The organism is Colwellia marinimaniae, from assembly GCF_002207865.1.
GTDB classification, from domain to species: Bacteria; Pseudomonadota; Gammaproteobacteria; order Enterobacterales; family Alteromonadaceae; genus Colwellia; species Colwellia marinimaniae.
The window spans coordinates 57,672-115,342 of the sequence record NZ_BDQM01000013.1 but is presented as its reverse complement, the minus strand read 5'-3'; the positions used below and the strand labels follow the sequence as shown (position 1 = coordinate 115,342).

Below are 57,671 nucleotides of genomic sequence, written 5' to 3'. Positions count from 1 at the left end.
TAGCCGCTAATGCCGATCAAAAGTCTACCGATGCTGGTGTGAGATACGCCATGCAAGCCGCTACTTTTGATCAAGTAGACGTTAATGCTGTACAACGCCGTCAACTAAACTTTTTAAAACAACGCTTAGTTATGCCTGCACCACAAGACCCGAGTAAATCAGCTGAGCTTGCCACCATAGGCGCTAAGCTTGGCAGCATTTATAGTAAAGGTAGCTATACCACTAAAGCGGGTGAAAAGCTTAGCTTAGGGGATATGACCGCTATAATGGCCAATTCTCGCGATTACGATGAACTACTTGAAATGTGGTCAGGCTGGCGTGAAATTAGCCCAGAAATGAAACCCCTTTATATCCGCCAAGCAGAGCTTGCTAATGAAGGTGCTAAAGGCCTGGGTTACCCAGATTTAGGTGCTATGTGGCGTTCAAATTATGATATGCCTGCCGATGATTTTGCAAAAGAATTAGACCGACTTTGGGGTCAAGTTAAACCTCTATATGATGACTTACATTGTTATGTGAGAACTGAGTTAGGTGAAACTTACGGTACCGATAAAGTCCCGCAAGACCAACCTATTCCGGCTCATTTATTAGGTAATATGTGGGCGCAATCTTGGGGGAATATTTACGACCTAGTCGCTCCTGAAGATGCCGATCCTGGTTATGATGTTACTAAACAATTAGCTATTCATAATTATGATGAAATAGACATGGTTCGTGGTGCAGAAAAGTTCTTTACTTCCCTTGGTTTTGACGCCTTACCAGAAACTTTTTATAGCCGTTCATTATTTACTAAACCTGCCGACAGGGATGTAACTTGTCATGCCAGTGCCTGGGATCTAGATGCTAAAGATGATATTCGCATCAAGATGTGTATCCAAAAAACCGGTGAAGAATTTAACGTTATCCATCATGAGTTAGGTCATAACTACTACCAACGTGCTTATAAAGACCAACCAGTATTCTTCCAAAACAGTGCCAATGACGGTTTCCATGAAGCTATCGGCGATACCATTGCCTTATCAGTTACCCCTAAATACTTAAAGGAAATCGGCTTAATTGATACCATTCCTGATGAATCAAAAGACATTGGTTTATTAATGAAGCAAGCCCTTGATAAAATTGCATTTATTCCCTTTGGTTTAATGGTTGATCAATGGCGTTGGAAAGTTTACTCCGGTGAAATCACCCCGGAAAACTACAACAGCTCATGGTGGGAATTACGTGAGAAGTACCAAGGTGTAGCCGCCCCTATCGATCGCGATGTCAATGCATTCGACCCAGGTGCTAAATACCACGTACCAGGTGGTGTGCCTTATAGCCGATATTTCTTAGCACACATTCAACAATTTGAATTCCATCGTGCGTTATGTGAAATTTCAGGTAATACTGACCCGATTCACCGCTGTTCAATTTACAACTCTAAAGAAGCCGGCGCAGCACTTAATACCATGTTAGAAATGGGTTCAAGCCAACCGTGGCAACAAGCTTACAAAGTTATTACCGGCAGTGAGCAAATGGATGCTAGTGCGATTTTAGATTACTTCGCACCATTACATATTTGGTTGAAAAACAAAAACCAAGGTAAACAGTGTGGTTTTTAAGACTTAGCACTCACTAAACTGGTTAGTCTTAGCCTGAGCCATTAAAAAAGCCCCGTTATCTTCAGGTATTAACCAATGATAATGGGGCTTTTTATATATTAGCTTATTATAGCTTTTATAGAGTAACTACCGCTTTAGCAGTTAACTCATATGTACTAACATATGACTCGGTTTCTCTAGGAATGACTTCCATAAGTTACAAAAACGAGCAATAGTACCGCCATCAATAACTCTATGGTCGCCAGACCAACTCACTTGCATAATACTGCGAGCTACTACTTCACCTTGGTCATTAAAGCGCGGTAATTTTTGTAATTTCCCCAAGGCAACTATAGCCACTTCCGGCTTATTAATAATAGGAGTCGCTACTGTGCCACCTATTGCACCAATGTTAGAAATGGTAATAGTGCCACCTTTCAAATCTTCACTCGCGACACGACCACTACGAGCATCATTTGTTAAGCGCATAATATCGTTCGCTAACTCTAATATTGACTTAGTTTGCACCTGCTTAATATTAGGAACAAGTAGGCCGACTTTTGAATCAACCGCCATACCAATATTGTGATCATCAAAGTAAGTAAGCTCGGTACAGTCTTCATTCACTTTTGAGTTAACCAAAGGGTATTCTTTAATCGCTAATGACATTGCCTTCATAAAGAAAGGCATCATGGTTAATTTAATATCTTGCTTAGCGTAAATTTCTTTTAACTCGCCACGTAAAGCGATGAGCTCAGTTAAGTCAATCTCTTCACAATAGGTAAAGTGTGGAATAGTACTGACACTATTTTGCATCGCGGTTGCCATCACTTTTTTAATACCACGAATTGGCTCTACTCTAGTACCACCGACAACAATCGCTGGTGTAATACCTTGACCATTTTGACTATATGCCACTACGTCATCTTTATAAACTCGACCTTTTTTGCCACTGCCGGTAACTTGGTGGATGTTAATATCAAGCTCACGAGCAACACGTCTAACGGCGGGACTTGCTAGGGCTTTAGCATTGGCGGGTTGATTGCTGTTATTAACACTAGCCTGGCAAGTCGCTGATGTCGCTGGGCTTAGTGTTTCTGCTAAAGCAGGTGACTTGGCCTCAGAAACTTTGATTTCTGGCTCAGCGGTAACTGCCTTTGCCTCATTACTGCTACTTTCACCTTCAACAATCATAGAAAAAAGTGGCGAATGCACTTTAGCAATCTCACCTTGTTTATAATACAGTTTTTCCACAACACCTGAATACATGGCAGGAATCTGGACTAAGGCTTTATCCGTCATTACATCAGCGATAGGCTGATCTTCAACAATTGTTTCACCTTCTTTTACTAACCACTCGACAAGTTCACACTCAACGATACCTTCGCCAATATCAGGTAATATAAAATCAATACTCATGTGCTGTTTCCTGTTAATAGGGAATTATCGTTAAAAATTAACGGTTTTTTTGATAGCTTCATATACTTTTAAGTGATCGCTTACATACTCTTTTTCTAACGCTAATGGGTATGGCGTATCTAGACCACAAACACGAGCAATAGGCGACTCTAGGTGTAAGAAACACTCATTTTGAATGGTAGCAGCAATTTCACTGGCAAAGCCTGCGGTTAAAGGTGCTTCTTGACTGATAAGTAAACGACCGGTTTTCATAACAGAGCGGCTGATGGTTTCAATATCCCAAGGCAAGATAGTACGTAAATCGATCACTTCACAAGAAATACCATCGTTACTGGCCATTTGTGCGGCTTTTTCAATGATTTCCATTTGTGCGCCCCAAGCGAGTAAAGTGATATCCGTACCCGTTTGTACCACTTCAGCTTTACCTAATGGCAACTGATAATCTTCTTCTGGTACTTCACCAACCGACGCTCGATATAAACGTTTCGGCTCAAAAAATATCACGGGGTTATCATCACGAATCGAAGCAAGTAATAAACCTTTCGCTTGATACGGGTTACGCGGGATAACCACTTTTAAGCCTGGTGTATGAGCAAAATAAGCTTCTGGCGATTGACTATGATATAAACCACCGGCAATACCACCACCGTATGGAGTACGAATAGTGAGTTTACCAACATTAAATTCATTACCGGTACGGTAGCGGAATTTAGCCGCTTCATTAACAATTTGATCAAAAGCAGGGAAAATGTAATCGGCAAATTGAATTTCAGCAATGGCAACGCTGCCTTGGGCAGCTAAGCCGTTAGCAAAACCAATAATGCCCTGCTCTACTAGCGGTGTATTGAAACAACGTGCTTTGCCGTATTTTTCTTGTAAGCCACTGGTGGCACGAAATACGCCACCAAAATGCCCAACATCTTCACCAAAACAAACCGTGCGCTCATTTTCGGCCATGGCAATATCTAGCGCGCTATTAATGGCATGTAATAAATTAAGTTGTGCCATGATTAAAAGTTCCCTGCGGCTGTAGTTGGGTAAGCTTCATGAAAGTCAGTGCTGCTGTAGTTGGGTAAGCTTCATGGAAGTCAGTGCTGATACCACACACTTGGTCAATATAGATTTTCGCCATGATTAGAATTTCCCCGCAGTAAATGGATAAGCTTCTGGATACTTATTAATGTGAGCTTTCACCTCATCTAATTGAGCTTGCAGCTGTGCCGATGGCACATCATAAACATCCGTTATCATGGTATCTATGTGCGGTTTATCAATGACCTCAGCCACTTTTACCGCGGCTAATATTTCTTCTCTGAGTTTTTCAAATAAAGCGGTTTCTTGCGCTTCATCCCACCAATTTTGTTTAACTAACCAGTTTTTCATCCGTAAAATAGGATCATTCGCTTGCCACTTAGCTTCTTCTTCTTTGGTACGGTAACCTGATGGATCGTCCGAAGTGGAGTGAGCGCCAAGACGATAAGACATCGCTTCAATTAATACCGGCTTATGCTCTTTTACCGCATAAGCACGGGCAATTTGTGTGGCTTTTAGCACAGCAAGAATATCATTGCCATCAATACGAATGGTTTTAATGCCATAACCAACTCCACGAGAGGCTATACCGTTACCTCTAAACTGCTCATCAGCAGGCGTCGAGATTGCATAACCATTGTTTCGACAGAAAAAGATAACCGGCACCTCTTGTACTGCCGCCATATTTAAGCCCGCATGAAAATCGCCTTCTGAAGCCGCGCCTTCACCAAAGTAACAAATGGTTACTGCATCAAGACCTTGTAACTTTTGTCCATAAGCATAACCCGTTGCTTGTGGGATTTGCGTAGCAAGCGTAGAAGATACCGTCATACAGTTCAGTTCTTTTGAGCCGTAATGAATAGGCATTTGACGACCTTTACCTAAATCGTCGGCATTACTGAAAAGTTGATTCATGAAGTTTTTAAGGCTAAAACCGCGAAACATTAATGCACCTTGTTCGCGATATTGCATCATGATCATATCTTGTGGTTGTAATCCCGCAGCACCACCAACACTTGCAGCCTCTTCACCCAATGCGGTCATGTAAAAGCTTAAACGACCTTGGCGCTGTGATGCCACCATGCGTTCATCGAATACCCGATGAAAGGCAAAGGTATGATAAATTTTTATTGCTAACGTTTGGTCAATGTCTGGTAAATCAGCATTGGGGTAGGTTGTACCGTCTTGTTGTAAAATTCTCAATTCAGGAATTTCAACACTGTGTCCGTCGATAAAAGTAGGCTGATGCACTACGGGTCCATCATTATAAAGTTCTGTGCTCATAATGTTCTCTTCTTGTTCCCCTAACGCGCAAGCTATTGCGGTTAAAGTCTGCGAAAGTTGATACCAAATTGATTTACTCACCCTTAGTGGTCAGTAAATTAAAGAAAATGGCTATTAACTATTAATTATTTTTTGTTAGTATAGCTAATTTATACCTAGGTATAGTATGAAGTAATAACCTCATTTAACTTTACCTTTACGTCAACTGACATTCAATAAACGGCGGCAATGAGTTGCCATGCGAGTCAAGAAAAGTGAGCAATATTCTTTACACTGGTGTTAAGGAATAGCAATAGGAAGGTATTAAGATAAAGGTGAGTTATCACTTAGCCTTGGCAATAGCCTAGTGATAACTCTTTGATAGTTGTTACTTAACCTGAACTCTGGATAAGCAGCACTTGCTCAATATTCCCCTTTATCCGATTCTCAGCGTTAACACGTCGATAAATAACCCGTTATTCATAAACGTGTTGCCTTGATAATCGAATAAATTGAAACATTGATAGTGTATATTGCTACTTAATCTTGTATATTTTGTTCTTAACAACCGTAAGTCGTTGTTTTTACTTAACCATCAAGCACTCATTATCCGGAGTTCAGGTTACTTACAAACCAGCAGCTTTGAATGAAGCACTGACCATAGCTTGCGCTTCGCTAATAATGACTTGCAAGTGCTTATCATCAATAAAGCTTTCGGCATAGATTTTATAAATATCTTCGGTACCTGAAGGACGGGCAGCAAACCAACCATTGTCGGTAACCACTTTTATGCCACCTATGGCCGCATTATTACCTGGTGCATGGGAAAGCACCTGGATAATTTTATCACCGGCAAGGGTTTTGGCTTTAACATCATCACTTGATAGCGCGGTTAATACCCGTTTTTGCTCCAGCGAGGCAACAGCTTCAACGCGACCATAACAGGGTTTACCTAAAGTTTTAGCAAGTTCAAGATAATATTGGTAAGGATCTTTTCCGGTAACGGCGAGTATTTCTGCCGCTAATAAAGCCAAGATAAAGCCATCTTTATCTGTGGTCCAAGTACTACCATCACGTGCTAAGAAAGAAGCGCCGGCGCTTTCTTCCCCGCCAAAGGCATAGCTGGCATCGGCTAAACCCTCGACAAACCACTTAAAGCCAACGGGGACTTCTGCTAAAGGTAGTTCAAGTTGCTTGGCAACGCGATCAATGAGTGAGCTAGACACTAAGGTCTTGCCTATTTTACAGCTTTTCGGCCAATTTCTATGGGTCATTAAGTAATGAATAGCGACAGCGAGGTAATGATTAGGGTTCATTAATCCGCCACTAGGGGTGACGATACCATGGCGATCAAAGTCTGGATCATTACCAACACTGATATCAAAATCATCTTTCATGGCAATTAAGCCAGCCATGGCATATTTTGATGAGCAATCCATACGAATTTTACCGTCTTTATCAAGAGGCATAAAAGCAAAACTAGCGTCAACCACTTCATTGACAACCTTAATATTCAACTGATAGCGCTTAGCAATAACAGGCCAATAATCAATGCCAGAGCCGCCAAGAGGGTCCGCACCAATACGAATGCCAGCTTTGGCAATAGCTTCCATATCAATAACTTGTTCAAGCTGATTAACATAATGATTAATAAAATCTTCTTTAACAAGTAAAGGTGATGTTAACGCTTTTGGATAAGCAAGGCGTTTAACATCAACTAAGTCTGCGGCAATTAATTCATTGGCACGTTGCTCAATTTGTTTAGTGATGTCGCCTTCCGCTGGGCCGCCATGAGGAGGATTATATTTAATACCACCATCGCTAGGTGGATTATGTGAAGGCGTTATAATAATACCGTCAGCAAGCTGTTCCGCCTGTGTTTTATTATGACTAATGATTAAACGAGAGATCACCGGGGTTGGTGTAAAGCCCCTTCCTGATAAAGAATCGCTTTGAACAACAACATTAACGCCATTAGCGATAAGTACGGTAATGGCACTAGCAAAAGCTGGCTCAGATAACGCATGAGTATCTTTCCCTAAAAATAACGGACCATGGATAGCATGTTGTTGGCGATACTCAGCTATAGCTTGGCAAATAGCCATAATATGTTGTTCATTGAAACTACGTTTGCTGGCACTGCCACGATGACCTGAGGTACCAAAACTCACTTGCTCTGCTGCTAAGCTAACATCTGGAGTTTGTAAAAAGTAGTCACTCACTAATTGACCAAGATTAATTCTATCTTGAGGACGAACAGGTTTACCCGCAAAAGGATGGACACTCATATATTCTTCTTAATGATTAATGGCTATTAGTTAGAGTCTATTCAACAATTTAGTTAAAGTAACTCACGAATTTTCTCAACATCAAGGTCACTATAACCTAGTGAAATTGAGGCTTTGGTTAACATCATTTTTTTACGTGTGGTGTTAGAGTTTGTGATAACCCAAAAAGGACTTTCGGGTATTTGGCGAGGTTTAGTGCTACTACCACTTTCTGCTAATTTATTTTCACTGTTAGCAAAATACAAGCGATCACGACCACTGATCTCGGTTACTACCCCAAACTGTTGTGGATGAGCACGGTATAACGCAGCGAGGATTAATAAAAAACGGCCAACAGCGCCCCGTTGCATGGCCAGCTCTTCTTTATTAATAAAATTAAACACTGTTTCATGACTATCAGGCAGCACTTTCACCCGCTTAATTGCCTCAGGCTCTTTGACTACGGCAGTGTTAACATGCACTACTGGTTTTTCAGAGTCAATGGCAACTTTCACTTCAATTTCAGCTGAAATTTCATTAACGGTAACGGCGGCAACGTCATTTGCTAAATCCAACTTTAGTAAACGACGTAAAATGGCAGAAGCACTTTCACCAATATATTGTGTATTCGTGGCAATGTATTGATAAAGCTCTTCATCTATTTCGATGTTTTTCATTGTTACCCTTAACTTAAATAATTCGCGGAATATTATATAGTGAAATGAGAGTCTGTTGAACTCATTTATTTGCAAATATAAGTTAAAAATATGACACTATTGTCAATAATGGACAAAAACAACCTAAGTAGAGTATGACAAAACAACCCGAAATACTGAATTATAAGCAAACCGGCACGGGTGAACACCTTGTGCTTATACACGGTTTATTTGGTAGCTTAGAAAACCTCAACATGGTGGCAAAACCTTTAAGTAAGACTTATTGTGTCACCAGTGTTGACGTAAGAAACCATGGTGATTCGTTCCATGCTAGCAGCATGAAATACTCTGAGTTAGCACAAGATATTATCAATTTATTAGACCATTTAAACATTGAGACTTGTCTATTGCTTGGCCACTCTATGGGTGGAAAAATAGCCATGCAAGTTGCTTTAGCGCAACCGGAACGGATCAGAAAATTACTGATAGCCGATATTGCCCCGGTGAGTTACCCGCCTCACCATTTAAAGATCATAACGGGCCTACAAGCTATCGATTTATCGCAAGTGTTTAAGCGAAAAGATGCTGATGAGCAACTTGCGCCTTTTGTCGATAACCTAGGCATTCGACAGTTTTTATTACGTAATTTAGCGCTTAATTCACATGGTGAATTCGCTTTCAAATGCAGCCTCAGCAACATTAGTTTGTGCTACCCGCAAATAATGCAAGCTAATGAATTAACAGCTAATCAAGTACCCTATAATGGGGAAACCTTGTTTATCAAGGGTGGAATTTCTGATTATATTTTGCCTGGACACAGAGAGGCTATTCTGGCCTTATTTCCCAACAGTAAAGCAAAAATAATTCAAGGCGCAGGACATTGGCTACATGCAGAAAAAACCCTAGCCTTTAACAAAATCGTGATTGATTTTATTAAGAGTTAACGACTGATAAATCGATATAAAATGATATTTAGTAGTTTACCTTACTAGCGTTAATGAAGTGAAAATACTGAGTGCCAACAAACACTATTGTTATTATTTAACCGTTAGTTAGAAATGCTAATGGCTTGGGGTAAATGATATGCTATAATCCCGCCAATTTTTTGGCCTTAATGTTTTTGGCCTTAGTGTATAAGAAACAATCAATCGCTATGCTAGTAGAACATTTTGAGCTTATTGAGGCTATTGGCCTGAATTTATTTTTCCTTTTTATCTTTGGTTTTATTGGCTTATCCATGCATGATTTGATGAATAAAAACGATGTGCCAAAAATGGGTAAAGTGGTCGTATACTTTGTTTTATTTTTTGGCTGTTTCGGTTTTGTGGTTAAGGGTATTATCCAGTTTGTCTGGGAAAATCAGGGTATGGGTTAACTCATGGCAAAAGAAATAACCGATTTAACCACTATTGATTTATTCAATAATGAAAAACGCCCTGGCCGCCCGAAAACGAACCCTCATTCTCGCAGCGTACAAATAAAGATTAATAAACGAAATCAAGTTAAACGTGATAAAAACAATGGCTTAAAGCGGGTAGAGTTTAAAGTTCATCACAGTTTATTCGAACAATTAGAGCAATTAGCTAACACTCAACAAGTGAGTCGAAGTGAATTAATAGAGGCGCTGCTGATAGAGTCATTAGCCGCACACGTTAAGTAATTTTTTAAGAAAGCATCATAAGGTAAAAATTCATGGCAATCGTAGGCTTATTCTTCGGCAGTGATACCGGTAATACTGAAGCAATTGGAAAAATGATCCAGAAAAAACTTGGCAAGAACCTGGTTGAAGTTAAAGACATCGCCAAAAGTACTAAAGAGGAAATCGCTGAGTTTGATTTACTAATTTTAGGCATTCCTACCTGGTATTACGGCGAAAACCAATGTGATTGGGATGACTTTTTACCTGATTTAGAAGAAATTGATTTCACCGACAAATTAGTTGCTATCTATGGCCTAGGCGACCAAGAAGATTACGCCGAATACTTCTGTGATGCAATGGAGCCATTACGCGATATCGTTGAGAGTAAAGGTGCCATCGTTGTTGGCAACTGGCCAACCGAAAGCTATGAGTTTGAAGCATCAAAAGCCCTTGTTGATGAAAATACTTTTATCGGCTTATGTATTGATGAAGATAGACAGAGTGAATTGACTGAAGAACGTGTTGATAAATGGCTCGTGCAATTGAATGATGAAATGTGTTTGGCTGAATTTTCCGCATAACCTTACATTACCCATGGATATAATAGAAATACAGCCCATTAAATGGGCTTTTTTTTTAGCTTTTTAAACAATACTAATAATTTCACCAAAGAATAAAACTAAAGCTTTTCTCTTTCTCTATAACCCCCTATAATTTTGATATTACATTACTTAATCACCTTAGAGACTTAATATGGCTGAACAAAACGAAGAACTGAAAAGAGCTGGATTAAAAATCACCCTACCTAGAATAAAGATCCTTAGTATTCTTCAACAGCCAAATAATCAACACATCAGTGCTGAAGATGTTTATAAAATATTACTAGTGCAAAATGAAGAAATTGGCTTAGCTACGGTATACCGAGTATTAAACCAATTTGATGATGCTGGTATCGTTACCCGCCACCATTTTGAAGGTGGCAAGTCAGTATTTGAATTAGCCCATAAAGCGCACCATGACCATTTGGTCTGTTTAAAGTGTGGTAAAGTAATCGAGTTTGAAGATGACGTGATTGAACAAAGACAAAGAGATATTGCCGTTGCTAACAAGGTAAAACTAACCAATCATAGCTTATACCTTTATGGTGAATGTGAAGATCAAGAGGCTTGTGAGTCTTTCAGAAAGAATCACCAATAAATAGTTTTCTCGTTTGAGTAAGTGAGCTAATGATTCTCTTAGCTAACAACTTACCCCTTATCTACATAAAAACGCTGTGATATCACTATCACAGCGTTTTTTATTGTCTGAGCCTAGGCTAATTAAAGCATACCTTGACGTCACTTGTTCGCAGAGCAACCGCGAACATTGAGTCGATTTGAATCGTTAGCTGATATCAGGCTTTTTTCAAGAAAGCTGATACTAGGACAATACGAGTACCATTCACCTTACCTTCAATATGTTCAGGGTTCTCCGTGAGTGTTATACCACGTACCATGGTACCTTGCTTGGCGGTAAAGTTTGCCCCTTTGACTTTTAAATCTTTAATCAAGGTAACATTATCACCATCTTGTAATTCTGTACCATTACTATCTCGGGTAGGTCCATTACTACGCTCTGCGGCAATGCCCTGTTCAGCCCACTTTTTCACCTCATCTTCCATGTAAATCATCTCTAAGGCATCTTGTGCCCAACTTTCCGCAGAGAGTTTGTGCAATATTCGATAAGACATAACTTGCACTGCAGGCTCTTGATTCCACATACTGTCATTTAAACAGCGCCAGTGGTTAAGGTCTAACTCACTTTGTCCTTCAATCTGTGATAAGCAATTTTGACAGATATAAATAGACTGCTGAGCACTTAAATCACTTGTTGGTGGTACCGGATAAACGACTAAGGCATCGTTACTAGTACATAGTTCACAGTTATTATTACTACGGTTCTTTAATGCTTGTTCTACAGGCATAGTGTTTCCAAAGGTGATCATTATATTAATGGCGCAATTATACCCGCATGGTCTTTTATTTCTATGACTAAAGTCATTTTAGCGCTTAATTCTCCTCGTTGGTCGAATAGAACTAGACAATGACTATTCTTCAATGATAAAACCTCCCTCATAAATAATAATCACCGAGTAACAGGCTAAACAATGACCCGCGCAACAACACCTAATGCATCATTTTTTCAAAAATTAAAATCGACCAGTTTGGTAAGCCAAATAATTATCGCAATTATTTTAGCTAGTATATTTGCCACCATATCACCAGAGTCAGCCAAGGAATTTGGCATGCTCGGCAGTTTATTTGTTAGCGCATTAAAAGCGGTTGCTCCAATTCTAGTGCTGGTATTGGTTACCTCAGCTATTGCTAATCAAAAACTCGATAGTAGTGCCGAATTAAAACCTATCGTTAGCTTATATTTAATAGGTACCCTAAGTGCGGCCTTTATAGCGGTCTTATTAAGTTTTGCCTTCCCCACTGTGCTGACCTTAGATTTAGCCGGAGCTAGCGCTAATCCGCCGCAAAAATTAACCGAAGTGCTGGCTACGCTGGCTTTTAAAGTGGTTGAGAATCCAATAACGGCTATTGCTAATGGTAATTTCATCGCTGTACTTGCTTGGGGCTTGGGTTTAGGTTTTTCATTAAAACATGCTAGTGAGTCAAGTAAAGCCATGGTGCATGACTTAAGCGAAGCTATTTCTAGTATTGTACGCCTGGTCATACGCTTTGCGCCACTGGGCATCTTTGGTTTAGTGGCCGATACCATTGCGACTACGGGTTTTAGTACTCTAGGCGAATATACGCACTTGGTTGCCGTGTTACTCAGCGCTATGTTAATTATTGCTTTATTAGTAAACCCTCTTATTGTCTTTATCATCACCAAGAAAAACCCTTATCCTTTAGTCTTTACTTGCCTTAGAGAGTCAGGTATTACCGCATTTTTCACCCGTAGTTCAGCCGCAAATATTCCGGTGAACATGGCATTATGTAAAAAGTTAGATTTACATGAAGATACCTACTCGGTGTCGATTCCATTAGGCGCAACTATTAACATGGCAGGCGCTGCTATTACCATTACCGTATTAACATTGGCGGCAGCAAATAGTTTAAATATTGAAGTAAGTTTTGGCACCGCGATATTACTCTCCGTGGTCGCCTCTATTTCAGCTTGTGGCGCTTCGGGTGTGGCTGGTGGCTCTTTATTACTTATTCCTTTAGCCTGTAGCTTATTTGGCATAAATAATGACATTGCTATGCAGGTTGTTGCTATTGGCTTTATTATTGGTGTTATTCAAGACTCAGCCGAAACAGCATTGAATAGCTCGACGGATGTAGTATTTTCAGCGGCAGCATCACACTATATAACTAAGAGCTAATACCATTTTCATTAAGTTTGTGATCTTGTTGTGCTCAGGAAAAACATTTCAGGACAAGGCGTTCGATTGAGCAATAGCTGGCTATTGGGATTGAGAGCAACGTAGTCTTGGGGTGTTTTAACCAGCACAAGTGGGCAATAACTTACTGAAATTGGTATAAGAGTCGTATTAAACATTGCCCCTTTAGCTAAACTTTAAACAAGCCATAAAATAAAAGGCGGCCAGTACAATGTTGTACTGGCCGCCTTTTATTTTTTAATATTAAGCTGGTAGGGAGGTTATGCTCATTACTTATATCAGTACCACTATGAACCTTTATTATACCATTTTGATTAAATTTGTGATCTAATTGGTTTTATTTTTTATACATCAACATCAGCAGTTATGACCACACTTGAATCCATTGATTTTAAATCCCTTATCGCTAAAGAAACCAATGGACGAATGCGAGTTCGTTTAATGGCTCTTTCTCATATTAAAGATGGCGCTAATAATACCCAAGCCGCAAGAAATTTACATATCAGTAGACGTATTGTTAATGATTGGGTTAAAAAGTTTTATGCTCAAGGTCTTGATGGTTTAAAAGAAAAACCTCGCTCTGGCCGACCCTGTGGCTTAGACCAGCAACAACTCACTCAATTAAGTGAGTATATTCGCAAAAACAGCATTAAAGAAAGTGGAGGCAGGCTAAAGGCACAAACGCTTGTCACCTATATTGCTCAAGAATTTACTATCGAGTACACGATTTTTAATGTGTATCGATTGCTCCATCAGTTAGGCTTTTCTTGGATTACTAGTCGCTCTAGACACCCCAAACAGTCGATAAAAATCCAAGAGGATTTTAAAAAAATTCGAAATGGAAATGATCCTGACGATCCCGTGGAATGTAAGGCTTAAAAATGTTGACGTATGGTTCCAAGATGAAGCGCGTTTTGGACAGAAAAACACGACTACACGGCTCTGGGCGATAAAAGGAACAAGGCCAAGAGCGGTAAAGCAACAGCAGTTCGAATATGCCTACTTGTTCGGTGCAGTATGCCCAGCAACGGGTGATACTGAGGCATTAATTGCACCATGCATGAACATGGATGTGATGGAAAAACACTTAGCATTAATATCCAAGAGAATTCCTGAGGGACGTCATGGCGTTATTGTCGTTGATGGTGCGGCTTGGCATCAAGCGTATTTAGCCGATAAGTTCGATAATTTATCCATCATAAAATTACCCCCCTATTCACCAGAGCTAAATCCTATAGAGCAAGTTTGGCAATGGCTCCGACAAAATGAACTTGCCAATAGATGTTTCAATGGCTATGACGATATTGTTGATGAATGTAGCCGAGCCTGGAATAGCTTTATATCTGACGCTTCCAGAGTGATGAAATTATGTGATCGAGACTGGATAAAGGTGGGAACTTAATTAATGCAATTGGTATTAGTTTAATTATTATCAGAAACTGATGATGATATAAGCATGCCTGCTTCGCTGTCATTGGCAATAAATGGCTGACAAATAAAATGGCCTATCGCTGCGACCAACTCACTATCATAATATAAGAAAGCAATGCGTTTACGCTGCCATGGGGCAATATTTAACTCTTGTAGTACCTTCTTGAGCTTACGAGAATGCTGTCTAAAATCAGGCAAGCACTTAGGATTTTGATGACTAAAACGAACACTGACTTGCTGCCCTTGCTTAGGTAAGCAAATTCGGAGCATTGCCCTATCTTGATTGTTATTTTTTTTGCTATTAATATTAAAAACCAACTCACCCAAGTTATCCGGTAAAGTCAATAAGGGTTTGCTCTGCTGGCCATTACCTTGAGGTCGGTTACCTTGCAAGCAGACGCCTTCACATAGGTCGACTTGCTCTTGCCAGTCACTAATATCGTTATAATCTGGGGTTAAAAATAATTGTCCTTTAAAGCGGCGAAATACCTGTAGTCCAACTTTAATTTGTGGATTTTTATCATCGCCGGCCGCTAACTGCAGTCTTACTTGCTTAACTTGCTCAGTCGTTGGCATCAAGCAAGCATGTTGTGCCATAAAAAAGCGAATGAGGTTATTAAAGCGTGCTATTGATAACAACGTTAACTGCTCAATATGCAAACTTTCCTCACTGGCTCTGCATAGGCTCAAGTCTTGCTCAGCCAGTTCATCTAATAACTCTTGTCCCGCTAAACAATGGCTAGCACTGCGATTAATAGTGTTACTAATACTGGGCCAGCGTTGACGCAAAAGGGGCATAAGCTGTTGCCTGATAAAGTTACGATCAAAACAAGTATCAAGGTTTGACTCATCTTCGACCCAACTAAGCTGATGAGCTTTAGCATAAGCTTCTATTTCTTGACGAGAAATAGCCAGTAAAGGACGAAGCAATAAATGCTGACCAAGTTGAGAGACTACTGCCATGGCCGCTAAACCTTTCAAACCAGCACCACGTTTAAGTGCTAATAAAAAAGTCTCACTTTGATCATCACTATGATGGCCAGTTAAAATTAATGACTTTTTGTGTCTCACTGATCTTAACGCTTGATATCTTGCCTCTCGAGCCAAGGCTTCAAGCGAGTGCTGTGCTTGCACCTGCACCTGCACCTTTTTAACAATAAGGTTAAATGACAGTTTAAGGCATTCTTGTTGAGCAAATTCTTGCCAGCTAAAAGCATTATCACTGAGTCCATGATTAACATGACAAACCGTAATCGCATTAGTAATAACTTTGTTTTGTTTTAAATGCGCTATGGCATGTAAGAGGACTTGTGAGTCGACCCCACCACTGTAGGCAATAATAAGCTCAATATCTCCGTAAGGTTGGAGGTATTGTTTAATGGTAGCGTGAATGACTGAGGATATTTTTTGCATAGAAAAAGCCAACAGCAAGTTGCCGTTGGCAGTATTAATTAACAGTAACCAAATGACATTAATCTGTCATAACGTTGCTCAATAAGCTCTTCTTTACTTAAGCCTGCTAACTCGGCTAGATCTTTCTTAAGCGCTTGTTTTAAATGAGCCGCCATCAAATCTACATCACGATGTGCTCCACCTAATGGCTCTTCAACAATACTATTGATCAGATCTAATTCTTTGATACGTGTTGCGGTTATGCCCATTGCAGCAGCCGCAGTAGGGGCTTTGTCGGCTGTTTTCCATAAAATAGAGGCACAACCTTCTGGAGAAATTACTGAATATGTAGCATATTGCAACATGTTAACTCTGTCACCAACACCAATGGCCAGTGCACCACCCGAGCCTCCTTCACCAATAACGGTACAAACAATAGGTACCGTTAGACGCGCCATTACTTTTAAGTTGCGGGCAATAGCTTCACTTTGGCCTCGCTCTTCCGCACCAACGCCTGGATAAGCACCCGGTGTATCAATAAAGGTGATGATCGGCATATTAAAGCGTTCGGCCATTTCCATTAAACGTAAAGCTTTTCGATAGCCTTCTGGACGTGGCATACCAAAATTACGTTTGATTTTTTCAGAGGTTACTCGGCCCTTTTGATGACCAATAATCATCACTGGTTGACCATCTAAGCGCGCAGTACCGCCAACAATAGCTCTATCATTAGCATAAGCGCGATCTCCGGCTAACTCATCAAATTCGGTAAAAATACGAGGAATATAATCCAGTGTGTAAGGACGTTGGGGATGACGTGCCACACGCGCGGTTTGCCATGGGTCAAGGTTGGCAAATATTTTTTTAGTTTGTTCTTTATTTTTTTCGCGCAGTTGCTTGATTTGCTCGTCTAAATCAAGATCAAGCTCTTGGCCGTTATTGACTAACTCTAGCTCTTCTATTTTTGCATCAAGCTCAGCAATAGGCAGCTCGAAATCTAAAAAGTTTAATGACATGTTTATTTTTACCTAATAAATCTAGTTAATTTTTAAAATCGTTTTAAGCTATTAAAATTTATAATATTTCAATAGCGAGTTATTTAAATTCCATGGTGACATTATCTTCACCAAGCAATGTTTTTAATTCATATAACAACATATCGGTCGGCGTTACTCGCCATTGTACGCCGAGCTCAAGTATAGCTTGAGCTTCTTCGCGCTGATAAAAAACTCTTACCAGACAGGTACCTTCTTTAAAAGGCGTTAATACCTGGGCAAACTTTTCAATAAAGTTATCAGCTATCAAGCTGTTATCGACTTTAATATCAATAGAGCTAAGATAATTTTCGCGCGCGTCAGTGACTGTCATTATATCCCGAGCGGTCATTATATTACCACCTGAATAATCATCAAAGCTGACCAGTCCACTACAAACCAAAATAGCATCATTTACCAGCAACTCAGCAAAGCGATCATAGTCATCGGGAAAGAGGCGAATATCCATACGGGCACTTTTATCATCTAAGGTAACTAATGCCCAGCGCCGCCCGCGCTTATTGACTAACACCCGTACGCCAATGACTAATCCAACGGCGACCGCTTGATTATCACGACCGGTTGGCTGCATGCCAACGAGTCGACTAGTCGAATATTTTTTTATTTCACTTAAATAACGATTGATCGGGTGCCCAGTTAAATAAAGCCCCAAGGTTTCTTTTTCACCATTAAGCCAAACTTCTTCAGACCAGGCTTTAACGTCTTTAAACGCTTGTCTTGAGTCAGTTTGCTCATCATTAATTAAGCCAAATAAATCATTTTGGCCTAATGACTCAGCTTTGGCATGTTGCTCTGCCGCTTTAATCGCTTCGGGCAAGTTTTCAAATAGTGCCGCTCGGTTAGTACCTTGCTCCTTGGTTGAGCCCTTTTGATACTTGGGACCTAAGGCGTCCATGGCACCTGATTTTATTAATTTTTGTAAAACACGTTTATTGGTCTTTTTTAAGTCCAAGCGTGCACATAAATCAAATAAGTCAGTAAAGGGTCCACCGGCTTGACGTGCGGCAATAATAGCTTCAATTGGGCCTTCACCGACCCCCTTAATAGCGCCAATACCATAGACAATTTGATCGTCATCATTGACGGTAAACTTGTATTGTCCGGCATTAACGTCTGGGGGCAATAAATCGATGCCCATATTGCTACATTCATCAACCAAGATAACAATTTTCTCGGTATTATCCATGTCTGCCGACATTACCGCCGCCAGAAAAGGTCCAGGAAAATGGGTTTTCATCCATAATGTTTGGTAAGAAACTAAGGCATAAGCGGCAGAGTGAGATTTATTAAAACCATAACCAGCAAATTTCTCCACTAAATCGAAGATTTTCATCGCCAATTCGCCATCAACGCCACGATCCCTGGCACCTTGTTCAAAACCGGCGCGCTGCTTAGCCATTTCTTCAGGTTTTTTCTTACCCATAGCACGGCGTAGCATGTCGGCACCGCCCAGCGAATAACCCGCTAGAACTTGCGCAATTTGCATCACTTGTTCTTGATACAAGATGATGCCATAGGTAGGTTCGAGCACAGGTTTTAAGTCAATATGCTGCCACTTTTCATCGGGATAACTGACTTCTTCACGGCCATGTTTACGTTCGATAAAGTTATCAACCATGCCAGATTGCAAAGGTCCTGGGCGAAATAAAGCCACCAGTGCGATGATATCTTCAAAACAATCCGGTTTTAGCTTCTCAATTAACGACTTCATGCCGCTAGATTCAAGCTGGAATACTGCCGTCGTTTTCGAGGCAAGTAACAGCTTATAACAGGCTCTATCTTCAAGATCTATTTTGGTGATATCAATAGGCTCTTTGCCGACTTTAAGTAATTTTGCATCAGCCATTTCAATGGCCCATTGCAAAATGGTCAGTGTTCTTAAACCTAAGAAATCAAATTTAACTAAACCTGCATCTTCAACATCGTTTTTATCAAACTGGGTAACTGGGTTTTTACCTTCGGCATCACAATAAAGTGGCGCAAAATCTGTGATAGTGGTCGGAGAAATAACCACACCACCCGCATGTTTACCCGCATTACGTGTCGTGCCTTCAAGTATACGGCACATATCAATAAGGTCTTTGACTTCAGTATCTTGAGCGTAGAGCTCGGGTAACTTAGGTTCTTCTTCAAAGGCTTTAGCTAAGGTCATGCCTGGGGTCATTGGAATAAGCTTTGAAAGTCTATCAACAAAACCGTAGGGATGACCCAATACACGGCCAACATCACGGATAACGGCCTTCGCCGCCATAGTACCGAAGGTAATAATTTGCGAAACCGCATCACGACCATAAAGCTCGGCCACATGATCAATAACTTCATCACGCCGGTCCATACAGAAATCGATATCGAAATCGGGCATGGAAACACGTTCTGGGTTTAAGAAGCGTTCGAATAATAAGTCATATTTCAAGGGATCAATATCGGTAATATTAAGCGAATAGGCAATCAGAGAGCCAGCACCTGAACCTCGCCCAGGGCCTACAGGAATATTGTGGTCCTTACTCCACTGGATAAACTCCATCACGATGAGAAAATAACCGGGAAAACCCATGTTATTGACCACTTCAAGTTCTCTTTTTAAACGCTCGTCATAGCGAGATCTAATGTCAGCAAAGTCATCGGCCTTACGATCAAAAAGCTGGTCAAGACGTTTTTCTAAGCCTTCTTCTGATACTTTAATGAAGAAGTCATTAATTTCCAGCCCTTCGGTGGGAAAGTCTGGTAAGACATATTCACCTAAAGTTACCGTAACATTACAGCGTTTTGCTATTTCGACACTATTGGCTAATGCTTCGGGGATATCGCTGAACAGCTCACACATCTCTGCTTCGCTGCGTAAATACTGCTCAGGACTGTATCGCTTAGGACGCCTCTTATCATCTAGGGTAAAACCATCATGAATGGCAACACGAATTTCATGGGCATCAAAGTCTTCTGGTGAAAGAAACATCACTTCATTGGTAGCAACCACGGGCAAATTTTGCTGTTCAGCTAGGGCAACGGCAAGGTGAATATAGTTTTCTTCATCCTCGCGACCCGTTCTCACTAACTCAAGAAAAAAGCAACGATCAAAATGTTGCTGGTAAAAACTGACCATCTCATTAACAAGTTCAGCATTACCTTTTAGCAAGGCTTTACCTATATCACCTTCACGACCACCAGAAAGTAAAAGTAAGCCTTCTTTATATTCTATCAGCCATGATTTATCAATAACGGCTTTATTTTGTATATGTCCACGCAAATAGGCTTTAGAGATAAGTTCGGTGATATTTTTATAACCGACATTATTGGTGGTAAGCACCACTATTCGTGAGAGCTCATCTGCCAACTCATCACTTTTCACCCAAAGATCACAGCCAATAATAGGCTTGAGACCAGCATTGTGAGCCGCATGGTAATATTTCACCAAGCCACATAAGTTAGTTTGGTCAGTCAGCGCTATCGCTGGCATATTGAACTCAGCAGCTCGAGCAATTATCGGTTTGACCTTTTTTAAGCCATCACACATAGAAAAATCACTATGTACACGTAAGTGGATAAATTTAGGCGGCTGATAAATACTTGGCTCTTCCGTTACTATTTCTTCGGTATGCATCTCAGTCATAATTCTGTATACCTTTACTCATACCTTCATTCATGGATTTACTCATGCTTTTACTCATGGTAAGTACCTAATACCCTAGCGACAGGTTTAAAGCTTTGTCGATAGCAGTCAAGTACACCATGCTCAATAATTTTCTCTAAATGCAACTTGGTTGGATAACCTTTGTGTTTAGCAAAACCATACTCAGGGTGGAGTTTATCTAAGGCGATCATTTCAGCATCGCGAGCAACTTTAGCAATAATCGAAGCCGCACTTATTTCGGCAACTCGGGCATCACCTTTAACCACAGCTTGACTAGCAATCTTGCCATTGAGTCTTTGCCCTTCTCTATTTGAGCTTAAAAACGTTGGGCAGCGGTTGCCATCAACAAGGACAAAATCAGGCTCGACACTAAGGCAGGTTACAGCACGCTGCATGGCAAGCATGGTAGCGTGCAAAATATTTAGGCTGTCTATTTCTTGTGGGCTTGCTCGTCCTATTGACCAGGCAATTGCCTTGGCTTTTATTTCAATAGAAAGTTGAGCTCTTTTCTTTTCTGACAGCTTTTTAGAATCCTTTAATCCTGCTATGGGGTTATCTGGATCTAGGATGACGGCAGCAGTAACGACATCGCCGACCAAAGGACCACGACCTACTTCGTCAACACCGGCGATACAATAGGCGACGGGATACTCAAATTCAGGAAATGTTTGCTTGCTCGGCATAAATTTTGTCTTATATTATTTATTAATGACTATGGCTTGAAATTATAGATTAGCTAGGGTTTTTCGATAAAACAGCAAGTACTGCCTTGGCAGCTTGCTCACTTGCATCACACTTTAATTGCAGATGAATGCTCTGGTAACTGTTATTAAGCTGACTTTGGTCATGATATAAACGCTCTTTAATTAACGGCACAATATTGTCTGGGCACACTTGCTTTTGCAATAATTCAGGTACTAAAGACTTATTTGCTAATAAATTGGGTAAAGAAAACCATTCTAATTTAACCAACCAGCGTGCTAAATAAAAGGTTACTGGGCTAAACTTATAACAAATGACCATTGGCCTTTTAATTAAAGCGGCTTCTAGGGTAACCGTACCTGATGCGGTTAATAAACAATCACTGGCTGCCATCACGGTTTGAGTTTGATTGAGGATGACTTTAACCGCTAAATCCGGGGCAAGCTCAGCTTTAAGGGCATTGAATTGTTCAACACGTTGCTCGCTGATCATAGGGGCGACAAAAACCAAGTCACTATCTTGGGCCTGTAATTGCTTGGCACTGGCAAAGAAATCGCCAAGTAAACGAGATAATTCCCCCCCGCGACTACCGGGCATAAGTGCCAGGATTTTTTTGTCTTGCGCTAAACCCAGCTTAGTTCTTGCGAGCGCTTTATCACTTTGCATGGGGATATCATCAGCAAGAGGATGGCCGACAAAAGTACAAGGCACATTATGTTTATCATAAAAGGCTTTTTCAAAGGGCAATAAAGCCAGCACCATGTCCGTTGCTTTGGCAATTTTAAAGATCCGTTTTTCCCGCCAAGCCCAGACAGACGGGCTAACATAATGTACCGTTTTTATCCCCTGAGCCTTAAGCTTTAGCTCAAGACCTATATTAAAATCAGGCGCATCAATACCAATAAAAACAGCGGGTTTATTGCTAGTAAAATAATCTGTTAAGGTTTTACGGACATGTAATAAACGTCGGATACGGCCAAGAACTTCTACCAAGCCCATCACAGACAACTCGTCCATGGCAAATAGGCTTTCAAAACCAAGTGCTTGCATCTTAGGGCCACCAATACCAATAAATTTAGCATTAGGGTGGTTTTTTTGTAATGAAGTTATCAGGCCTGCGCCTAAGGTATCACCTGAATGTTCACCAACAACAATGGCAAATACCATGTGTTGGCGGGCATTTTGATTCTGAGCAGTCATAGGCGTTAAAAGTACTTAAAGTTAACGGTACCTGCATTAGCTAAGTCCTAAGGCAGGTATTAACGGCAGTTCTTTAACGAATTATGCCGCGATTAGATGTTTTGATTGAGTCACAAAACAGTTGTAATTCTGAAGATTGTGCTGGCATTTCACTGATTTTATTTAATGCTTCGGCAACGGATAAACCTTGGCGGTACATTATTTTATAAGCACGTTTAATGGTTAATATGGTGTCATTAGAAAAACCACGACGTCTTAGCCCTTCACTATTTAAGCCAAAAGGTTTTGCTGGTTGCCCTGACGCCATAACATAGGCAGGCACATCTTTAAGTATTAAGGCATTACCGGCAATAAAACTATGTGCGCCTATATGGCAGAACTGATGTACACCTACCATGCCACCAATAATAGCATGATCACCAACGTGCACATGACCGGCAATAGAAGCATTATTAGCAAAAATACAATGACTGCCAACCACACAATCGTGAGCAACATGGGTATAGGCCATAAATAAATTATTACTGCCTATTTGGGTAATACTATTATCTTGAATCGTGCCACGGTGAATAGTACAAGACTCTCGAAAGGTATTATTGTCACCAATAACCAACTCTGTTGGTTCACCCGCGTATTTAAGGTCTTGACAATCTTCACCAATACTGGCGAATTGAAAAATTCGGTTACCTTTACCTAACCGAGTTGGGCCATTAATAACCACATGTGAGCTGATCTCACAGTTATCACCAATAACTACATTACCGGCAATATAAGTCCAGGGACCTATGGTAACATTTTCGCCAATAACAGCGCCTGGCTCAATAATAGCTTGAGGATGAATCATGAGTTTACTCTTCTACTGGATAAGTGTAGGTTTATGATTAAATAAACGTTATAAAGTACGACGTGCACACATAAGATTGGCGCTACAAACCACCTCGCCATCAACACGTGCTTCACCATAAAACTTCCACATTCCTTGACGTTCTTTTAGAAGTTCAACATGTAAGTGCAGGGTATCGCCTGGATATACTGGCTTTTTAAACCTAGCCTTATCTATAGAGGCAAATAAGTACATTTCATTTTTACCACGACCTTTACTACTTTTAAAGCCAAGAATACCCGTTGCCTGTGCTAAGGCTTCTAAAATTAAAACACCCGGAAATATTGCTAACTCTGGAAAATGGCCATTAAAAACAGGTTCGTTAATTGTGACATTCTTTATCGCATGTAACGATTTTCCTGGTTCATGATCAACGACTTTATCCACTAATAACATCGGGTATCTGTGAGGTATTAGTGTTTTAATTTCGTTAAGATCGATAGGTTTTTTTACAGTGTCCAAATGAATATTCCTTGTTGGCTAACACGATTAGTTAATAGATAACTAATCGTGTACTATCTTTGCGTCAGAGTCATCTTGTATGATGGCAGTAACTTTACCGTATTTTACGCATTGGCGGGGTTAATAGCTAGTTATTCGCGAGTAATTTTTCTAACTCTTTCACCCGTTTAGTTAAGCGTTCAAGTCGCTTCACCCTAGCATTGGTTTTATTCCATTCTTTATTTGGCACGGCTGGCATACCAGAAGAATAAACACCGGCTTGGCTGATATCTTTAGTGACCATAGCCATGCCAGTAAAAACACAGTTATCGGCAATATTTATATGACCATTTACGCCAACCAAGCCTGCTATAGTACAGTTTTTACCCATAACAGTACTACCCGCAATAACACTACAAGCAGCCATAGCGGTATTTTCACCAACAATAACATTATGGGCAATTTGTATCTGGTTATCTAAAATTACACCGTCTCGTATTTCGGTGTTATCCAGAGCACCTCGGTCAATGGTGGTACTTGCACCAATTTCAACGTGGTTGCCAATAATAACACTACCAAGCTGTGGGATTTTATGCCATTTATATGGTCCCTTAACTGGCGCATAACCAAAGCCATCAGAGCCAATAACGGTATTAGCTTGAATTAAACAATGATGACCAATTTGTACTTGATGGTAAATAGTAATATTTGCCCAAAGCGTGCTTGCCTCACCAATCTTGACTCCTTGACCGATAAAACAGCCAGCTCCAATACTGACGTTATCCGCTAATTTCACCCCGGATTCAATGACGGTATTAGCGCCAACACTGACATTGTTACCAATAGCAACATTGTCAGCAATAACCGCGCTTGCATGGATACCCAGAGCAACTTTTGGCGTGCTATCAAGCAAATTAGCCAGTATAGCATAGCCCATATAGGGGTTATCCATTACTAGAACACTGACAGGGCAGGATTCTGCGGCATCAGCTGCAAGAATAACTGCACTCGCATTGGTTGAGTTCAGTTGTGGCTGGTATTTATTATTGGCTAAAAAAGCCACTTGCCCGGTTGCCGCATTGGTTAACGTTGCTAAGCTACTTATTTGAGTTAGGGCTACCGTTGACTCATCCAGCTGTGCTGGTATTATCAATTTGGCCTCTAGCTTGATAGCTATTTCAGCTAACGTATAAGTCATATCAGTGCCTCTTACCACGATGATTAAATACAATCACCAATATTAATGATAATGATATTTATGCGGTTATTTAAGCTTGCTAACATGCTCTACCACAAGGTCAGTGATACTCGCATTGGGTTTAGAATAAACAACGGCTTGTTGAGAAAGTACTAAGTCATAATCTTGTTTAGCGGCAATATTATCGACCGCTTTACGTACTAAAGCGATAATTTTATTGGTCTCTTGGTTTTGACGTTGAGTCGCTTTTTGTTGTAGTGCTTTACCTTTAACTTGGTATTCTTGAAATAATGACTTAATTTTAACTTCTAACTCTTCTTTTTCTTTAACACTCATTAATGAGCCATCACGCTTAAGTTTTTCTCGATAATATTTAATGTCTTTTTCAAGCTGAGTGATAATAGCTTTATCATCTTTGAACTCGGCTTCTAAGCTTTGCATTAAAGCAGCTGTTTGCGGAATTTTACTCATTATTTCTTGAAAATTTACTACCGCAATTTTTTGCTCTGCAGCCATGATTGAATTTGCTAATAATATACCTGACGCAGCTACGCCCATAACCATAGTTTTGATAACTTTATTCAACGTTGTTCCCCTTTATTTATTATTTTTCTTACTATTCACACGGATAATTATTTCTGTCGGCTAATATAGCAAGATTGATTGATATTACGCAGCTAAAACCTATTTTATAAAATGATTTAAAAGGTTTTACCAATATTAAAGCTAAAGAATGAAGTATCGTCACCTTCTTCTTCCCTTATGGATTTAGCAAAACTAAATATCATTGGTCCCATGGGCGAAAGCCATTGAATTGAAATACCTGCTGAACTACGAAAACGTGTCGGATCAGCATAATCAGCAATTTTATCATATTCATTCGCAGCTAAATCTTGATAATTATCTAAATTAAACTCGGTATCCCAAACATTTCCCACATCCCAGAATAAACTGGTACGAACACTGTTCGCATAACTTTCATCTAAAAATGGTGTCGGTACTATCAGCTCTATCCCTGCTATTGCCATGGCATTACCACCAACCGAACGTTCATTGACATAAATAGCATCATTACTTGGCCCTAAACAACAGCTACCATCAGAAAGTTTTTGAGGGGTACGATATATTGCCCTTGGTCCAATAGTATTATTTTCAAAACCACGTACGGTGTCCGAACCACCGGCACTAAAGTTCTCCCAGAAAGGTAACAGTTGATCATTGCCTTCAATTTGCCCATAACCATTGGCATAACCAAGCTGTATGCGAGTTAACACTGACCATTTTTGATTTCGTGTTAAAGGAAAATAAAACTTCGCATCATAATTTATTTTAAAATACTGTAAATCGGATTTTGGCGAAGTCATTTTAACATTAAATCGTTGCGTTGAACCGGCTGTGGGGAAGGTACCTCGGTTTAAAGTACTACGAGATATGCCCGCATTTAAATCCAATGTTTTAAATTCTAGTTGGCCATCGGGTTCATTTGGATCGGCGTAAATATCGTAAAAGTCTTGAATTTGATCATAGGCTTGTAATTGCGATATTTGGTTGTACTTCCAACCGATGCCAAAATTTAACCTTAGATATTCATTTACCGGAAAGCCCCAGTTGAGGCCCAGACCAAAGGTTTTATTATTATACTCAACCATATTGGCATTACCGGCATCGTATTCGCTATAGTAAACTTGTCCACCAAGGGAAATAGCATCGACGGTAAAATAAGGGTCGGTAAAAGAAATGGTGGCACTTTTTTGATAATAATTCTTCGCTATATTAAAGCCAAGTTGATTACCTGTCCCTAAAAAGTTATTTTGCTGAACCCCTGCATTTAAGCTTAGTTTGGTTTGTGAGCCATAACCAACACCGGCATTGAAGGAGCCCGAGGGTTGCTCTTTAACAGTAAAATCGATATTAACTAAATCGTCTTCGCCCTCAATTTGTTTGGTTTCAAACTCCACGGTTTCCATATAAGGCAAACGCATCAACCAAGACTTCGACGATTCTACTACGCCATTAGATAACCAAGCTCCTTCCATTTGACGCATTTCACGGCGTAATACGTGGTCAGCAGTCACATGGTTACCGGTAAAGTTAATGCGATTAACATAAATACGTTTACCCGGGTCAATCGATATAGATAATTTAACCGTATGGTTTTCATCATCTATTTCTGGAATGGTGGTCACTTTCGGATAAGCATAACCATAGCGTCCTAGAAACTTACTAATAACGTCTTCGGTATAAGTGATTTCTGCGCCGTTATACAATTCACCCGCTTGTAGAGGGTTAATAGCACGTATGGTATTTTCAAAACCAGCCATATCACCAACAAAGTCTACTTCACTGATGCTATAGGTCTCTCCTTCACTGACATTTAGAGCGATATACACTGCCTTTTTATCCGGAGTCATTGACACTTGGGTTGAGTCTATTTTAAAACGCAAATAGCCTCGGTTAAGATAATAGCTATTAATCGTTTCAATATCTCCTTGCAATGCTTGTTTTTGGTACCTATCTTGTGCCATAAAATTCCACCAAGGAGAATCAAAGGTGAGCTCTATTTTATCTAATATTTCTGCATTGGTAAAAACTTCATTACCGATAATATTTATTTGCTTAATGGCAGCAGAATCACCTTCGACAAAAGTAAACTCTAAATTAACTCTATTTCGCGGTAAATGGGTAATTTTAGCGGTAACTTTAGCATTGTACTTACCGACACTATGGTAAAAATTTTCTAAGCCCATTTCGATACCCGCAATTACGGTACGATCAAGGGTTTCACCAACACGAATATTACTACCATCAAGACTTTCAGTTAACTGCTCATCTTTAAGGTCGCTATTACCATCAAAAATAATTTCACTGATAGTCTCTCGCTCTTTTACCCGATAGACCAAGCGGTTACCATCACGATAAACACGGATATCATTAAAGTGACCTGATTGATAAAGCGCCTTGATTGACTGTGATATCCGAAAGTCATTAAGGTTATCACCAACATTGAAGGGAATGTGGGTTAACGCAGCACCTAAAGCAACACGCTGTAGGCCTTTAACTTCAATATCTTCGACTTGAAAGCTTGACGAAGTTTGAGCATTTTTAGCTGATGTTCCAAGAGCATCACGCTGCAGACCTTTAACGTCAATATCTTTAACTTGAAAGCCTTTTCCAGCTTGAGCATCTTGTGTTGTTCCTAGCGCACCTAATAGGAGGGCAAAGGCAATTTTTTTCATGATCATATATTATAAACTTCGTTACTTCTTTTTATAAAAACTATTAGCTACACACTCAAGACGTTACTATTGCGCTAATTCTCAACTAAATTCGTAAATAACAAGCGGTATTACCTAGTAAACTAAGACCCACTACTTGCCATCGGCCTTTTCTGGCACTTATTTCCCGGTATAAATCTTTGCTTAGCATCCCAACAACAAAGTAAGTACGGTTCTTAGCTTCGTTAGCCTAGAACCCGACTAAAATCGTTAAATAATCTCGTTGCCGTGTTAACAGCAAATAATCATCAATAATCTTATGGCATCAAATTTAAATCTAGCTTCGTTAGCCTAGAACCCGACTAAAATCGTTGAATAATCTCGTTGCCGTGTTAACAGCAAATAAGCATCACAAATAAGCATCAATAATCTTATGGCAACAAATTTAAAGCTAGCTTCGTTAGCCTAGAACCCGACTAAAATCGTTAAATAATCTCGTTGCCGTGTTAACAGCAAATAATCATCACTAATCTTATGGCATCAAATTTAAATCTAGCTTCGTTAGCCTAGAACCCGACTAAAATCGTTAAATAATCTCGTTGCCGTGTTAACAGCAAGTAATCATCACTAATGCTAAAGCCAAAATTTAAAATCAGCTTCGTTAGCCTAGAACCCGACTAAAATCGTTAAATAAACCAATGGCCATTAACATCAATAATGCTATGGCACCAAATTTAAAGCCAGCCTCTTGTACCTTCTCGGGTACTTCTTTCCCCGTTAAAAGTTCTATAACATAATAGAGTAAGTGTCCGCCATCAAGTACTGGTAGCGGTAAAAGGTTAATTATTCCTAAATTAATACTAATTAGCGCTAAAAAGCCTAAAAAATAAACAAAACCATGACTAGCACTGGCACCTGCTCCTTGAGCAATACCGATGGGACCACTCAAATTTTTGACTGATATATCACCAGTGAGCAATTTACCTATCATACCAAAGGTTAAGGTGGTTAAATTCCAAGTACGTAGAGCACTTTCCTTTATCGCCTCAATAGGACCATATTTTAATTCAATTAATAGCGTCTCAGGCCAAGCATCCACTTTAGGGGCTACGCCGATAAAACCAACAATTTTTCCCGCTTGCTCAATACTGTCAGGTGTCACCGATAATGTCAGTATGTCACCATTTCGCTCGATGGTGATGAATACTTCTGCCGATGGAAATTTTTTTATTTCCTTAGCAAAGGATAACCAGTCACTGGTTTTAACATCAGCCACTGCAATCAGTTTATCACCCACCAATAGCCCAGCTAAGGCGGCAGGACTTTCTTTTGCTATCGCTGATAATTCGTTATGTACTTTAGGCCGAAAAGGGGTAATACCTAAACTTGTTAGTGCTGAGGTTTTATCTGGTGAAAACTGCCAATTACGAGTATCTAAAATAAAACTTGTAACATATTGGCTATCGGTTTGTTTGGTTTTTATGGTAATTTTTTCATTGCCAATTTGAGCAATAAGCGCCAGATTAACCTCCTGCCAATCCCGAGTAACATTACCAGCAATACTGACAATTACACTATTGTCAGTTAGCTTAGCTTTAGCCGCAATTGAGCTTGGCACTATATCACCAATCACCGGTTTGACACCGGGGACACCAATTAAGAACATCAGGTAAAAAGCAAATAAAGCAAAGATAAAATTTGCTAAGGGTCCGGCCGCCACTATGGCTATACGCTGATAAACTGATTTACTGTTAAAAGTTTTATCTTTATCTTCGGGCTGAACATCGTCGACACGTTCATCCAGCATTTTGACATAACCACCGAGTGGTATCATGGCCAAAACATATTCAGTACCATCTTTAGCTGTTCTTCGCCAGATGGCCCGGCCAAAGCCGACAGAAAAACGCTCAACTTTGACGCCATTTTTTCTTGCGACCCAAAAGTGACCATATTCATGTACTGTGACGAGTATGCCCAAGGCGACAACAAACGATGCTAGGTTCCAGAAAAAATCAAACATATTACTTATTACCCGTTAACATTACTGACATTTACTGACCTCAAAGTCAGCTAACAATGTTTGTGCAAAAATTCGCACTTGCTTATCAAGGGCAATCACCTCATTTATATTACCTACCTGTTCTGAGACAAATTTTTTCACAGAAGTTTCATTTATTTTAAATATATCGGTAAACTTTATTTCTTCGTCTAAAAACGCAGCGACAGCAATTTCATTCGCGGCATTAAGCGCTGTACAAGCAGCTTGACCTTGTTGACAAGCATCAATAGCTAACTTCAAATTAGGGTACCTCGCAAAATCAACGGCTTGAAATTCAAAAGATGCTATTTGAAAGAAGTCCAGCGGTGCAACGCCCGACTCTATTCTCTCCGGAAAACTCAAAGCATGGGCAATTGGCGTGCGCATATCTGGATTACCCATTTGGGCAATAACTGATCCGTCTTTATATTGCACCATTGAATGTATGATACTTTGTGGATGTAATACCACTTGAATATCTTCAGCTTCAACATTAAAAAGCCACTTAGCTTCAATAAATTCGAGGCCTTTATTCATCATAGTGGCTGAGTCGACAGATATTTTACGGCCCATATCCCAGTTAGGGTGTGCACAAGCTTGTGCAGGCGTTACCGATTCTAGTTGTTCAATGGCCATTGTTCTAAAAGGGCCACCAGAGCCGGTTAGCAGTATTTTACTGATGCCACTAGCACGCAATTGGCATTGACCAAGATTACCTTGCTGGTGAGAGGGTAAACATTGAAAAATGGCATTATGTTCACTATCAATGGGCAGTAGCTCTGCTCCTGAAGCTTTTACCGCCGCCATAAAAATAGCGCCTGAGGTCACTAAAGCTTCCTTATTTGCCAACAATACCCGCTTGCCCGCATTCACTGCCGCAAGCGTGGGTAATAGACCAGCAGCGCCGACAATGGCAGCCATTACCGTATCAGTAGATTTACATTGAGCAAGTTCAATTAAGGCTTGCTCACCTGATAATACCTTAATGTCATTAACATTAACGTGCTCAAGCTTTTGCAACAATAACTCGGCATGTTCACTTGAAACCAGTACTACTTGCTGAGGTTTGAATTCAAGACATTGCTTAAATATAATGTCAACGCTCGCATGAGCCGCTAAACTGATTACTTGAAACTTATCTGGATGAAGACGTACCACATCTAAAGTACTACTACCAATGGAGCCAGTGGAACCTAAAATACAAAGTTGACGTTTTAACACGTTTTTACCTCAATGAATCAAAATGCTAGTAATGTAAAAATTATCAAGCAAGTAATATGTAACAAAGCGCAAAAACTGGTGCCGTTGCCGTTAAACTATCTATTCTATCTAAAATACCGCCATGGCCTGGTAAGATTGCGCCACTATCTTTAACACCTGCCTGGCGTTTAAACATACTTTCCGTTAAATCACCTATAACAGAAATAGAGCTAATCAATACGGTAACCAGTAAGGCAGAAATAAACTGTTTGCTAGTCCAGTGTAATGAAATACCGACCACTAGGGTTAATATTACCGCGCAAAATACACCGCCAAGAAAACCTTCCCTGGTTTTTCCTGGACTAACATTGGGCATAAGTTGATGTTTACCCATTGCTTTACCGATAAAGTAAGCACCAACATCTGCGCTCCACACCAGCATAAATAAGTACATCAATAACTGCGCGCCGTGGTACTCATCAAGAGTGTAGTTGTGAGTCCGCAAAATCATAAAGGCAAGCCAAGTTGGCACTAAGGTTAACCAACCAAACAAGCCAATAACAAGTTTGTTTTTCGCCCACAACGTGCTGGACTTGGGGTATGAAAACATTAATAAAGCAGCAAAAAACCACCAAATAACACTTAACCACAATAATGAGGTCAACTCAAAGGGTAAACCAGTGACAGTGAACCAAGCGGTATCTACTGGTAAATACCACCATAACAGCCCAATTAATGCTGTGGTAACACATACATAGGCTAAACGTTGTATGGTGTTAGTTAGTCCGATAAAACGAGCCCACTCCCAGGCTCCTATAGCGATAATGGCCATTAAAAGCCCAGCAAAGTAGCTTATAGGTAAATAGAAAATAGCTGTTATTGCTGTTGGTGCTAATATTAAAGCCGTTATAATTCTTTGTTTTAACAAGGGCTACCCTTTTATTTTTATAGACTGTTGTTATAGACTTTGATAGTCATGCAAGCTTTGAGTATAATCATTCTGGCTTGCTGTTATTATTTATCTTTGCTCGTTTCTTGCTTGTTCACCGGTTTTACCAAAACGGCGCTCGCGCTGGTCAAAGCAGTTTATTGCCTGTTCAAATTGCGCTTCATTAAAGTCGGGCCATAATATATCGGTGAAATATAGCTCTGCATAAGCGGCTTGCCATAAAAGAAAATTACTAATGCGAAAGTCGCCACCGGTGCGGATTAACAAGTCAAGTACGGGTAGATCTGCTAGACAGGTTTGTGCATTAAGTGTCTGCTCATTAATATCATCAAGTGACATTGTGCCTTGTTGAACATCACTAGCAAGTTTCTTAGCTGCTTGGGCGATGTCCCATCGACCACCATAATTTGCTGCCACCGATAATACCAAGCCAGTATTTCCGGCAGTAAGTTGCTCTGACTTAGCAATATTCTGTTGTAATTTATCAGAAAACCGACTCAAATCACCTATCACTTGAAAGCGAATATTATGTTTATGCAAACGTTTAACTTCTTTAGTTAGTACATACATAAACAAGTCCATCAGCACATTAACTTCTTTTGCGGGGCGTTGCCAATTTTCACTACTAAAGGCAAAAAGCGTCAGTGCTTTAATCTTAGCTTTTCGAGCACAAGCAACCACAGCACGTACTGATTTAACACCCGCTTTATGTCCTGCCACTCGTCCTTTGCCTTGTAACTGAGCCCAACGGCCATTACCATCCATGATGATAGCTACATGTTGAGGAATGTTTTTATTTTCAGCTTGCTCAGCTAAAACGTTACTATTATCCACTTAACAATTACCCACTTAACAATTTTCCATTAATTATTTAAGACATCACTTATTTAAATCATGCCTATTAAAGTCACGATTAATGTATTAAATCACACTTAAGCAAAAACGCCAGTTGGCTTTTTAACAGCAAGCTGGCGTTTTAAAAGCACTAACTTATATTTCCATCAGTTCCGTTTCTTTTTTCATAAGGACTTCATCAATTTGCTTAACAAATGTATTGGTGATTTTCTGAATTGAGTCTTCAGCTTGATGATGTTCATCTTCACTGATTTCTTTTTCTTTTAGCAAACTTTTAAAGTCTGAGTTAGCATCGCGGCGGATATTACGAATGGCCACTTTACCGCCCTCAGCTTCGCCACGGACAACTTTTACTAAGTCTTTACGACGTTCTTCGGTAAGCGGTGGTAAGGGAATACGTATCAAAGTGCCATTTGATTGTGGATTTAAACCTAAGTCAGATTTTAATATCGCTTTTTCAACCGCACCAATCATGCCTTTATCAAAAACAGTAATCGCAAGGCTGCGTGCATCAGGAACCGAAATATTACCCACTTGATTTAACGGCGTGTCCATACCGTAATATTGCACCACAATATTATCTAATAAGGAAACATGTGCACGTCCTGTTCTTATTTTATTCAAGCTGCTTTTTAAAGCATCAATAGTCTTACCCATACGTTGTTGAGCATCTTCAATTATTTCATCTATCACGTTCTATTCCCTAAATATTATCATGTTAACTTAAGCCAGCAAGCTACTTACCTTGGCTTATTCACACTTAGTTTTAAGCTGAGTATCGAAAAGTTATGACTTGTGTCTAATTATTGTACCTTCGCTACCACCCATGATGACAGATTTCAACGCACCAGGTTTATTCATATTAAATACACGAATAGGCATATTGTGATCTCGTGCTAAAGTAAAGGCCGCTAAGTCCATTACTTTTAATTCTTTATCAATGACTTCATCATAACTTAGTTCGGCATAAAGCTCAGCATCTGGATTTTTAACTGGGTCTTCTGAATAGACGCCATCAACTTTAGTCGCTTTTAATACTACGTCGGCTTCAATTTCAATACCACGTAAACACGCAGCTGAATCTGTTGTAAAAAATGGATTACCGGTACCGGCAGAAAAAATAACCACTCGGCCAGATTTCAACAAGCTAATTGCATTTGCCCAATTATAACGTTCACATACCCCCGCTAAATCTATCGCTGACATTAAGCGGGTATTAACAAAAGCACGATGTAAGGCATCACGCATGGCTAAACCATTCATTACGGTGGCAAGCATACCCATTTGATCACCAACAACACGATTCATGCCAGCTTCAGCTAAACCTGCACCACGGAATAAATTACCACCACCAATAACGAGACCCACTTGGATGCCCATTTCCACCAGCTCCTTTATCTCTTGAGCCATACGGTCAAGTACTTTAGGATCAATACCAAAACCCTCTTCTCCCATCAGTGCTTCACCACTGATTTTTAATAATATTCGTCGATAAACAGGTTTCGGATTGGTTGTCATAGGGAAAAATTCCTGTAGCAGTTAGGTAATTAAGCAAAATAGAGCCAAGGTCAAAAGACCGCGGCTATTTTAATACGTTTAGCCTAGACACGAAAGGCTAAACTGAAAAAACTCTTTTTTTTTCGGTAAATAAGCCAACTTCACCCTAAACATAAAAAAGCAGCCATAAAAAAACGTCTACCAAGGCAGACGTTTTTAGTAATTCATCTTATCAGACGCTCATAGCAATAAAACTAAGGCATCAAAGAAAATAGAATTATGCTTTAGCAGCAGCAATTTGTGCTTCTACTTCAGCAGCAAAATCTTCATCTTTCTTCTCAATACCTTCGCCGACTTCTAGACGAACGAAAGCAGAAATCGTAAGACCTTTTTCTTTCAATATTTCACCAACAGTTTTCTTTGGTTCCATGATGAAAGCTTGACCACTTAAAGAAACTTCACCGGTAAACTTGCGCATACGGCCTGTTACCATTTTCTCAGCAATCTCTTGAGGTTTACCTTCGTTCATTGCGATTTCAATTTGAATTGCTTTCTCTTTTTCAACGATATCACTCGGAACAGAATCTGGAGTAAGGTATTCAGGTTTGCTTGCCGCAACGTGCATAGCGATGTGTTTCATTGCTTCCGCATCACCTTCACCTGCAACAACTACACCAATTTTAGCACCGTGAGAATAAGAAGCTAAGTTAGTACCTTCTACATATTCAACACGACGAACATTGATGTTTTCACCAATTTTAGTCACTAAAGCAACACGTTTTTCTTCAAATTGTGCTTGTAACTCGGTAATTGAAACTTTTGATTCCAGTGCAGCATCAGCAACGGCATTGGCAAAACCTAAAAAGTTTTCATCCATAGCGACGAAATCAGTTTGACAGTTAACTTCAACTAATGCCGCTGTATTTGCTGACATTTTAATGATAATTGCGCCTTCAGCAGCAATATTACCTGCTTTTTTAGCCGCTTTAGCTTGACCGTTCTTACGCATATTTTCAATCGCAAGTTCCATATCACCGTCAGCTTCTGTTAACGCATTTTTACAATCCATCATGCCCGCAGCTGTGCGTTGACGTAATTCTTTAACCATTGCAGCAGTAATTGCCATGAGTAAATCCCTCGGTTTTCAGTTACCCCCGTCGCGGCGCTAATAATAACGTAGGCGTTGGGAATAAATATTAAATAAGTTGCCACAAAAGCACGCTTTTGTGGCAATAGCAAAATAAAACGTGTTAATAACTGAGATTATTCAGCTTCAACAAAATCGTCTTTTTCAGCTTGTACAACGATGTTTTGCTCACGACCACTTATTACAGCGTCAGCAACAGCGTTACAGTATAAACTTACTGCACGAATAGCATCATCATTACCCGGTACGATGTAATCAATACCATCTGGGTTAGAGTTAGTATCAACAACAGAAATTATTTTGATACCAAGATTATTTGCTTCTTTAACAGCAATATGTTCGTGATCAGCATCAATGATAAATAAAACGTCAGGTAAACCACCCATGTTTTTAATACCACCTAAACTTTTATCAAGTTTTTCCATTTCACGAGTACGCATTAACGCTTCTTTTTTAGTTAAAGCTTCAAAAGTACCGTCAGTGCTTTGTGCTTCTAAATCTTTTAAACGTTTGATTGATTGACGAACTGTTTTCCAGTTAGTCAACATACCACCTAACCAGCGATGGTTAACGAAGAATTGGTCAGATTTAATTGCCGCGTCTTTGATTGCTTCACTTGCAGCACGTTTAGTACCGACAAATAACACTTTACCTTTTTTCGATGAAACGTTACTTACAAAAGCAAGGGCTTCATTGAACATAGGCACAGTTTTTTCAAGGTTGATGATATGTACTTTATCGCGAGAACCGAAAATGAATGGTTTCATTTTTGGATTCCAGTAACGTGTTTTGTGACCGAAGTGAACACCAGCTTTAAGCATATCGCGCATTGAAACGTTTGACATTGTCTTTTCCTTTATGGGGTTAAGCGTTCATACACCCAATATACACGACTCTTATTTGCTTAAGACTAAAATCTTAAAGCTGAGCACCCCGGTATACCTTTAATGGATGTATGTGAGTTTATAATAATGACTTACCAACCAAAAAGCTTAAGAGCATCTTGATTAACTCGTCGATTTAAATTGTCACTAAACCAAGCCAAAGCCCCTAAGTTAATGTAAAAAACATAGAAAAAGGGCTGCAACTAACAATTTAGCGCCGCACTTTATACCATAAAACAGCCCCTTTAGCGAGATATAAATGATTTATCGCTAAAGGGTGATTTATAGTGGGATATTAACTCAAGGCGAGTTAAAATCAGCTAACAGCTAAATATTTCAACCAAATAATCCCTTTTTTTGTAGAGTAAGCAATGTCAGCAGAATTATTTTTTATTTATGACAGTCACTGTCCGTGGAGTTATGCCGCAACCCCTTTAGTTAATGCGGTAAAACAATCGTTACCCCAAGTATCACTTAATTTATGGCATTGCGCCTATTTTTCTGATGCTGACGGTGAGAATGTAATTACTAAACAGCAGATTGCGCAAGTCAAAGAGCTTTCATCGGTCAGCTTTTCCCCTGACTATATGAAAAACTTATCACAGGGGCGAGATTCCACCTTGTGCGCCAATTTAATGACTTGGGCGACAAATAAAACCTCACAACAAGCATTATCTTTATTAAATGCGCTACAAGCAGCACACTTTGGTGCCGGTAAGCAACTGAGTGAACAAGCTGATTTTACAAATATTGTTAATGAATTCAAATTATCAGTACCCGCAAAAGTTTTTAATAACAGCAAATTGACTAATGATGCCGTAGCGCAAGTGCATGAGATCTACGCGCTGCAAGAAATCATAACAACTAAAGCTATACCGGCCTTGCTACTGGCTATTAATGATGAGTTGATTTTGCTTAATCATAATTTATATTTACAAAACCCAGACGATTTTATTGACGCAATAAAATTAGAGTTAAATAAACACAGTTAACTTGCTACCTTATCGGCAAGTAATTCATCTTTCATGATGAAACAATCAATAATTAAAAGCCTAGCGGCACATAATAATACCGCTAGCGCAAACTTAAAGAGATAGAGCAACATGGCCATCACCATAAAAAGCCAAGAAGAAATCGCTAAAATGCGTATTGCCGGGCAATTAGCCGCTGACGTGTTAGAAATGATTACGCCGCATGTAAAAGCCGGCATTAGCACTAATGAGCTAAATACCCTCTGTGCCGAATATACTGAAAAAGTACAACATGCCATTTCTGCGCCGCTCAATTATCATGACTTTCCAAAGTCGATTTGTACGTCAATAAATCATGTGGTTTGTCACGGTATTCCTGATGATAGCGTGTTAACCGATGGTGATATTATCAACATCGATATCACCGTGATAAAAGACGGTTATCATGGTGATACCAGTAAGATGTTTATCCTAGGTGAAGCATCTCTTGAAGATAGCCGCCTATGTCGCATTACCCAAGAGTCTTTATACCTAGCACTAAAAAAAGTAAAACCTGGCACTACCTTTGGTGAAATTGGCACAACAATTCAAAAATTCATCAAAAAATCTGGCCGCTATGCTATCGTCAAAGATTATTGTGGTCACGGTATAGGTAAAGAGTTTCATGAAGAGCCACAAATAGTTCACTATAAAAACAACGACAAAACCAAGATGGAAGTTGGCATGTGTTTTACTATCGAGCCTATGGTTAACCTAGGTCGCGCTAACACAATCTTAGATAAAACAGATAACTGGACTGTTTTCACTGCTGATGGTAAAAAATCCGCACAATGGGAGCACACCATAGTCGTGACCAAAACAGGTTGTGAAATATTAACCTTGCGTAAAGAAGAAACCATTGCTCGTCTATTACACAACTAATATTTAAACAATTAGCTGCAAAAAGATAAGGCCTAACAGATAACCGAATAGATAAAGGGTAAGCTCTTGACCAGTCAGCCAGTATCAGCACATATAGTGCCCGCACATTTTATTGAAAAATTAGCCCTTAGTGCTGACTTTTTGTCTACCCGAGATATCTGCTTATTAAGCCAAGCATTTAAAGAATGGTTAAAAGACGTTTTTATCGATAGTGATATAAGTGATCTCTTATCAGCACGCGCTGCTTTTGTTGATGCCATTTTAACAAAGCTCTGGTGTCAGCACCACCTTGATGAATATCAAATTAGCTTAGTTGCTGTTGGTGGCTATGGTCGTGGTGAGTTACACCCACAATCAGACATTGATATATTATTATTAACACAAGAACAAATTAACGTAGAACTAGAAGAAAAAATTTCAAGTTTCATTACCCAACTCTGGGATATAAAACTTGATATTGGCCATAGTGTTCGTTCCATTAAAGAGTGCTTAAAACAAGCAGTAAAAGAAGTCACTATTGCGACAAACTTAATGGAAATGCGACAAATCACCGGTAATGAGACACTTACCCAGCAGTTAATGCCATTACTGAATGAAGATGTTTTTTGGACCTCAGAAAAATTTTTTCTCGCTAAGTGTAAAGAGCAGGAAAACAGACACCAACAATATCGCGGTGCGGCTTATACACTGGAACCCAATTTAAAAGCAAACCCGGGGGGGTTACGTGATATCCAAACCATTGCTTGGGTGGCCAAACGACATTTTTCCGCCGACTCCTTAGAAGAGTTAGTTGAACATAATTATCTCTACCCCAATGAATTTTTCGAATTATTAGAATCTCAAGATTACCTTTGGCGCATGCGTTTTGCCCTACACTTTGTTGCTGGGCGCAATGAAAACCGGCTTTTATTTGATTACCAAGCTGATGTAGCCAAAATGATGGGCTTTGGTGATGAAGGTAAAGCCCCCATTGAGCGTATGATGAAGCGCTTCTTTCGGATTATTTCCCGAGTGACTGAATTAAATACCATGCTATTACAGCATTTTGAACAAGCTATCATCAAAAAGCCTGAGCAAAGCAGCGTTAGTATTATCAATCAAGATTTTGAATTAGTGGATACCTTAATCAATACTCGCAATGATCGTATTTTTATGCGGCCAGTAAAAATGATTGAAATGTTTTTAATTATCGCGCAAGAGCCAGCAATTAAAGGTATACATTCACACACGATCAGATTAATGCGTAATGCTCGACGACGTTTAATTTCAGGGTTAATTGATTATGCTGAATGTCGTCGCATGTTTATGGCAATTATTCGTCATCCCCGAGGTTTAGGTTTAGCATTAACCTTAATGCACAAACACAGTATTATCGGTGCCTATTTGCCCTTATGGCGCAATATTGTTGGTCAAATGCAATTCGATCTTTTCCATGCCTATTCAGTCGATGAACACAGCTACCGAGTGGTTAAGAATTTATATCAGTTCAGCCAAAAAGAGCACAACCATAAATTCCCTCTGTGTAGTAAAATAGCGCAAAAAATTCGTAAACCGGAAGTGCTATATCTGGCCGGATTTTTTCATGATATAGGTAAAGGCCGTGGTGGCAATCATGCTCAATTAGGGGCGGTAGATGCGTTAAATTTCTGTTTGTCGCATCAAATGAGTAAACATGATAGTAATATGGTGGCCTGGTTAGTTGAATATCATTTATTAATGTCTGTTACCGCTCAGCGCCGCGATATTACTGATGAAAATGTCATTCGCACTTTCGGGGAAATTGTCCGTGATGAAGCGCATCTTAATTACCTCTATTGTTTAACCGTTGCCGACATGCGTGCCACCAATGAAAGCCTGTGGAATAACTGGAAAGCCAATCTACTGGAAGAACTGTACTTTAATACCTTAAGCGCTTTTCGTCATGGCTTAGAAAAACCCGTAGAAATACGCGCTAAGATTCGAGAAAACCAACAACAAGCATTAGCTATATTAAGTAAAAACAATATCGATGAACATGCGATTAAAGCGTTATGGCATGAATTTAAAATAGATTATTTTTTACGTTATTCACCTGAACAAATAGCCAGGCAATGCCAAAATATACTTAAACACGATAGAGAAAAGCCGTTGGTGCTAATTAGCCCTGAGCCCTATCGAGGTGGCACAGAAGTATTTATTTTCACTAAAGAAAAAAGCAATACTTTCGCCAATACCGTGTCCTTTTTAGACACTAAAAAACTCTCTATTCATGATGCCAAAATCATTACCACTAAAACAGGCTATACGGTAAATACCTTTGTCGTACTTGATAGCAGGAATAAGCCGCTACGAGAGCGTTTCTACACTAAAGAAATTAGCCAAGCCTTAGTTGATAAGCTAGGTCAAGAAGGTGTCTGTTACCTGCCTGAGCCTAAATTACCCAGACAGATCAAACAATTTAAAGTACCGCTACGCGTTAATTTTATCAAGATACATGCGAAGAATCGTACCATGATTGAAATAATCGCTCTAGATAGACCCGGCTTGTTATCAAATATTGGCCAAGTCTTTCAGAAAGAGCAGATTAATATCCATTCAGCTAAAATAACAACTTTTGGTGAAAAAGCTGATGATGTATTTACTATCTCTACCCTAGAAAATAATGCGCTAACCAGTCAAGAGCAAGAAGATTTAGCCATACGGTTAACACAGGAGATTGATTGAGTTACCGCCTTTATAACACCTTTAAAATTTCAAATAGGAAAGCCTAATGACAGAGTTAAAGCACTTAGCTAGCGTGATTGAACAAGCTTTTGAAGAAAGAGCCAGTATTACACCAGCAACCGTTTCAAGTGAGATTAAAAATGCCGTAATTGAAGCTATAGCAGCATTGAATAATGGTAGTGCCCGTGTTGCCGAAAAAGTAGCAGGGGAATGGCAGGTTAACCAGTGGCTTAAAAAAGCGGTACTACTTTCTTTTCGTATCTGGGATAACCAAGTCATTGATGGTGCAGAAAGTACTTTTTTTGACAAGGTACCGATGAAATATGACGGTTACACTAAGGCTATGTTTGTCGCCGATGGTGTCCGTATTGTACCGGGTGCAAGTGTGCGCACCGGTAGTTTTATTGGTAAGAATGTGGTGGTAATGCCAAGCTTTGTTAATATCGGCGCTTTTATCGATGAAGGTTGTATGATTGATGCTTGGGCTACCGTTGGCTCATGTGCACAAATAGGTAAAAACGTACATTTATCTGGTGGTGTCGGCATTGGTGGAGTCTTAGAGCCGTTACAAGCGGGTCCAACCATCATTGAAGATAACTGTTTTATTGGTGCACGTTCAGAAATTGTTGAAGGTGTGATAGTTGAAGAAGGTGCGGTAATTTCTATGGGCGTTTATATCGGCCAAAGTACCCGTATTTTCGATAGAGAAACCGGTGAAGTTCATTATGGCCGCGTACCTGCAGGCTCAGTTGTAGTACCGGGTAACTTACCTTCAGCTTGTGGTACATACAGTTTATATGCGGCTATTATCGTCAAAAAAGTGGATGCTAAAACGCTCGCCAAAGTAGGTATAAATGAGCTACTACGCTCAGTTGCTGAAGAGTCGTAACTTTAGTATGCGCTAAAGCGCTAAAAAATTGACACTAGTCTGGCTAATCAAGCTTGCTCAGGAGTTATTACTAATAATAACACCCTAGCAAGCTTTTTTATTGGCTAAAAAAGTAAACTTGAAATTATATTAAACCAATACTCAGTGGATAATAACCAGCTATTCAGCTGTTATTGTTAAGCATTTTTATATGATGGCCTCTCAATAACATCAACGCACTCTATAAGTAATACTTTTTGGCATAACACTTGCCCTATTGAATGTAACTCAATCATTACTTGTCGTTATTGTTAGGTTTGTTATGAAAGTATTTAAAATAGGCTGCTATCTTTTTCTATATCTGCTTGTTACTGGCTGTAGTAATAGCGCACAAGTAAATTCAAGTCCGATGATGAATCACTATTTTGCTAATAATTTTAGCCGCAGTGACTTTACTAGCCATCATAAGGGTTCAATAAAAAAAGCAGCGTCTTCAGATCATCAATTAATGTTTGCTTTACTCAACAGGCCTATGCCTGAAGATCAACGTATGATGTTAGCCTTTGCCAAGCAGCAGGCAAGTTATCTGCCGGATAGTACTTTCGTCGGTACCCACATTAAAGGTAAAAAAAATGCCAGTGATGACCAAGCTCGAGTCATTTCTCATTATGCTCAGCTTATCGAGCCAGATATCAATGCCGTAGTCATTAGTGCCATGCCCCAATAGGCAGCGCACATAGTAAAGTTAAATATTAACGGCCAGAAATAGCGAAGTACCCTGAACTATGGATAAGCGGCACTTACTCAACAGCCCTTTATTTACCAATATAGCAACCGAACTGGCGCAAAATCACTCACCAAAGTTCCTCCCCCTAGCTAAAGTTACCACCAACTAACCGTACTAATGCCATAAGCATTATGGCTAAATCACTTAGCACAAAAAGACTTTAGCTTGCTATAACTATCAGATTATTTAATGTTATAATTACTATTTTAAAAATCCTCCAAGGGCTGGTAAAGCTCACTTTAACAGCAAGAGTTTGCTAATAAGGCATATAACATGACTCAAGATGAAATGAAAAAAGCAGCCGCCATCAAGGCATTAGAATTCATTGAAAACAATACTATCGTCGGCGTTGGTACGGGTTCAACCGTTAACTTTTTCATTGATGGCTTGGCGACCATGAAATACAAAATCACCGGTGCGGTTTCAAGCTCGCAAGAGTCAACTAAACGCTTAGAAGCGCACGGTATTGAAGTATTTGATTTAAACAGTGTTGGTGTCTTAGATGTCTATGTTGATGGTGCTGATGAAATCACTAACCATATGGCAATGATTAAGGGTGGCGGCGCCGCATTAACCCGTGAAAAAATCGTTGCTGCGGTAGCCAAAAAATTTATTTGTATTGCCGATGAGTCAAAACAAGTAAAGGTTTTGGGTAACTTCCCTTTACCGGTTGAAGTTATCCCTATGGCGCGTAGCTATGTTGCCCGCGAATTGGTTAAGCTAGGCGGTGACCCAGATTATCGTCAAGGAGTAGTCACGGACAATGGCAACGTTATTATTGATGTTCACAACCTCACAATTCTTGATCCAAAAGCACTAGAAATGCAGATTAATGCTATTGTCGGTGTGGTAACTAATGGCTTGTTTGCCCTTCGTGGCGCTGACATACTCGTGCTAGGCTGCAGTGATGGTATTAAAGTAATCCAATAATTACCCCCGCCCCTTTTAAGTAGAATATTCACTATTAAGCATATTTATTCTTAAATATGCTTAATAAGTTCTTTAGAGTCTATACACTATATGATATGTTAAACTTCTATTTTAGATATCTAGCCATCTAAACAAATATGTATTGATCTTTTAACTCAGGATAAGCGAAACCAGTTTATGACCATTGCCAACAAAAATTCATTAGCAAAAGACAAAATTAAGATTTTATTACTTGAAGGCTTGCACCCAAGCTCTATTGAAGAGTTAAAGTTAAAAGGCTATTCAAATATTGAATCGTTAAAAACCTCACTGTCAGAAAGTGAGTTAATTGAAAAAATTGCTGATGTTCATTTTATCGGCATCCGCTCACGCACTCAATTAACGGATAAAGTACTTAGCCACGCCAATAAGTTAGTTGCCATTGGTTGTTTTTGTATTGGCACCAACCAAGTTGATTTAAAAGCAGCACAAAATCTTGGCATACCTGTTTTTAATGCCCCCTTTTCCAATACACGTTCTGTGGCTGAGTTAGTGCTGGGTGAAGCACTATTATTACTTCGTGGTATCCCTGAAAAAAGTGCTAAAGCACATCGCGGTGAATGGTTTAAATCGGCGGTAGGCTCGGTGGAAGCACGTGGTAAAGTACTAGGTATTATTGGTTACGGTCATATTGGCATGCAATTAGGCATTTTGGCGGAAACGTTAGGCATGAGAGTACACTTTTATGATATCGAAACTAAATTACCACTCGGTAATGCCCGCCAATCGCCAACATTAGAGTCATTACTTGCTGAAGCCGACGTGGTGAGTTTACATGTACCAGAAACAGCACAAACTCACAATATGATTGCTCAAGCCCAGTTTTCAGCAATGAAAGATGGCGCAATATTTATCAATGCTTCTCGTGGTACTGTGGTTGATATTAACGCCTTAGCACAAGCGTTAGAGTGTAAAAAAATAGCAGGGGCTGCTATAGATGTATTCCCTGTTGAGCCAAAAAGTAATGATGATGAGTTTTTCTCACCTTTACGCGGTTTTGATAATGTTATTTTAACGCCACATATTGGTGGTAGCACCAAAGAAGCACAAGCAAATATTGGCTTAGAAGTGGCAACCAAGCTGACTAAGTATTCAGATAATGGCTCAAGTTTATCTGCGGTTAACTTCCCGGAAGTATCCTTACCCGATCACACTATTCCGGGCCTAACAAGCACTAGTCGCTTATTGCATATTCACCATAACCAACCCGGTGTATTAACTAAAATCAACAATGCTTTTGCTGAGCACAATATTAATATTGCCGCGCAATACTTACAAACTGATGACAAAATTGGTTATGTTGTTATCGATATTGACTCTCAAGACAGTGAGCAAGCATTGAAAGAATTAAAACAAATTGAAGGTACTATTCGCGCCAGAATTCTGCATTAAAACGACTTCATGCAGAGTGGTACTTGAATTTCGCTCGGTAAATAAAGCGCTTAACAGATAAAAAAAGGGTCACTATACTGTAGTGACCCTTTTTATTTTTACTGAGATAACTTAAATAATCCGCTGTTACTTCATACTAATGGTGGTATGAATGGTTGAGCCGTCTTGATGATCAGGTTCAAACCAGCGAGCCGTTACGGATTTAGTGTAGGTCCAAAAACTTACCACTTGCTTACCATTAGGTCCTAAATCCCCTAGTTTTGAACCACGAGAGCCGGTAAAGCTAAAGAAGGCCACTGGTACAGGAATAGGAACATTTATACCGACTTGACCAACATCAACTTCATTTTCAAATTTTCGAGCGGCCCAACCTGAAGAAGTAAATAATGAGGTGCCATTACCATTAGGGTTCGCATTAATAATGTCTATCGCTTCATCTAAGGTATCAGCTTCTAATACACATAACGCCGGACCAAAAATTTCTTGGGTATAAATATCCATATCTGTGGTGACTTTACTAAATAACGTTGGCCCAACAAAGTTACCATTAGGGTAGCCCTCTACTTTGCAGTTCCTGCCATCAACAAGTAATTCTGCGCCTTGAGCAACACCCGAATCAAGCAGGCTAAGTATGCGTGCTTTAGCTTGTGGCGAAACCACTGGACCTAAATCAGCATCACGTTGTGTACCCGGGCCAACTTTCATCAACTTGGCACGGGCAACAATTTCAGGTAACCACTCACGTGCTTCACCCACTAAAATAGTGACTGGATTTGCCATACAACGTTGACCAGCGGCCCCAAAAGCTGAGCCTAATAAATCATTAATTGCCCTGTCCTTATTAGCATCAGGCATGATCACCATGTGATTTTTAGCGCCCATCATAGCTTGTGCACGTTTGCCATGTTTACAGGCAAGATTATAAACGTGGGTACCTACCGCAGTAGAGCCAATAAACGATACGGCTTTAACCGCATCACTTTCAATAAGTTGGTTAACCACGTCAGGGCCACCATGGATAACATTAAGAACACCTGGTGGGATACCCGCTTCTAACGCAAGTTCAACAAAGCGTATGGTTGATGAGGGGGCTTGCTCGGATGGTTTTAATATAAAAGTGTTACCACAAGCAATAGCCGGCGGAAACATAAAAGCGGGCAACATTAATGGGAAGTTAAAGGCCGTAATGCCAACACCAACACCAAGGGGTTTATTCAGGGTATAAGTATCAATACCTGTGGCCGAATTGTTGGCAATTTCCCCTAATTGTAGACGAGTAATTGAACAAGCATTTTCAATAGCTTCAAGTGAACGCCCTACTTCACCTTCCGCATCGGGTAAGGTTTTACCATGCTCTAAGGTAATTAACTCAGCTAGCTCTTGGCTATGTTCACGTACCAAGTGCTGAAAATTAAACATAATACGCATTCGATTTGTTAAAGAAACCTTTGACCAGCTTTTAAAGGCTTGCTCTGCACTAGTAATGGCAGCTGCAACTTCTTCACGGGTTGCTACCGGTACACGAGCAACAACTTCTTGGGTCGCGGGATTGAGTACATCCAACCAAGTATCGGTTTTAGAGCGAACTTTCTCACCATTTATAATGAGTGGGATTTCTTTGATAGTCATAATAAGCCTTTATGTAATTATTATTAGCACAATATTAGCGACTATTGCTCTTTGCTGCATGAAAGTTCAATAGCCACTCACCTTGAGTAGAATAAAGTTAACTTAAGACTTTAATTCGCTAAGTGCTAGCTTTAAAGCAATGAAAAAACACTGAACGAGTAGATACTTGCAAACTAATATTTACAAGGAAAGGCTAAGTGCATGTTTACCTTAACGTTAACTGCAGATTATTAATTACTATTCAATGGCTGCTGAATCCGGCATATTGAGGTGGTTTGGGTATAACTTGTTAACAAAACTTTGATAATTTTCTAAGGCATTAACATTGCCTTTGTTACGCTGACAGACACTTTTTTGATATTGAAAATTAAAAACATCAAACCATAAATCCAGTAGCTGAGCATTATGAGTTTCGCCATGCATAGCTAACACTCTAGCGCCAACCTCTGCAGTGGAAAACTGATGCTCAAGCTCAGTTTTTCTGACGGTATAGCGAGAGTCTTGACCTACCGGTGATACTTGCTTGTTACTGTCACTATGACAAGTGCCAAGTACCGCTGGCATAGCCGTTCTTGCATCAAAGGACACCATGGGAAAACGGTCTAAATACGGGCTTTTACGGAACATTTTTTTTGCTTCACGCCAACTGCCATCAAGCATAATAAATAGTGGCCTTTTCCCTTCAGGGCAAATAACCTTGTTAGTAAAAACTTTACGGTCATCGCCAGCATATTCTTGCGGAAAAACCAGCAGAGGAAACCACTTTTCATCATTAAGCACAGCTAATAACTCTGGGTTCACTTTAGTTCTAGACCATAAAAAAGCAAAGCTATCCGGAATAATGTCGGCAATGAGTTTGCCGGTGTTACTCGGTTTTAATACTTCAGTGTCATGCATAAGCAATACGAATCCTGCCGTTGTCTGTACATGCTCTTGATTGGGCGCTAGTGCACAGATACAAAACTGCTGAGCTAGCTGGCAAAGTTGGCAGCGAATAACCCTATAGCCTCTGGCTTTATAGGTGGTAGTACTGATGCTTTTACGGTATTGATGTAATTGATGGACAGCGTGCATGTTTCACTAAATTAAAATATAAAAAAAGACTCGGCAATTATATCAGTGCAGAGCCTTAGTGTTGAGCAATATTTATATTGTCTTTTAGCGGTTAAATTACTGGCAATAATTAGACAACATAGCTAAGAGCTATATGCCTTTATACCACAACTTAGCCGCTACTTTGCGCTTGCATGATGCTCATCCTTATCATGGGCAACTGTCACGGTAAAAACATTGATATGAGCAAGCAGCTTAATTTCATCTTTCAGTTGCTCTTCTAGCGCATCCACTTCAGCAATACTGAGACAAAGTGCCAGGGCCTTTTGTTCAATTTTAGCAACCCTAGCTGTCATCTCTTGCTCAATGGTATCGGAAAAATTTTCCAATCGTGTTACAAAACTTTGCTGCTCACCATCTGCTGCTACCATGCGCTGGCCCATGGCAATTAAGATGCTGCCCATAGAGTTTAACACTGCTTTTTCCACTACCGACTCAATACGTTGCTCAAAATCTTTACCAAGTAACTCTTCGCTGGCTAAACCATCAATACCGACATAAATGCCATCTTCAATGGATAGGTTGGCGACAATTTGAGCTCGTATTTTGGTTAACTCTTGGGTCAAATCAGCGGCGACGCTGTTACCTTCACCCAATAGCGCATTAAAAGCAAGATTAACCCCTTCTACCGCCAAATCAACACCTTCAATGGCAACACTTTTAACTTGCGGGACTAGCTGGCGAATTTTTTCATCATACTTTCGCAGCAATGCTTGCTGAGTATCGGTTAGCGCAATACTTTGCTTAGCAATGATAAGTTTTTCACCCTGGATAATTTTATATAAACTACGCATTTCACCATCATTTTCGCCTTCATCATGTAAAAACTCAATGGCGTTAGGGTTGATAGTGAAGCTGGCCGATAAATCAACATCACATGATTGGTGGGCATATATCGTTGATGATGCCAGTGAGACCGTGAGTGCACTTGCTAGTAAGGTGCGATGAAAGTAAGTCATGTTTCTATCCTTATGAAATTAAAGTCAGCGGGGGTTAGTACCCGTTGAGCGAGTCTATTGATTACAATTACCTGTAGGGCTTTACAAGCATAGTGCCAAGTTTATTTTTATATAAATATCAAACGGATAAAGAAAAATCAATATAAGGAGGCTAATAAAATGTAATCTAATTAGTCAAATTGACCAGTTATTAGTTTTTTAGTTTTAATAGGAAATTGTCAGCCGTTTTGCATTTCCATTAATCGAGACTGACACCGCTGAAATTCAAAGGCAAGTTGCTGCCCCTGATAAAGGTCAAAGATATCAACTGCAGCACTAACAATTAAGTTGACCTTTTGATCGTAGAACTCATCAACAAGGGCAATAAATCTTCGCGCTTCGTCATCAAGTAGCTGTAAATCTCCCATTAAAACACCGCTACGTTGATAACTATCTTCAACGCCTGAAAATACCGCCGGTACTAATTCACCTGAAAATTGCGGTACGTTAGCAATAAATACCGTGGAGAAGTCTTGCGCTAGCGCCATATAGTCTCGCTGACTACGGGGACCTGAACACAGAGCAAAAAAGTCGAAAAAAATAACCTGATCACTTTGAGCTAAATAACTCAGCGGTCGGTGATTAATCTCTATTTCGCCAGCAACTAACTGCTCGGTCTTTGTTAGACTTTTATAGCGGGCATTTAATTTTTTCTCACCTTGGTTAGCTAATAAAAAATAATTAGTATAAATGGCATTTTTAGCCAGGTTACTTCGTCTATGATCCACTTCACCATCAATAGAGATAACCTGACAATATTGCTTGAGCAAAGCGATAGTGGGTAGGAAGCGCTCTCTTTGTAAGCCATTACGATACAGCTGCTCAGGCCGACAATTAGAGGTAGCAACAAGCGTCACACCTTGACTAAATAGTGCCGAAAATAAACCACTAAGCAGCATAGCATCACCAATATCGGTAACAAAAAATTCATCAAAGCATAATAGATCAATGTTTTTTGCCCACGCTTTAGCAATATGGCTAAGCGGCTCTGATTGTCCGGTTAACTGAGCCAGTTGCTGGTGAACACTTTCCATAAAGTGATGGAAATGAATGCGTTTTTTATTTTTTATGGCAAGTTGCTGATAAAATAAATCCATCAGCATAGTTTTACCCCGCCCTACTCGGCCATGAAAATATAAACCTCTCACCGAGCCCTGACGGTGTTTAGCTGTGCTTTTTCTAGTGACAAGTTGCTCGGAGAGTAAAACTAAAGCATCGATGGCTTGAGTTTGAGCCGGATCAAAATCAAGCTGCTGGTTAGCAAGCAGCTCTTGGTAGGCTTTTTTCATTAGGCTTTATAGATTGACTAACTGGCTAATTAAACCGTTAAGTGACGTGCATTAAAAGTTCGCCCTTTCATTTTGCCTTTGGCTAATTTTCTTAACGCTAATTTCAATGCGCCTTTAGCAACGGCAACATAGGCTTTGTTATCGTGTACTGAAATTTTGCCCACTTGTGAGCCCTTGATGCCATTATCACCGGTAAGCGCGCCTAAGATATCACCTGGACGTACTTTTTGCTTTTTACCACCATCAATTTGAATGGTCGCCATTTTAGCTTGTGGACGTTCATTAGCCAGTACGGCTAATGATGGTAATGGCTCAGGGGTGATCACGGCGTCAAGATAATCTTCAAGTAAGCCGACTTTATAGCTTTCTTTATCACTAAAGAGTGAATAAGCTAAACCTTTACTGCCGGCACGCCCTGTACGACCAATTCTGTGTACATGCACCTCACTATCACGGGCAATATGGTAATTAATCACTAGGTCTAAACTGTCGATATCTAAACCACGTGCGGCAACGTCAGTCGCGACAAGAATTGAAGCACTTTTATTGGCAAAGCGTAATAAGGTTTGATCTCTATCACGTTGCTCTAAATCACCATGTAAAGCCAAGACGCTAAAGCCATCAAAATGTAAGCTCTCGGCAACTTGCTGGGTTTCTTTTTTGGTATTACAAAAAATAACGGTCGATTCAACTTGCTTATCTAATAACAACAAACGTAACGCGTCTAAACGGTCTTCATCGCTGCCGACTTTAAAAAACATTTGACTGATAGTTGATTGGTCTTCACTAGCAGCGATTTTAACCATTACTGGATCGGTCATGATACTTTCGCTAATAGACTGAATTTGGTCTGGAAAGGTAGCACTAAAAAGTAACGTTTGACGGTCAAGTGGTGTACGTCCAACAATATTGTCAAGTGCCGCTTGAAAGCCCATTTCTAACATACGGTCAGCTTCATCTAGCACTAACAAGTTTAAATGTTCTAATTGTAAGGTACCTTTTATAACGTGTTCTTCAAGGCGACCCGGGGTACCAACAATAACATGGGCACCATGCTCTAAAGAACCAATTTGTGGACCAAAGGGTGTACCGCCACAAAGTGTCAATATTTTAATATTATGAATACCACGTGCTAGTTTTCTCAACTCTTTCGCCACTTGGTCAGCCAGTTCACGGGTTGGACAAATCACCATTGATTGAATGCGAAACTTTTTAACGTCTAGTTTGTTAAGTAAGGCTAAACCAAAAGCTGCGGTTTTACCTGAGCCGGTTTTTGCTTCGCCAATAACATCTTTGCCCTTAAGCAATTCAGGTAATGTTTTCGCTTGAATGGGTGTCATTTTCTCATAGCCAAGGGACGATAAGTTTTTAACTAACTCCTCTTTTAAGCTTAATGATGAGAAAGCTAAAGAAGATGTTGTAGGATTTGTGCTCAAGGTAACCGCCTATGGACTAAATAGCTCTGCCAAACGCGAGCCAAATGATAAGAAAACTTTCAATACAAAGATAAGAAACTTTCATGAGAAAGATATTGCGCGCATAATAACAGTATTTTTTGCTCAACCCCAGTATATACTCAAGCGACTTCAAAATGCTTGTTCAGGACTGTTGAGTAATTCATGATCAAGGCGCACCTTTTTATTAATGGTTCTTCCCTTAAAAACAGGTGCAACGACGGGCATGAGTTACTCAGCAGCCCCCAAAGGGTTGGTTTAGAAACGTTTTATCCAGCGTTATTGATTTTGGACAAGGGAATAACCATTCTCTTCAATCAATACCTTGCCTAATACGTTTCTAATTCCAACTGAATCATGCAGTTTGAAGTAGTTTGAGTATATAAAAACAATGGTATGCAACCCTATGACGACAGTTTCAAAACAGTTATTACTCCAGCAATGGCAAACCTTACATAACAGTCATGAAAATTATGAACATTACGCTTTAATTATCAAGCTTGTTGCCACCACTATCACCTTGTTGACCTTTACCTTTGCCATAACAATGTTGGTTAGCTTAACGCTATTAGCTGTGCTCTGGTTACAAGAAGGAATTTGGAAAACCTTTCAGTGTCGCACTGCAAATGCGATAATGGTGATAGAAGATAAATTAGTGCTAAATGAAGCTGAACAGACCTCTGAGTCAATGCAACCTTATTTAATGTATAAACAGTGGCAAATGAATCGTCCAACTAGCAAGGTACTTATTAGCGAGTATGTTAGTAATTCATTAAAACCAACGGTGTTATACCCCTATATTCCTTTGATGCTTGTGGTAGTTATAGCAAGTCAATTCAGTTAGTTGCCACTAAGAGCTTATTAGCCTTGGTAGTAAATTTTAGTAACGCACAGCCAAAATAAATTTTAGTTTATATGTAGAGATAAAAAGATGAACAGAAAAAAGAAAATGAATAATATTTTGAATAAGAAGATAAAAAAAATGAATGCTAAATTGCATACCCCTAATAAACCTAAATACGTATCAAAAGCCGATAGAGCTAAACTTGCTGAGCAAGATAATAATGCTGAACAAGGTGAAATAGTAGAGCAATAATAGCTGCTTCACTATCTGGTTAATATCTCTTACTAGTGGCTAGAGTCTCATCTAAAACTTAGCGTAAACAAATAAAAAGGGCACCTATTAAGGTGCCCTTTTTTAGTGCTATAACTTACTGCAACTTAGTAAAACCGTTAAGTTATATCAGTATGACCTTTAAATTTTTCTCGCATGCGCTGAATCACTAGATAGAAATAAGGTACCAGTAAGGTACCAAACAGCGTTGCTGCGATCATACCTGAGAGTACGGTGACACCAAGAGAGACGCGACTACCTGCACCGGCACCGGTAGCAAATACTAGGGGTAACACACCGAGAATAAAGGAAAAAGCTGTCATCAATACCGCACGAAAACGCATTCTTGCGGCATTAAGCGCTGAATTCATGATGGTCTCACCTGCCGCTCTTTGTTCCATGGCAAACTCAACAATCAAAATGGCGGTTTTAGTCGACAGTCCGATCAATAATACCAAACCCACTTGCGCATAGATGTTATTTGCCATACCCACGGTATAAAGTGCCAACATCGAGCCAAATAACGCTAACGGTACTGCCGCTAAGACCGAAAAGGGAATAGTCCAACTTTCATACTGGGCCACTAAAAATAGGTAAACAAAGAGGATAGCTAAACTAAATAAGATAATCGCTAAGTTGCCTGCTTCTAATTCTTGTTTAGACTGTCCCGCCCATTCGTAAATATAACCTTGCGGCAATTTACTCGCTAGCTCTTCCATAACATCAATAGCCTGTCCGGATGAAAAGCCAGGAGCGGCATTACCTGTGATACTAGCACTACGATACAAGTTAAAGTGACTAATAGTTGTTGGCCCTAAAATAGGTTTAATGGTTGCCAAGGTTGTTAATGGTACCATTTCATTATCTTTATTGCGGACATAGTAATAACGCAAGTCTGAGGGGTCTTTTCGAAACTTACTTTCCGCTTGGATAGTGACACGATAGGTTCGGCCAAATTGACTAAAGTCATTAATATATAAAGAGCCTAATTGCGCTTGTAAAGTAGAGAATATATCAGACAAAGCGACACCTTGTGCTTTGGCTTTATTACGGTCTACTTCTAAAAAGTACTGCGGCACATTAGCTCTAAAGGTACTAAATACCCGTGTTAATTCAGGCCTTTGATTCGCCTCATATATAAGACCATTCATCACTTGCGCTAACTCGGCTGGATCTCGGCCTTCACTGTCTTGTAATTTAAATTCAAAACCTGAACTATTACCAAGACCCGGTATAGGCGGCGGATTAAACACCATAATTTGCGCTTCAGGCATAGACCATAATTGCCCCATTAACCGTGGAATCAACTGCTTTAGTCCTAATTCAGGCGCGGTACGCTCGTCCCAGTCTTTCAGGATAATAATTGCCAGACCATTATTTGAGCCGGCGCCACCAAGCAGTGAAAATCCTGACACGGTAATAATATCATCAACGGCTGCATCGTTTAAAATGATGGGGGTGATCTTATCCAATACCGCCTGAGTACGATTACTTGATGCAGCATCAGGTAGCTGTACATTGACAAAAAGGTAGCCTTGATCTTCAGCAGGCAAAAATGCTGTTGGTACAGAAGTTGTTAACCAACCTGCGCCAATAAAAATCAAACCGACAAACAGACCTACTCGGGTAAGTCGTTTAAGCATAAAAGCAACGGCTTTGGTATAGCTGCCAGTGACCTTAGTAATAAGACGTTCAAAGGGTATTAACCAACGAATGGGTTTCATTTTTTCAGCGCTTAATAAGACAATACAAAGTGCCGGGCTTAAAGTTAAGGCATTAATTGAAGAAATGATTACCGCAAATGAAATAGTCACTGAGAATTGTTTATATAATTCCCCGGTAATACCTGGCATAAAACCCACGGGCACAAAAACCGCAAGCAGTACTAAGGTTGTCGCTATAATAGGTCCTGAGACTTGCTCCATCGCTTTGGTTACCGCTTCTTTAATGGGCAACTGCTCTTCTTTTAAGATTCGCTCAACATTTTCGATGACGATAATAGCATCATCTACCACAATACCGATGGCAAGGACTAAACCAAATAAGGTAATGGTGTTAATTGAATAACCCATCAGCAGCATAAAAGCAAAAGTACCTATTAGTGAAACAGGGATTGCTAAGGTTGGAATGATGGCGGCACGCCAATTTTGCAGGAATAAAAACACTACTAAGACCACTAAGGCTATCGCTTGAAATAGCGTCACCATCACTTCTTCCATGGAGCGATCGATAAACTTAGTGGTATCGAATGGGATAATATACTGTAGGCCATCAGGGAATCGCTGCGCTAGATTCTCCATTTCTGCCTTAACTAACGAAGCGACTTCAGTAGCATTAGAATCAGGTAGTTGGTAGATAACAAGAAAGGCGGTTTCTTTACCATTTAACCTTGCTTGTGTTGAGTAATCTTCGGCACCTAATTCCAAACGAGCAATATCACTTAAACGAATAAAGTTACCATTAAGCTGAGCACGGATTATGATTTGGCCAAACTCCTCTGGCGTTTGTAAACGCCCTGTGGCTTGAATAGAGTACTCGAACTGTTGGTTCGGTAACGATGGGCTAGCCCCAAATTTACCGGCAGCCACAATCATATTTTGCTCTTCTAATGCCTGCCGTACTTCAGTGACGGTAATACTTAACGATGCCATGCGTTCTGGGTTTAGCCAGACACGCATGCTATAGGTCATTTCACCCATAATTTCTGCTGAGGCAACACCAGGAATACGGCCTAAAGGCTCAGTTAAATAGTTAGTGGCATAATTACTTAAAAAGAGTTGGTCAATACCTTCTTGTTCTGAAAACAAGTTAATACCTAACAACATTGAACTAGATTTTTTCTTAACATCAACCCCTTGACGAATGACCTCGGCAGGTAAAGAGCTGCTCGCTAAGGCGACTCTATTTTGCACGTTAACTTGGGCAATATCGCCATCGGTACCGACTTTGAAAAATACCGTAATAATAGCACTGCCATTATTGGAAGCAGAAGATTCGATATACATCATATCTTCTACACCATTAATTTGTTCTTCAATCGGCCTAATAACTGACTCTTCCACCACTTGCGCACTGGCTCCTGGATAGATGGCAGAGATTTGAACTTGAGTTGGTGTTATTTCTGGATACATATTTACTGGTAACACACTCATGGCAATTAAGCCGGCAAGCGTGATAACAATAGAGATAACAAACGCAAATTTAGGGCGGTTGATAAAAACTTTACTGATCATAAAATCGTCCTTGTTTACTTATTGACTGCAGCGTTTGAGCTAATATTTACATCATTGGCTTTATCAGGATTTGTTGCTTTATCATTAAAATCTGTGATTGTGCCCGTTAGTGGATTAACCTGTTTTTTAACGCCATTAACTTCAACACCAGGGCGAACTTTTTGTAAGCCTTCAACTATCACTTGCTCACCAATAGCAACACCTTTTTCAACAACCCACATGGCATTAATTCGGCGCCCTAAGACCACGTGACGTAATTTGACCTTATTATCTTTGCCGACAATTAAGACAAATTTACCTTGTTGATTTTGTTGTACTGCCGCTTGTGGAATTAGTGCCATTTGCTCTTTATCTCGTGTTTCAACAATCAAGGTGACAAATAGTCCTGGTAATATGATATCTCTAGGATTAGGAAAAATAGTTCGCAGTTCAACGGTACCCATACCTTGGGAAATTTTAGTATCGGCAAAATCGAACTTGCCTTTTTCTTGATAGGTAGAATTATTTGGCAGACGTAGCGATAGCTCAAATTCACCTTTGTTGCCAGTTCTTGCGCCCTGATTTTCTTGCAAATAAGAAATGTAAAAGCTTTCTTCAACTTGGAAGCTTACATAAATAGGGTCACTTATAATCAAGGTTGCTAAAGGGCTACTTGTTGGGCCAACAATATTGCCGATATTGTAATTTACTTTACCGATACGGCCAGTAAAAGGTGCTTTGATTGTGGTATAGCTCAAATCAAGTTCAGCTTTTTCAAGTGACGCTGCTGCAGCTTTAACCGCTGATTTAGCTTGTGACTCTTCTGTGGTTAACCTGTCATAGTCAGATTGAGAAATATAACCATCATTAATAAGTTTATTGGCTCGCTTTAAGTTACGCTTGGCATTTTCTTCTCCTGATATTCTAGCGCTTAAATCTGCCTTTGCTGCTGATAATGCTGCCTTGTATGCTGCGGGGTCGATTTCTAATAATACTTGACCCTTTTCAACATTAGTGCCTTCTCTAAAATGACGGGCAATTAACTCCCCTTCAACACGGGCGCGTAAGTCAGCCTCTTTGAAAGCTTCTGTTCGTGCGACAAACTCACGATATCCACCAATGGCTTGTGCTTTAACTGAGTAGACAGAAACAGCTGGCGCTGGTGGTTTTACCTTAACTTCTGTTTTACCACAAGCACTTAGTGTCAGGGAAAACAATACCACCAATGCAAGTTTACTGGTTGTAAATAAAGAGCTATGGGGTTGTCTTAAAAAGCGTTTTAGCATCAA

Annotated in this window: 49 protein-coding genes (1 of these 49 only partly in view); 17 read left to right on the top strand and 32 right to left on the bottom strand. The window is 39.9% G+C overall.

Annotation, left to right across the window (positions count from 1 at the left end):
• Positions 1-1,601, top strand: partial view of a M2 family metallopeptidase gene (locus MTCD1_RS09885; protein ID WP_057180392.1) — the 3' portion only. 259 nt of this gene lie to the left of the window's left edge; 1,601 of the gene's 1,860 nt are visible here — the last part of the coding sequence; the start codon falls outside the window, past its left edge; its stop codon occupies positions 1,599-1,601.
• 141 nt (positions 1,602-1,742) lie between these two features.
• Here the strand turns inward: MTCD1_RS09885 and MTCD1_RS09880 are convergent, their stop codons facing one another.
• From MTCD1_RS09880 to seqA, 6 genes are all read right to left on the bottom strand, one after another.
• Positions 1,743-2,999 carry a dihydrolipoyllysine-residue acetyltransferase gene (locus MTCD1_RS09880; protein ID WP_057180323.1) on the bottom strand — a complete coding sequence of 419 codons (1,257 nt, stop codon included), beginning with the start codon at positions 2,997-2,999 and terminating at the stop codon, positions 1,743-1,745.
• A 30-nt stretch (positions 3,000-3,029) separates the two neighbouring features.
• A complete protein-coding gene (locus tag MTCD1_RS09875) occupies positions 3,030-4,007 on the bottom strand; it encodes an alpha-ketoacid dehydrogenase subunit beta (protein ID WP_057180321.1) in 978 nt (325 codons plus the stop codon).
• A complete protein-coding gene (locus MTCD1_RS21200; protein ID WP_157447793.1) occupies positions 3,994-4,131 on the bottom strand; it encodes a hypothetical protein in 138 nt (45 codons plus the stop codon). Before MTCD1_RS21200 ends, MTCD1_RS09875 begins: the two co-directional genes overlap by 14 nt.
• 2 nt (positions 4,132-4,133) lie before the next feature.
• Positions 4,134-5,315 (bottom strand): thiamine pyrophosphate-dependent dehydrogenase E1 component subunit alpha, encoded by a 1,182-nt coding sequence (locus MTCD1_RS09870; RefSeq protein ID WP_057180320.1) that lies wholly within the window; start codon positions 5,313-5,315, stop codon positions 4,134-4,136.
• A 605-nt stretch (positions 5,316-5,920) separates the two neighbouring features.
• A complete protein-coding gene (pgm, locus tag MTCD1_RS09865; protein ID WP_057180318.1) occupies positions 5,921-7,582 on the bottom strand; it encodes a phosphoglucomutase (alpha-D-glucose-1,6-bisphosphate-dependent) in 1,662 nt (553 codons plus the stop codon).
• A 53-nt stretch (positions 7,583-7,635) separates the two neighbouring features.
• Positions 7,636-8,238, bottom strand: coding sequence for a replication initiation negative regulator SeqA (seqA, locus tag MTCD1_RS09860; RefSeq protein ID WP_057180316.1), 603 nt, complete (start codon positions 8,236-8,238; stop codon positions 7,636-7,638).
• A gap of 134 nt (positions 8,239-8,372) precedes the next feature.
• On the opposite strand from seqA, the gene MTCD1_RS09855 reads away from it, so the two are divergent.
• The 5 genes from MTCD1_RS09855 (at position 8,373) to fur (ending at position 11,053) form a co-directional block, all read left to right on the top strand.
• Complete coding sequence (locus MTCD1_RS09855) at positions 8,373-9,161, top strand: alpha/beta fold hydrolase (RefSeq protein WP_057180313.1); 789 nt, start codon at positions 8,373-8,375, stop codon at positions 9,159-9,161.
• Positions 9,162-9,370: 209 nt separating this feature from the next.
• The gene (locus MTCD1_RS09850; RefSeq protein ID WP_057180391.1) at positions 9,371-9,592 is read left to right on the top strand and encodes a DUF2788 domain-containing protein; all 222 of its coding nucleotides are present in this window, start codon (positions 9,371-9,373) and stop codon (positions 9,590-9,592) included.
• A 3-nt stretch (positions 9,593-9,595) separates the two neighbouring features.
• Positions 9,596-9,877, top strand: coding sequence for a LexA regulated protein (ybfE, locus tag MTCD1_RS09845; RefSeq protein ID WP_057180311.1), 282 nt, complete (start codon positions 9,596-9,598; stop codon positions 9,875-9,877).
• A gap of 32 nt (positions 9,878-9,909) precedes the next feature.
• On the top strand, positions 9,910-10,437 hold the full coding sequence (gene fldA / locus MTCD1_RS09840) for a flavodoxin FldA (RefSeq protein ID WP_057180310.1): 528 nt from the start codon (positions 9,910-9,912) through the stop codon (positions 10,435-10,437).
• A gap of 172 nt (positions 10,438-10,609) precedes the next feature.
• Complete coding sequence (gene fur, locus MTCD1_RS09835) at positions 10,610-11,053, top strand: ferric iron uptake transcriptional regulator (protein ID WP_057180308.1); 444 nt, start codon at positions 10,610-10,612, stop codon at positions 11,051-11,053.
• 196 nt (positions 11,054-11,249) lie between these two features.
• On the opposite strand, the gene MTCD1_RS09830 is transcribed toward fur, so the two are convergent.
• A complete protein-coding gene (locus tag MTCD1_RS09830; RefSeq protein WP_057180307.1) occupies positions 11,250-11,819 on the bottom strand; it encodes a PhnA domain-containing protein in 570 nt (189 codons plus the stop codon).
• Between the two features lie 183 nt (positions 11,820-12,002).
• On the opposite strand from MTCD1_RS09830, the gene sstT reads away from it, so the two are divergent.
• Complete coding sequence (gene sstT / locus MTCD1_RS09825; protein ID WP_057180306.1) at positions 12,003-13,229, top strand: serine/threonine transporter SstT; 1,227 nt, start codon at positions 12,003-12,005, stop codon at positions 13,227-13,229.
• Between the two features lie 384 nt (positions 13,230-13,613).
• A protein-coding gene (locus MTCD1_RS09820; RefSeq protein ID WP_438819282.1) for an IS630 family transposase occupies positions 13,614-14,649 on the top strand; the annotation gives its coding sequence in 2 pieces (ribosomal slippage) (positions 13,614-14,080 and positions 14,079-14,649; 1,038 coding nt in all).
• A 20-nt stretch (positions 14,650-14,669) separates the two neighbouring features.
• Here the strand turns inward: MTCD1_RS09820 and tilS are convergent.
• The 18 genes from tilS to rpsB all read right to left on the bottom strand — a co-directional run bounded on the left by tilS (position 14,670) and on the right by rpsB (position 36,923).
• Positions 14,670-16,091 carry a tRNA lysidine(34) synthetase TilS gene (gene tilS / locus MTCD1_RS09815; protein ID WP_057180300.1) on the bottom strand — a complete coding sequence of 474 codons (1,422 nt, stop codon included), beginning with the start codon at positions 16,089-16,091 and terminating at the stop codon, positions 14,670-14,672.
• A 38-nt stretch (positions 16,092-16,129) separates the two neighbouring features.
• Positions 16,130-17,086 carry an acetyl-CoA carboxylase carboxyl transferase subunit alpha gene (accA, locus tag MTCD1_RS09810; protein WP_057180299.1) on the bottom strand — a complete coding sequence of 319 codons (957 nt, stop codon included), beginning with the start codon at positions 17,084-17,086 and terminating at the stop codon, positions 16,130-16,132.
• A 79-nt stretch (positions 17,087-17,165) separates the two neighbouring features.
• Entirely contained in the window at positions 17,166-20,723 is a 3,558-nt protein-coding gene (gene dnaE / locus MTCD1_RS09805) for a DNA polymerase III subunit alpha (RefSeq protein ID WP_057180390.1), read from the bottom strand.
• A gap of 59 nt (positions 20,724-20,782) precedes the next feature.
• Positions 20,783-21,436, bottom strand: a complete 654-nt coding sequence (gene rnhB / locus MTCD1_RS09800; protein WP_057180297.1) for a ribonuclease HII — start codon at positions 21,434-21,436, stop codon at positions 20,783-20,785.
• Between the two features lie 49 nt (positions 21,437-21,485).
• Entirely contained in the window at positions 21,486-22,655 is a 1,170-nt protein-coding gene (gene lpxB, locus MTCD1_RS09795; protein ID WP_057180294.1) for a lipid-A-disaccharide synthase, read from the bottom strand.
• Between the two features lie 73 nt (positions 22,656-22,728).
• On the bottom strand, positions 22,729-23,499 hold the full coding sequence (lpxA, locus tag MTCD1_RS09790) for an acyl-ACP--UDP-N-acetylglucosamine O-acyltransferase (protein WP_057180292.1): 771 nt from the start codon (positions 23,497-23,499) through the stop codon (positions 22,729-22,731).
• Positions 23,500-23,547: 48 nt separating this feature from the next.
• A complete protein-coding gene (fabZ, locus tag MTCD1_RS09785; RefSeq protein ID WP_057180291.1) occupies positions 23,548-24,000 on the bottom strand; it encodes a 3-hydroxyacyl-ACP dehydratase FabZ in 453 nt (150 codons plus the stop codon).
• A gap of 127 nt (positions 24,001-24,127) precedes the next feature.
• Positions 24,128-25,177, bottom strand: a complete 1,050-nt coding sequence (lpxD, locus tag MTCD1_RS09780; RefSeq protein ID WP_057180289.1) for a UDP-3-O-(3-hydroxymyristoyl)glucosamine N-acyltransferase — start codon at positions 25,175-25,177, stop codon at positions 24,128-24,130.
• Between the two features lie 66 nt (positions 25,178-25,243).
• On the bottom strand, positions 25,244-25,762 hold the full coding sequence (locus MTCD1_RS09775; RefSeq protein WP_057180287.1) for an OmpH/Skp family outer membrane protein: 519 nt from the start codon (positions 25,760-25,762) through the stop codon (positions 25,244-25,246).
• A 116-nt stretch (positions 25,763-25,878) separates the two neighbouring features.
• Entirely contained in the window at positions 25,879-28,413 is a 2,535-nt protein-coding gene (gene bamA, locus MTCD1_RS09770) for an outer membrane protein assembly factor BamA (RefSeq protein WP_498067563.1), read from the bottom strand.
• A 640-nt stretch (positions 28,414-29,053) separates the two neighbouring features.
• Positions 29,054-30,412, bottom strand: a complete 1,359-nt coding sequence (rseP, locus tag MTCD1_RS09765) for a sigma E protease regulator RseP (RefSeq protein ID WP_057180285.1) — start codon at positions 30,410-30,412, stop codon at positions 29,054-29,056.
• A gap of 21 nt (positions 30,413-30,433) precedes the next feature.
• Positions 30,434-31,651 (bottom strand): 1-deoxy-D-xylulose-5-phosphate reductoisomerase, encoded by a 1,218-nt coding sequence (ispC, locus tag MTCD1_RS09760; protein ID WP_057180283.1) that lies wholly within the window; start codon positions 31,649-31,651, stop codon positions 30,434-30,436.
• A 43-nt stretch (positions 31,652-31,694) separates the two neighbouring features.
• On the bottom strand, positions 31,695-32,558 hold the full coding sequence (locus MTCD1_RS09755; RefSeq protein ID WP_057180281.1) for a phosphatidate cytidylyltransferase: 864 nt from the start codon (positions 32,556-32,558) through the stop codon (positions 31,695-31,697).
• Positions 32,559-32,648: 90 nt separating this feature from the next.
• On the bottom strand, positions 32,649-33,413 hold the full coding sequence (gene uppS, locus MTCD1_RS09750) for a polyprenyl diphosphate synthase (RefSeq protein ID WP_082606449.1): 765 nt from the start codon (positions 33,411-33,413) through the stop codon (positions 32,649-32,651).
• A 156-nt stretch (positions 33,414-33,569) separates the two neighbouring features.
• Positions 33,570-34,127: a ribosome recycling factor gene (frr, locus tag MTCD1_RS09745; RefSeq protein ID WP_057180278.1), complete on the bottom strand. Its 558-nt coding sequence runs from the start codon at positions 34,125-34,127 to the stop codon at positions 33,570-33,572.
• Between the two features lie 93 nt (positions 34,128-34,220).
• Positions 34,221-34,952, bottom strand: coding sequence for a UMP kinase (pyrH, locus tag MTCD1_RS09740; RefSeq protein WP_057180276.1), 732 nt, complete (start codon positions 34,950-34,952; stop codon positions 34,221-34,223).
• A 256-nt stretch (positions 34,953-35,208) separates the two neighbouring features.
• Positions 35,209-36,057 (bottom strand): translation elongation factor Ts, encoded by an 849-nt coding sequence (gene tsf / locus MTCD1_RS09735; RefSeq protein ID WP_057180274.1) that lies wholly within the window; start codon positions 36,055-36,057, stop codon positions 35,209-35,211.
• Between the two features lie 137 nt (positions 36,058-36,194).
• Positions 36,195-36,923 carry a 30S ribosomal protein S2 gene (gene rpsB, locus MTCD1_RS09730; RefSeq protein ID WP_057180272.1) on the bottom strand — a complete coding sequence of 243 codons (729 nt, stop codon included), beginning with the start codon at positions 36,921-36,923 and terminating at the stop codon, positions 36,195-36,197.
• Between the two features lie 410 nt (positions 36,924-37,333).
• Here rpsB and MTCD1_RS09725 point away from each other — a divergent pair, with 410 nt between their 5' ends.
• From MTCD1_RS09725 to serA, 7 genes are all read left to right on the top strand, one after another.
• Complete coding sequence (locus MTCD1_RS09725; protein ID WP_057180268.1) at positions 37,334-37,954, top strand: DsbA family protein; 621 nt, start codon at positions 37,334-37,336, stop codon at positions 37,952-37,954.
• A 111-nt stretch (positions 37,955-38,065) separates the two neighbouring features.
• The gene (gene map / locus MTCD1_RS09720; protein ID WP_057180266.1) at positions 38,066-38,854 is read left to right on the top strand and encodes a type I methionyl aminopeptidase; all 789 of its coding nucleotides are present in this window, start codon (positions 38,066-38,068) and stop codon (positions 38,852-38,854) included.
• Between the two features lie 66 nt (positions 38,855-38,920).
• Entirely contained in the window at positions 38,921-41,557 is a 2,637-nt protein-coding gene (gene glnD / locus MTCD1_RS09715) for a [protein-PII] uridylyltransferase (protein ID WP_082606448.1), read from the top strand.
• 46 nt (positions 41,558-41,603) lie between these two features.
• Positions 41,604-42,446 (top strand): 2,3,4,5-tetrahydropyridine-2,6-dicarboxylate N-succinyltransferase, encoded by an 843-nt coding sequence (dapD, locus tag MTCD1_RS09710; RefSeq protein WP_057180265.1) that lies wholly within the window; start codon positions 41,604-41,606, stop codon positions 42,444-42,446.
• Between the two features lie 301 nt (positions 42,447-42,747).
• The gene (locus tag MTCD1_RS09705) at positions 42,748-43,152 is read left to right on the top strand and encodes a hypothetical protein (protein WP_057180263.1); all 405 of its coding nucleotides are present in this window, start codon (positions 42,748-42,750) and stop codon (positions 43,150-43,152) included.
• Between the two features lie 333 nt (positions 43,153-43,485).
• Positions 43,486-44,142 (top strand): ribose-5-phosphate isomerase RpiA, encoded by a 657-nt coding sequence (gene rpiA, locus MTCD1_RS09700; protein WP_057180261.1) that lies wholly within the window; start codon positions 43,486-43,488, stop codon positions 44,140-44,142.
• Positions 44,143-44,319: 177 nt separating this feature from the next.
• A complete protein-coding gene (serA, locus tag MTCD1_RS09695) occupies positions 44,320-45,573 on the top strand; it encodes a phosphoglycerate dehydrogenase (RefSeq protein WP_057180260.1) in 1,254 nt (417 codons plus the stop codon).
• Positions 45,574-45,699: 126 nt separating this feature from the next.
• On the opposite strand, the gene MTCD1_RS09690 is transcribed toward serA, so the two are convergent.
• The 5 genes from MTCD1_RS09690 to dbpA all read right to left on the bottom strand — a co-directional run bounded on the left by MTCD1_RS09690 (position 45,700) and on the right by dbpA (position 52,038).
• Positions 45,700-47,202, bottom strand: coding sequence for a CoA-acylating methylmalonate-semialdehyde dehydrogenase (locus MTCD1_RS09690; protein ID WP_057180258.1), 1,503 nt, complete (start codon positions 47,200-47,202; stop codon positions 45,700-45,702).
• 237 nt (positions 47,203-47,439) lie between these two features.
• Positions 47,440-48,276, bottom strand: a complete 837-nt coding sequence (locus MTCD1_RS09685; protein ID WP_057180256.1) for a tRNA-uridine aminocarboxypropyltransferase — start codon at positions 48,274-48,276, stop codon at positions 47,440-47,442.
• Positions 48,277-48,434: 158 nt separating this feature from the next.
• Entirely contained in the window at positions 48,435-49,274 is an 840-nt protein-coding gene (locus MTCD1_RS09680) for a DUF2884 family protein (protein WP_057180254.1), read from the bottom strand.
• Between the two features lie 218 nt (positions 49,275-49,492).
• Positions 49,493-50,602 (bottom strand): cell division protein ZapE, encoded by a 1,110-nt coding sequence (zapE, locus tag MTCD1_RS09675; RefSeq protein WP_057180253.1) that lies wholly within the window; start codon positions 50,600-50,602, stop codon positions 49,493-49,495.
• A gap of 29 nt (positions 50,603-50,631) precedes the next feature.
• Positions 50,632-52,038 carry an ATP-dependent RNA helicase DbpA gene (gene dbpA / locus MTCD1_RS09670; RefSeq protein ID WP_057180251.1) on the bottom strand — a complete coding sequence of 469 codons (1,407 nt, stop codon included), beginning with the start codon at positions 52,036-52,038 and terminating at the stop codon, positions 50,632-50,634.
• A 424-nt stretch (positions 52,039-52,462) separates the two neighbouring features.
• On the opposite strand from dbpA, the gene MTCD1_RS09660 reads away from it, so the two are divergent.
• Both MTCD1_RS09660 and MTCD1_RS09655 read left to right on the top strand, forming a co-directional pair.
• Entirely contained in the window at positions 52,463-52,900 is a 438-nt protein-coding gene (locus MTCD1_RS09660; RefSeq protein ID WP_057180249.1) for a hypothetical protein, read from the top strand.
• 87 nt (positions 52,901-52,987) lie between these two features.
• Positions 52,988-53,152: a DUF2986 domain-containing protein gene (locus MTCD1_RS09655; protein WP_082606447.1), complete on the top strand. Its 165-nt coding sequence runs from the start codon at positions 52,988-52,990 to the stop codon at positions 53,150-53,152.
• Between the two features lie 137 nt (positions 53,153-53,289).
• On the opposite strand, the gene MTCD1_RS09650 is transcribed toward MTCD1_RS09655, so the two are convergent.
• Both MTCD1_RS09650 and MTCD1_RS09645 read right to left on the bottom strand, forming a co-directional pair.
• Positions 53,290-56,403 carry an efflux RND transporter permease subunit gene (locus MTCD1_RS09650; RefSeq protein WP_057180247.1) on the bottom strand — a complete coding sequence of 1,038 codons (3,114 nt, stop codon included), beginning with the start codon at positions 56,401-56,403 and terminating at the stop codon, positions 53,290-53,292.
• A gap of 14 nt (positions 56,404-56,417) precedes the next feature.
• Positions 56,418-57,668, bottom strand: coding sequence for an efflux RND transporter periplasmic adaptor subunit (locus MTCD1_RS09645; protein WP_057180246.1), 1,251 nt, complete (start codon positions 57,666-57,668; stop codon positions 56,418-56,420).
• Positions 57,669-57,671: the final 3 nt, after the last annotated feature.

Excerpts from the sequence above, each read along its gene's own strand:
- dapD (WP_057180265.1), top strand. The coding sequence starts at position 41,604 with ATGACAGAGTTAAAGCACTTAGCTAGCGTGATTGAACAAGCTTTTGAA.
- serA (WP_057180260.1), top strand. The coding sequence starts at position 44,320 with ATGACCATTGCCAACAAAAATTCATTAGCAAAAGACAAAATTAAGATT.
- MTCD1_RS09685 (WP_057180256.1), bottom strand. The coding sequence starts at position 48,276 with ATGCACGCTGTCCATCAATTACATCAATACCGTAAAAGCATCAGTACT.
- accA (WP_057180299.1), bottom strand. The coding sequence starts at position 17,086 with ATGTCATTAAACTTTTTAGATTTCGAGCTGCCTATTGCTGAGCTTGAT.
- rpiA (WP_057180261.1), top strand. The coding sequence starts at position 43,486 with ATGACTCAAGATGAAATGAAAAAAGCAGCCGCCATCAAGGCATTAGAA.
- MTCD1_RS09830 (WP_057180307.1), bottom strand. The coding sequence starts at position 11,819 with ATGCCTGTAGAACAAGCATTAAAGAACCGTAGTAATAATAACTGTGAA.
- zapE (WP_057180253.1), bottom strand. The coding sequence starts at position 50,602 with ATGAAAAAAGCCTACCAAGAGCTGCTTGCTAACCAGCAGCTTGATTTT.
- rpsB (WP_057180272.1), bottom strand. The coding sequence starts at position 36,923 with ATGTCAAACGTTTCAATGCGCGATATGCTTAAAGCTGGTGTTCACTTC.
- rnhB (WP_057180297.1), bottom strand. The coding sequence starts at position 21,436 with ATGCCGAGCAAGCAAACATTTCCTGAATTTGAGTATCCCGTCGCCTAT.
- map (WP_057180266.1), top strand. The coding sequence starts at position 38,066 with ATGGCCATCACCATAAAAAGCCAAGAAGAAATCGCTAAAATGCGTATT.
- MTCD1_RS09645 (WP_057180246.1), bottom strand. The coding sequence starts at position 57,668 with ATGCTAAAACGCTTTTTAAGACAACCCCATAGCTCTTTATTTACAACC.
- bamA (WP_498067563.1), bottom strand. The coding sequence starts at position 28,413 with ATGAAAAAAATTGCCTTTGCCCTCCTATTAGGTGCGCTAGGAACAACA.
- rseP (WP_057180285.1), bottom strand. The coding sequence starts at position 30,412 with ATGTTTGATTTTTTCTGGAACCTAGCATCGTTTGTTGTCGCCTTGGGC.
- MTCD1_RS09725 (WP_057180268.1), top strand. The coding sequence starts at position 37,334 with ATGTCAGCAGAATTATTTTTTATTTATGACAGTCACTGTCCGTGGAGT.
- MTCD1_RS09650 (WP_057180247.1), bottom strand. The coding sequence starts at position 56,403 with ATGATCAGTAAAGTTTTTATCAACCGCCCTAAATTTGCGTTTGTTATC.
- pyrH (WP_057180276.1), bottom strand. The coding sequence starts at position 34,952 with ATGACAACCAATCCGAAACCTGTTTATCGACGAATATTATTAAAAATC.
- tsf (WP_057180274.1), bottom strand. The coding sequence starts at position 36,057 with ATGGCAATTACTGCTGCAATGGTTAAAGAATTACGTCAACGCACAGCT.
- dnaE (WP_057180390.1), bottom strand. The coding sequence starts at position 20,723 with ATGCATACCGAAGAAATAGTAACGGAAGAGCCAAGTATTTATCAGCCG.
- MTCD1_RS09690 (WP_057180258.1), bottom strand. The coding sequence starts at position 47,202 with ATGACTATCAAAGAAATCCCACTCATTATAAATGGTGAGAAAGTTCGC.
- MTCD1_RS09655 (WP_082606447.1), top strand. The coding sequence starts at position 52,988 with ATGAACAGAAAAAAGAAAATGAATAATATTTTGAATAAGAAGATAAAA.
- fur (WP_057180308.1), top strand. The coding sequence starts at position 10,610 with ATGGCTGAACAAAACGAAGAACTGAAAAGAGCTGGATTAAAAATCACC.
- fldA (WP_057180310.1), top strand. The coding sequence starts at position 9,910 with ATGGCAATCGTAGGCTTATTCTTCGGCAGTGATACCGGTAATACTGAA.
- sstT (WP_057180306.1), top strand. The coding sequence starts at position 12,003 with ATGACCCGCGCAACAACACCTAATGCATCATTTTTTCAAAAATTAAAA.
- ybfE (WP_057180311.1), top strand. The coding sequence starts at position 9,596 with ATGGCAAAAGAAATAACCGATTTAACCACTATTGATTTATTCAATAAT.
- pgm (WP_057180318.1), bottom strand. The coding sequence starts at position 7,582 with ATGAGTGTCCATCCTTTTGCGGGTAAACCTGTTCGTCCTCAAGATAGA.
- MTCD1_RS09880 (WP_057180323.1), bottom strand. The coding sequence starts at position 2,999 with ATGAGTATTGATTTTATATTACCTGATATTGGCGAAGGTATCGTTGAG.
- MTCD1_RS09705 (WP_057180263.1), top strand. The coding sequence starts at position 42,748 with ATGAAAGTATTTAAAATAGGCTGCTATCTTTTTCTATATCTGCTTGTT.
- MTCD1_RS09680 (WP_057180254.1), bottom strand. The coding sequence starts at position 49,274 with ATGACTTACTTTCATCGCACCTTACTAGCAAGTGCACTCACGGTCTCA.
- MTCD1_RS09660 (WP_057180249.1), top strand. The coding sequence starts at position 52,463 with ATGACGACAGTTTCAAAACAGTTATTACTCCAGCAATGGCAAACCTTA.
- MTCD1_RS09870 (WP_057180320.1), bottom strand. The coding sequence starts at position 5,315 with ATGAGCACAGAACTTTATAATGATGGACCCGTAGTGCATCAGCCTACT.
- seqA (WP_057180316.1), bottom strand. The coding sequence starts at position 8,238 with ATGAAAAACATCGAAATAGATGAAGAGCTTTATCAATACATTGCCACG.
- MTCD1_RS09855 (WP_057180313.1), top strand. The coding sequence starts at position 8,373 with ATGACAAAACAACCCGAAATACTGAATTATAAGCAAACCGGCACGGGT.
- MTCD1_RS21200 (WP_157447793.1), bottom strand. The coding sequence starts at position 4,131 with ATGGCGAAAATCTATATTGACCAAGTGTGTGGTATCAGCACTGACTTC.
- MTCD1_RS09875 (WP_057180321.1), bottom strand. The coding sequence starts at position 4,007 with ATGGCACAACTTAATTTATTACATGCCATTAATAGCGCGCTAGATATT.
- tilS (WP_057180300.1), bottom strand. The coding sequence starts at position 16,091 with ATGCAAAAAATATCCTCAGTCATTCACGCTACCATTAAACAATACCTC.
- lpxA (WP_057180292.1), bottom strand. The coding sequence starts at position 23,499 with ATGATTCATCCTCAAGCTATTATTGAGCCAGGCGCTGTTATTGGCGAA.
- lpxD (WP_057180289.1), bottom strand. The coding sequence starts at position 25,177 with ATGACTTATACGTTAGCTGAAATAGCTATCAAGCTAGAGGCCAAATTG.
- MTCD1_RS09850 (WP_057180391.1), top strand. The coding sequence starts at position 9,371 with ATGCTAGTAGAACATTTTGAGCTTATTGAGGCTATTGGCCTGAATTTA.
- lpxB (WP_057180294.1), bottom strand. The coding sequence starts at position 22,655 with ATGACTGCTCAGAATCAAAATGCCCGCCAACACATGGTATTTGCCATT.